The following is a 57671-nucleotide window of genomic DNA, read 5'->3' as shown; positions in this document are numbered from 1 at the left end:
ACCGGTTCACTTTCACCAGTCAAAACGGCTTCGTTGAGTGTGAGATTATTGGCTGTGAGCAACTTTCCGTCAGCAGGAACGTGGTCGCCTGCGGTTAAAACAACCAGGTCGCCGACAACTAAATCAGTTGCCTCGATCGTTTGGCGGTGACCGTTTCTAATGACTGTCGTTTCGTGGACATTCATGTTTTTTAAAGCGGAGAGAGCTTTTTCAGCGCTCTTTTCTTGGTAGATACTGATGAAGACATTCAACGCTAGAATACTGCCGATGATGAGCGGCTGGCTCCATTTTTCGGCACCAGACACTGCGAGATAGGTTGAGAGTAGGACGGCAAATAAGAGGACTAACGAGGTAATGTCAGAGAGATGGTGGACAATTTGACGGAAGAGACCGTTCTTTTTGCCTGCTTGTAATTCATTGGGACCAAATTTTTGTTGGCGCGCACCAACTTCTTTAGTGGTCAAACCTTGTTCGTTGGAGTGGTAGCTGGCGAGCACTTTCTCAGGGTATGAGGGAGAGTTCGTCACTGAAATCATCCTTTCAGAAATGTAGTTAAAATTGAAACTTAACACTCGTGATGTGGTTAGTCGTGTGAGATGGGGGAATAACTTGAAACGTACTCCTCAGGCTGGTGAGCAGGAGTTGAGGAGGAAGGAAATGGTCAAGTTAAGCGTCAGTTGAGCAAACGACATCCAGCTGGCACGTTGAAAAATATTCAACTTTACGTAATTAAGCGTATCATCTTTCATGTTTAAGCGTCAAGAGATAAATCAATTATTTTAACAAAAAAATTAAAATCATTTTTATGTGCGGAAACAAAAAAGAACACTTAATTGCCGTAAGACAGGCGTTAGTTAAGTGTTCTTTCTGATAGTTAGTTAAGCTTTATCTAGTTGACGTAAGGCCTTTTGTGCAGCCAAGTTAATAATGTTCCACGGCCGGTCTAAACCAGGTTGGAAGAAAAAGTCGGCATAGGCTAAATCAGCGAGGGTCAATTTAGCTTGGATCGCTAGTGAGATCGTATTGATATTTTGCGTCATATCTGCCGTTGATAAGACCTGTGCTCCTAAAATGCGGGTGGTTTGTGGATCATAGGTCAGTTTGAACCAGACCTTAGCGTTGCCGTTTGCAGCAGGAACAAAAGCTGGGCGGAATGTGTCGGTGACCAATGTTGACTTGGTTTCAATGCCAAATTGGCCCGCAGTACCTTCTTTGATACCGGTCGAAGCAAATTTGTAATCGAAAACTGGTAGTGCACTGGAACCGGAAACCAGCGGAGTGGTGGCGGGAATACCGCACGCATTTTTACCAGCAATTCGTCCCTGGCGGCGAGCATTAGTAGCGAGAGCAATCGGCGTTTTAGTACCATCAGTGGGAGCAAAACGGACTAAAGTAGCATCCCCGACGGCGTATACATCAGCGGCACTGGTTTGTTGGTGGTCATCAACGACGATCATGCCATGATCATCAAGGTCGAGTGTTTCCGCTAACCACTGGGTGTTGGCTTTGATCCCTGTCGCAACGATCACTAAGTCTGCCGGGTAAGTTGCTTGATCAGTTACAACTTCAGTGACATGGCCGTCTTGACCGTCGAACCGTTTGATAGCTTGACCAGGAGCGGCTTTGATGTCATGTTGTTCCATCTCGGCTGTCACAATCGTGGTTAGTTCTTCGTCTAAATACTTAGCTAATAGGCGGGGCAACATGTCAACGATCGTGACGTGCTTGCCAGCTTTAGCGAAGACTTCCGCAGCTTCGATCCCAATGTAACCAGCACCGATCACGACAACATTTTGAACGTCAGGGTCGACTGTTTTGGCTTTAAGCTTGATGGCCCAGTCGCGACCGCGCATTTGATAAACGTTGGCTAAGTCATTTCCTGGAACAGGGAGGGTCGCAGGAATCGCGCCGGGACTTAAAATCAATTTGTCGTAGCTTTCAGTTCGTTGGGTGTGGTGGGCATGATCAACGACTTGGACGCTGTGGTTGGCCGCATCAACGGCTGTAATTTCTGTTTCAGTAAAGACAGCCACACCTTGAGCCCGCATATCTTCTGGAGTAGCGTAACTGACATCATTGACATTCTTAACGACACCTTCGAGGTAAAGCTGCATCCCGCAGGATAGAAATGATAAGAAGTCGCCTTTTTCGTACCATTGGATCTCAGTTTCGGGCTGATCAGCCAAAATTTCGCGAACTGCTTCGTAACCACCGTGTGATGAACCAACTACAATAACTTTCATGAATAGAACTTCCCTTCTAATTGTCATGTGTATTAAAATACAACTGTTAAAAACTGAATTTTATCTCACAAACTAAGTGAGTAAAAAACGACACTAGACTTGTCAGCTGATTATTGTAAAAAGTGGGACATTAAGGCTATAACGATAAGTAACTACTGTGGACGTCCAAGTTTCAGCAGTAACTGATGTCTTTGATGATTTAAAAATAACACAGATAGTTTGTGAAATAAAGGATAAACATTGTCTGAAATTAAATTCACAAACTTTAAAAGTCGAACGAAGGTTGTGTACGATATACTTTGCGCGTTTTGAAAAAAATTTATGTGAAAAATAAAAAATTTGTAGTTGGTGGGGAGGAAAGGGGAACGACAAGTGGAAATGCGAGCGCTGTTTTGGGTAAATGACGCTCACAAATGAAGATGCGGTCGCTGTTTGGTGGAAATAACGACCGCAAATGGAAATACGGTCGCTGTTTGATAGAAACGACGACCGCAAGTTCTGATGCAAACGTTGTTTTGCTGAGACGACGTAGTCAAATGAGATAGCCGGTCCTGTTTCTGGAAAGTAAGACCAGCAAATGAGATAGCCGGTCCTGTTTCTGGAAAGTGGGGCCAGCAAATGAGATAGCCGGCCTTGTTTCTGGAAAGTAAAACCAGCAAATGAGATAGCTGGTCCTGTTTTGGGAAAATAAGACCAGCAAATACTCAGCTGCTAATTTTTTTCATAAAATTTTGTGCAAAAGAAAAGCCTGCCACGAAATGGCAAGCAGGAGTTAGTTTTTAATTAACCAGCGATTTTTTGTTGAGACAAATCGGCACGGCGGATGACTTTTTCATAAACGAAACATTCATCGGTAGGACCATAGACCCCAACGAGTTCACCGACTTTTTCAAACCCAGTCTTGGCAATCACGTGTTGCATTGCGCCATTGTTTTTATGGGTATCGATGCGGATACTGTCGATCTCAGGATGGTTTTGTTCGACTTCTTCAATCACTTTTTCAAATAATTGTGTCGCATAGCCATGTCCACCATGGTTAGAATGAATCGCAACCCGGTGAATCACGATGTAAGCTGTTGTATCAACCAGCCACTTACCATGTAGCTGATCATAAGAGTGATCGGGTGCCGTCACTAAAGAGAGGGCACCAATTGTTTCATGGTCGGCAGATTCAGCTAAAAAAGCAAAGCCGTGTTCAATATCGTATTTAACATGCTCACGAGAAGGATAATCTCCTTGCCATTGGTCAACGCCTTTTTCGGCTAATTGGTCACGGCCGTCAGCTAAGATTTCGATGATCTGATCGAGGTCAGACATTTTTGCACGATTAAGTTTCATATAGGGACCTTCTTTCTAACAAATAACAGGGCAGAGTGAGGCGTCTAAGAGACGAGCATTATCATGACCTGACCTTTAATGCGCATTTGGCATTGAAGGTTGGGGCGAGATAAGCAGAATCTCTTGCCTCACGGAGCTCGACTAAAATACCAGAGCTGAACCAGCCGGTACTTTGTTTTCCGCTGTTGAAAAGCGCATAAAAATATTTTACTGAAAAAAGGGTCGATTGCAAACAATTTATTTCCATTATTAGAAAAAATTAACTTAACTGTTGAGAACGTTAACTTTTCCACAAAAAAGCCGATTAAACAGTTAAACAATAATTTGAGCGTTATTTCTAATAGTTCATACTTTGAAACTTGTGGTTTACTTATCAAATAATTAGTTCTAGGATAATAAGTGGTAGTAAACTTAAAATTATGTGTTAAAATAATGATTGCGGTACCATTACTGTAAAATAAGAGTTTTAACGACTATCGAGGGGAGAGTGACTAAAATATGACACAAAATATATTTCAGGTGGCTCATTGTGGTCAATTTGATTTGCATTTAGACATGAAAAAATTGACTATTTCCCAGAAATTTCTCGATAATAGTCAACGGACTAAAACTTTTCAACTATCGATGTTAGAAGTTCTGAGCTTTTTGGATGTGGTTGATCAGTATAACACGGAAAGATACCGGGTCTTACATGGTCAAATTAACCCACACTGGTGTTTGAAACTATTAAAGTATATTGAAGAGAGTTATCTGGTCAAAGAAATTGAACTGCCTGAGCTGCAAGCTTAATTTTTCAGGCTGATTTGGCGATGGGGAAGTTGGCTAGTTTACCAGGCCATAACCATTTAAAACAGCTGTGAAAAACTTAGCAGCTGAGTGTTTAAGCAGAACTACTTAGAAAAAGTTGCCTTTCTTGCAAATGAATGCAGGCGAGGCAACTTTTTTGTTTGCCCAAATTATGAAATCTATTCAGAAAGTGACGACTCGTCTGACCAGCTAAAAATCTGTTATCGGTAACATCGTTAATATGGCGCGATGCCTGTTAAAACGGGCAAGAAAACGATTGCTACTGCTCTTTTGGCAATGCTACTATAAGAACGTAAATATAGCGTTAACATTCATGACTGAATTGTGACAGGCTTTGGTGATTAGGTAAGGTCACTGAACCAAATCAGACTAATAGGGCGGAGTGAAACGATTAGAAAGCGAACACCATCGGGACCTGGGAGGAATGCGTCTTAGGTATTACCTCCAGGTTGGGATGGGCGGAACTTTCTGTTTCAAGCAGCTCGACTAAAAAACACAGAGCGGAGTGGGGCGTTTAAGAGACGAGCATTATTGTGACTTGGCCCTTAATGCGTTTTAGGCATTGAAGGTTGAGTCAGGATAAGCGGAATCACTTGCCACAAGCAGCTCGACTACTAAAGGAGTTCGAAAGTATGGAACGGATATTTGAAATTGATCCCTGGAAACTGGTGACCCATTCCTTGGATCCTGGCAATAAGAGGCTGCAAGAAAGTTTGACTAGTATTGGGAATGAATACATGGGCATGCGCGGCATGTTTGAAGAAAAATACTCAGGTGATACGCATCACGGCATTTATATTGGGGGAGTTTGGTATCCTGATAAGACCCGTGTTGGCTGGTGGAAAAACGGTTATCCTGAATACTTTGGCAAGGTGATCAATGCAGTCGATTTTGTCAGCGTTGACCTGCAAATTAATGGTCACTCGGTTGATTTGGCCAAGGATGAGTTTTCAGACTTTACTTTGGAATTAGACATGCAACGCGGTCTGTTGACCCGGAGCTTTGTGGTCAAAGTTGGTCAAGCACAAGTTTTGATCAAGTCAGAAAGATTTGTGAGTGCCGCTCAAAAAGAATTGTATGCCAATCGCCTGCAATTTAAAAACTTAAGTGACCAAGCTGTTGAATTAAAAGTGACCTCTGTGATCGATGCCAATGTCATCAATGAAGATGCCAACTATGACGAGCAGTTTTGGAATGTTTTGAACAAACAAGCACAGCCTGAAGAACTGTTTTTGACAGCGCAAACCATCCCGAATGATTTTGGGACACCGCGTTTTACCGTTGCGATGGCAGCCCAGCACCAAACTTCATTACAGGCACAGGCACAAAAAGTGACCGATCAGGCCGTTAGCGGAATTTGGCAGGAACAATTAGCGGCGGGAGCTCAGGCTGTTTTTGAAAAACGAGTGCTCGTGACGACTTCACGTGACTATGAGCAGCAAGCTGAAATTGAAACAGCCGCTCACAAATTAGCGACAGCCCAGGCCGCAACTTCTTTTGACGACCTCTTGGCTCAACATGCGGCAGTTTGGCACCAACGTTGGGAAAAATCAGATGTGGTCATCTCTGGTAATGCCGAGTCACAACAGGGGATCCGGTTTAACCTCTTCCAGCTGTTTTCAACTTACTATGGCAGCGATAGCCGACTCAACATTGGCCCGAAAGGCTTTACCGGTGAAAAATACGGCGGTGCGACCTACTGGGATACAGAAGCTTTTGCCGTCCCATTTTACTTGGGCGCAGCCCCAGCTAAAGTGAGCCGAAACCTACTACAGTACCGCCATAATCAGTTGAGTGGTGCTTATCATAATGCTCAGCAGCAAGGACTGGCGGGCGCGCTGTTTCCAATGGTGACCTTTAATGGAATCGAATGTCATAATGAATGGGAGATCACCTTTGAAGAGATCCACCGGAACGGGACGATTGCTTATGCAATTTACAATTACACCCGTTATACCGGTGACCGTTCTTATGTGCAAAATGACGGTTTTGATGTACTCGTGGGGATCGCTCGTTTTTGGGCGGACCGAGTTCATTATTCCAAACGGCAGGGTCAGTATATGATCCACGGCGTGACTGGACCAAACGAATACGAAAATAACGTTAATAACAACTGGTACACCAATACTTTGGCCAAATGGTGTCTCGAGTATACGGCACAAATCGCGCAAGAAGTGAGTGCACAAAAGCTGGCAGACCTAGAATTAACGTCAGCGGAATTAGCGCACTGGCAAGAAATTGCCCAACAAATGTACTTGCCATTTGATGAAAAATTGGGGATCTTTGTCCAACATGATACCTTCTTGGATAAGGATCTGACCCCAGTCGCAGACTTGCCTCAAGATCAGTTACCGTTAAATCAGCACTGGTCCTGGGATCATATTTTGCGCTCACCGTATATCAAACAGGCCGATGTTTTGCAGGGCATCTACTACTTCATTGACCGATTTACACCGGAAGAAAAACGCCGGAACTTTGACTTTTACGAACCGTTAACAGTCCATGAATCTAGTTTGTCAGCCGCAACTCATGCAGTCCTGGCAGCTGATCTGCATAAAGAAGAGAAGGCTTTTGAGATGTATTCTCGGACGGCCCGACTGGATCTGGATAACTACAATAATGATACTGAGGATGGGTTGCACATTACCTCGATGACTGGTTCGTGGTTGGCGATCGTGCAAGGCTTTGCTGGCATGCGGGTCAAAGACGATCAGTTACAGCTGGCACCATTTGTTCCGCAAGAATGGACAGGCTACCAGTTTAGACTTAATTTCAGGGGCCGACTGTTAGAAGTTGTGGTTGATAAGAATGGAACTAAGCTTAGCCTACTGCAAGGCGAGCCGCTTGAAGTGCTGGTCAATGATCAGTTAGTGGAGGTGAAATAATGCAGGGAGTCTTATTTGATTTAGATGGGATCTTGACGGATACTGCAAAATTTCACTTTGCGGCTTGGAGTCGTTTGGCGCAAGAAAAGCTGGGTGTAACTTTACCAGCCGAGTTTGAAAGCAGGCTCAAAGGAGTGAGTCGCGTCGATTCACTCGTCCGGATCATGGACTATGCTCAGGTGACAGACCAATACACTCCTGAGCAAATTGAGCAAATGGCTAACGAAAAAAATGGTTATTATGTTCAGGCCATCGAGAAGTTGACACAGGCAGATATTTTGCCAGGGATTCCGGCTTTGTTAGCGGAACTAGCTGCACGAAAGATTCCCTGTGTAATTGCTTCGGCTTCAAAAAATGCGCCCCTGATCCTAAAAAATTTGGGCTTAACTAGCGAATTTGCGGCCATTGTCGACCCTGCTAAAGTTGCACACGGCAAACCGGCACCGGATATTTTTAGCGCTGCGGCTCAGGCGATTGGAGCCTCTCCAGCAGAGTGTGTCGGGGTGGAAGACGCAGTTGCAGGCATCACAGCAATCAACGCAGCTGGTGCAGTCGCAGTTGGAGTGGGCGATCCGCAGGAACTCGCTGCTGCTGAAATAATTGTGCCTACTACGGCTGATTTGACTTATGCTGTGTTAGAACAAGCCTATCAAGCAAGAGCGAAATAAAATTAAAGTCAAATGGAGACTATCAGTTGGTGGTCTCTATTTATTTGGGGATAGTCAACGCTGGCTGTAGACAAAAGATTGGGAAAGTGACGTGTACAGCAAGATCTGTAGACAAAAGATTAGGAAAGTGACGTGTACAGCGAGATCTGTAGACACAAGATTGGGAAAGTAACGTGTACAGCAAGATCTGTAGACATAAGTTTGGAAAAGTAACGTCTACAGCAAAATCTGTAGACGTAAATCTAGCAAGGAAGCAGATTTGCGTACCAAATTAGCACAAAGTGAAACACGAAAAACTATTTTGCTAGTTTGAATGGGACAATAACTTCAAAAAACTTAATTGAAGCACGAGCCAAAAAAACTTATTATTATTGTAAGAGAGTTGAGGGTGTGGAGAGTAAAGAAATATGAGAGGGGCTTGTGAATGACAACTTTAAAGGATGTTGCTGACCAGGCGCATGTTTCACGCATGACAGTTTCACGTGTGATCAATCATCCGGATAAGGTGACTGACGAGGTCAAACAGTTAGTTTATCAGGCAATGAAAAACTTGGACTATCATCCAAATGCAATGGCACGTGCCTTAGTTAATAATCGGACACAAATCGTCAAGCTTTTAGTCCTAGAAGAAATGACGACAGTTGAACCATACTATATGAACCTGTTAACGGGGATCTCGAAGGAACTAGAAGAGCACCAGTATGCTTTGCAGTTGGTAACGGAAAACAGTTTTGAGATTGGGACCTGTGACGGCTATATTATCACTGGCATGCGCCATGAAGATTATCAATGGATCAAGGAACTGAAATTACCATTTGTGCTGTTCGGTGAAAATCGCTATGGTTATGATTTTGTGGACTCTGATAACAAAATGGGCGGTCAACTGGGGACCGAATATGCAATCAAACGCGGATATGAGCACTTGATTTATGTTGGCATCGATTTGGCAGAGCCGTTTGAATATTCGCGGGAAGCCGGTTATTTGCAAACAATGCAAGAAAACGGCTTAGAACCGCAGATCATCCGGTCCGATAATCATTCGACGCAAATTCAAAGTTTTGTGATGGAGCACTGGAATGACTATCCGGAAAATACAGCTTTTGTTTGTGCTTCTGATCGGTTGGCATTGGGAGTGGAACGAGCAATTTTGGCCCAAGGCGGCAGTTTGCCTGATCAGTATGGAGTAATTGGTCACGACGGCGTCTTTTTGGATCAAGTTGCTTTTCCACAACTAACAACGGTCAAACAAGAAGTTGATAAAATGGGTGGGCTTTGTGCAAAAATGCTATTGGAAAAAATCAAAAACAATAATCAGGTCCAGGGTCAGTGTGTGATCGCACCGCAGTTGATAGTTAGGGACTCGACTAAATAATCACAGAGCGGAGTGAAACGGGAGAAAGCGAGCATTATCGGAACCTAGTAACTGATGTGCTTTTGGCATTGGTTACTGGGTTTGGATAAGCGGAACTTTCTGTTTCAAGTAGCTCGACTATAATCACAGAGCGGAGCAAAGCGGTTAGCTTCCGAGCATATCGGAGGCCGACCTTTGATGCGTTTTAGGCATTGAAGGTTGGACTTGGATAAGCGGAAGAAGCTGCTTTGAGTAGCTCGACTAATAATCACAGAGCGGAGCAAAGCGGTTAGCTTCCGAGCATATCGGAGGCCGACCTTTGATGCGTTTTAGACATTGAAGGTTGGACTTGGAGGCACGAAAATCTCTGATTCACGCAGCTCGCCTGCACAGGCTAGAAATCAACAACTGATTTCTAGCTTTTTTTTGAGCTCAATTTTGTTAGCGATAACATCCGGAATATGCTTGCTTTATCTTGGGTGATTGATTAAATTTAAAACAGATGAGCTGGGGAGGCGTTGTTGTTGAAAGTACTAACGAGCGGCGAACGAATTATTTACCAAATTTATCCAAAAAGCTGGCAGGATTCCAATCATGATGGGATCGGAGACTTAAACGGAATCACGTCTCGGCTGGATTATTTACGGGAACTAGGGATCAACACCTTGTGGCTAAACCCAATTTTTGTTTCTCCACAGGTTGATAATGGCTATGATGTTGAAAACTATTTCATGGTCGATCCGTCGCTAGGGACGATGGCTGATTTTGAAAATTTGGTGCAAGAAGTTCATGCACGCGGAATGGAAATTATTTTAGATTTTGTGATGAATCATACTTCGGACCAACACCCGTGGTTTAAAGATGCGATTTCTGACCCGCATAGTTTATACCGTGATTATTATTTGTGGCAGCCTGCACCACCAGAAGGCCAGCTGCCCAATAACTGGGCCTCTTTTTTTGGCGGCAGTGTCTGGGAAAAGGATCCTGGCGGCAGCGATGAATACTACTTTCACTTATTTGCCAAGGAAATGCCGGATCTAAACTGGAAAAATCAGGAAGTTCGGCGAGCCATGAGTGAAATTGGACAGTTTTGGCTGGAACGCGGTGTGGACGGTTTTCGTCTAGATGCTTTTATTCATACGGCTAAGGCCAACTTTGACCAGAACGTTTTTACGGCTGAACCTGAGCAACTGGAGTTGGCAGAAGAATACTACGCTAACTTGCCGCAAGCCAAGGAATACTTAGAAGAATTTATCGCTAGCTTGCGTGCAATCAAGCCGGATTTGTTTATTTTGGGCGAAGCGGCGAGTGCCGACCTTGATTTGGCAGCAAGTTATACTGACCCGCACCGGACCTTGTGCGATAGTGTCGTGACTTTTCGATACTTTGCAGACGACCCGGACCAAGAATTTGACCCGCAGTTACCGCGTTTTGGGCAACCGCATCAGCTGGATCTAAGGCAGTTTCGGCAAACGATGGTCCACTGGCAAACTGTCCTGCAAGATTGGAGTTATCCGACTTTGTATTGGAGTAACCATGACTTACCGCGAATTTTAGATAAGTTTGTGGGAGTCTTGCCAGAACAACAACCGGCGCTTGCTAAAATGCTGGCAGCTTTGATGTACTTGCAACGTGGGATCCCTTGTATTTATTACGGTGAAGAATTAGGGATGACTGCTGGCAAACTAGCAGATCCAGCTGAATTTGGCGAACAGGAGGTTGAGGAGTTCCTGCAGGCCGGCCTGAAGTTGGGTGATGCGCAAGCAGACTTGCTGCAAAGCTTGTCGTCGAGCCACAAAATGGGGGCACGGACGGTGATGCAGTGGAGCGATGGGGTAAATGCCGGCTTTTCAGAACAGACTCCTTGGCTAAAAGCCCAGCCAACACCAGCGAACGTCTTATTAGAGAGAAAGGACCCGGACAGTGTTTTGAATTTTTATCGTCAGGTCCTAGCCCTTAAAAAACAACCGCTTTTTGTGCAGGGGTCAATTACTTTTGACCTGCGGGACCCGGAACTGTACGTTTATACTCGCAAATTAGGGAAACAAACCGCCATAGTCTACTGTAACTTATCTGCCGCTACGCAACAGATCGACCTGCCAGCTGCGGCAGTGCAGGGGCGAGTCCAGCTAAAAAATCAGGCGCAAATTGACGCCAAACACCGCAAACTGACATTAAAGGCGTACGGTACGCTGGTCTTAGAAACAACGATAGTCGGTTAGTTTGTCCGCTTAAATTATGATGTGAAAGGATAGATCAAAATGGAAACTGCAGCTTTATATCACCGTCCTGATAGTGAGATGGCCTATTTACGCGACCACGACCACTTTCAGATCCGTTTACGCGCTAAACACGCTGACCTGGCCAAAGTGGAGCTCTTGTATGGAGACCCGTACGGCTCAAAGGTCAATGAAAAAGATGAGGGCAGCTGGGACTACCAGCTAGTGACGATGGAGCGTCGCTATCAAACGACTGACCATGATTACTGGGTCGCGGAGGTCAGCTTGCCGCTGCGCCGCTTACAGTACGCCTTTCATGTGTACGGCAGCGATGGGCAAGAGTATTTGTACGATGATCGCCGGATCTACCGGTACAGTGCCAATGGAATTGACCGTTTGGCTTGTTTTCGGATGCCGTACTTACATGAGGTTGACCGGATCGATCCGCCAGCTTGGGTCAAAGAAACGGTTTGGTATCAGATCTTTCCTGAAAGATTTGCGAATGGTGACCGTACCAATGATCCAGCGGGAACTTTAAAGTGGGGGAGTGTTCCGCCCACTGCCACAAACTTTTTTGGCGGAGACTTGCAGGGGATCATTGACCACTTAGATTATTTACAGGAGTTAGGGATCAACGGTTTATACTTGTGCCCGATCTTTACGGCGCATTCTAATCACAAGTACGATACGATCGACTACTTTAACATTGACCCAGCTTTTGGGGACAAAGAAACGTTTAAGGAGTTAGTTGATCAGGCCCATGCACGCGGGATGCGGGTCATGTTAGATGCGGTCTTTAACCACATGGGAGATTTTTCGATGCAGTGGCAAGATGTGCAAAAATACGGAGAAAAGTCACGTTTTGCCAAGTGGTTCCACATTCATGATTTTCCGGTCGGCTATGATCAAACGGACAATGATGAGTTTGCCGAAAACTTGAACTACGACGTTTTTGCGAATACGCCGCATATGCCTAAAATCAACACGGCAGATCCAGAGGCGCGTAAGTATCTGTTAGATGTTGCGACCTATTGGATCGAACAGTTTGATATTGATGCTTGGCGTTTAGATGTCGCTAATGAGATCGACCATGAATTTTGGCGCGATTTTTACCAACAAACGCACGCCTTGAAAGCCGACTTTTACGTTTTAGGCGAAGTGTGGCATTCTGCCCAAGAATGGGTCGGTCATCCTGAATTTGATGCAGTCATGAATTATGCTTACACCGAGCCGATCATCAGTCATTTTGTCGCTAAAGAAGTGACTGCCACGGAAATGGAAGATCAGCTGCAAGACCAATTGATGTTATACCGGGACCAAACAGACCAGGTGATGTTTAATGCCTTAGACACCCATGATACAGCGCGACTCTTGACTTTATGTGCGGGTGACCAGGACTTAGAACGGCAAACATTGGCGATGTTATTCACGCAAATGGGAGCACCATGTTTGTACTATGGAACAGAAGTCGGCATGGCTGGCGGTCCAGATCCGGATTGTCGTCAGTGTATGGTCTGGGATAAAGCACAACAAGACTTGACAATGTTTAAGTTCACTCAGCAATTAATTCAGCTCCGGCAAAAATATCAGGCGGTTTGGAGTACGGGCAACTTAGTTTTTGACCGTGAGCAAGCACAACAAGATGTGGTTTCCTTTACCCGAGCAACGGCGACCCAGCAAATTAAGTGCCGCTTTAATACGGGAACTGAAACAATCGGTTATCAGTTGGCAAATGACGAGCAAGTTTTACTAGACCAAAATACAACCAGTGACCAGCAGCTCCAACCAAACGGCTTTCTGATTACCCTGACCAATAGTAAGTGAAACCTGTTACCGGTAACACGGCGAAATCGGTTGCAGACGGTGGTGCTCCAGTGCATAATAATTTGTGGAGAGCAACGAAAAATAAAAAGGAGTGACTTTCTGATGAAAAAAAGTTTCAAAAAAGCAGGGATGCTTGCGTTAGCTGCAGGGATGACCTTATCATTAGCAGCTTGTGGTAATGGCGGTAAAAAGGATGCCGCAAAGGATACTAAAAAGACCGTGACGATCTCAGTTGATAAAGGCTACAAGGATTATATCAACGATGTGAAGGGCAAGTTTGAAAAGGATAATAAAGTTAAAGTGGTCGTTAAGACTCACGATGCTTTATCAACTTTGGACAACTTGAAACTTGACGGTCCTGCCGGTAAAGCTCCCGATGTAATGATGGCTCCATTTGATCGTGCTGGTGTCTTAGGTAAGCAAGGTCAGTTAGCAACAGTCAAACTGGCAGGCGACCGTTACAATTCTAAGGACAAAGCACTGGTAACCTTGAACGGTAAACAATATGGTCAGCCGGCTGTCATTGAAACTTTGGTAATGTACTATAACAAAGACTTAGTTTCTAAAGCACCAAAGACTTTTGGAGAATTAGAGACTTTGTCAAAGGATCCAAAATTCGCCTATGAAAATGACAAGACGAAAAATGTGGCCTTCTTGACTCAATGGACTAACTTCTATAACGCTTATGGCGTGATCAAGGCTTACGATGGTTACATTTTTGGTAAAAACAACACCGATCCTAAAAACATTGGTTTGAATACTAAGGGCGGGGTTGAAGGTTTGACATACATGACTAACTGGTTCAAGAACGTTTGGCCAAAGGGAATGCAGTCCACTACTTCTAACGAAAACTTTATCACTGACCAATTTACAAAAGGTAAAACTGGCGTAGTGATCGACGGACCTTGGATGGCCGCTCAATACAAGAAATCTAAGATCAACTTTGGCGTTGCTCCGATCCCAACCTTACCAAATGGCAAAGAATATCAAGCATTTGGCGGTGGTAAAGCATGGGTCGTTTCTAACTACTCCAAGAGCAAAGCAATGTCTCAGAAATTTGCTGCTTATCTAGCAAATGACAAGAACCAACAGAAATTCTATCAAGCTACTCAAGAAATTCCAGCTAACGAAAATGCCCGCGCTGAAATTATCAAGAACAAAGATGATGAATTAACTCAAGCTGTGATCACACAGTTCAAGTCAGCTGATCCAATGCCTAACTTACCAGAAATGGCTGAAGTTTGGACAGGTGCTGAAAACTTGATCGTTAACTCTGCTTCTGGCAAACAAACACCACAACAAGCTGCAGACAAGGCAACTAAACAGATCAAAGAAACGATTCAACAAAAATATAAAGATTAATCCAGGGCTATGTACTAACCTGCTGGTTTATGATTAAGCAAGCAGTTCTTTTAAAAGTTTGGGCCTTACCTCCCAAACTTTTTTATATTATGAAGTGTAAGGCTTCACCGCTATATTTACAGAAAAGTTGAGTTGCACGGTGCTTTAGCAGTCTAGTCAGCTGCTAAAGACCAAGGCAACGCTATGATCCAAGCAAAGAAAAGTGGAACATCGATTTGTCAGCAGAAAATGGTGTTCACAGGTAAAGGGGAGAAGCAAGAATGAAAAAAAGTCCAAATCAGGCACTGGGATTATCAATTATTCCAGGACTCGGTCAGTTTTATAACGGACAAAAACTAAAAGCCGGGCTCTTTTTCGGGGCATTTCTGATTTTTGTCGTTGAAATGATCTTTTTCGGTTGGTCAGCTTTAACCGGGTTGATCACGTTAGGGACTGTCCCAATGGAAGACCACTCAATGTTTTTAATGGTCAAAGGAACCCTGCAATTATTGATCCTAGTAATTTTCATCATGTTTTATGTTTTAAACTTAAGGGATGCACGGCAAACAGCCAAGCAAATCAATGAAGGCCATAAAATTCCAGTTAGTTTTAGCGAAATGCGTGAATCACTGGGAACAAACGGTTTTCCTTACCTACTGACCATGCCGGCGTACTTGTTAATGATTTTTACAATTATTTTGCCAGTTTTGGTCACCTTATTCATGGCATTTACTAACTACGACTTTAACCACATTCCACCGGCACAATTGATCGATTGGAATGGCTTAGAGAACTTTAAAAACATGTTCTTCTTAAGTACCTACCGGGCAACGTTTGGCGCCGTCTTTAGTTGGACCTTAATCTGGACGATGTGTGCGACGACCTTACAGATCGTATTAGGGATTTTTGTAGCAGTTGTGGCGCACCAGGACTTTATCAAGTTCAAACGGATCTTCGGGATCATTTTCTTGTTGCCATGGGCTGTCCCAGCTTTCGTCACGATCCTGAGTTTCTCTAATATCTTTAATGATTCAGCGGGTGCAATCAACGTGCAGGTCATTCCATTTTTGAATCATATCTTTTTCACCCATATTCCGTCAATTGACTGGATGACTGATCCATTTTGGACCAAGGTGGCTTTGATCATGATTCAGGGCTGGTTAGGTTTCCCGTATATTTACGTCTTAGTAACAGGGATTTTACAGTCAATTTCAGATGATTTATATGAAGCCGCAACGATCGATGGTGCGACTGCATTACAGAAGTTTAACAACATCACTTTACCAGCAATTTTCAGTGTTGCTGCACCAACTTTTGTGACTCAGTACACGTTTAACTTTAACAACTTCTCGATCATTTACCTCTTTAACAACGGGGGACCTGGCGACGTTGGCGGTGGGGCCGGAAATTCAGATATTCTGATTTCTTGGATCTACAAACTAACGACAAACACCACGCCGCAATATGGTTTAGCTTCAGCAGTCACGATCATTATTTCGGCGATCGTGATCGGTGTATCACTGTTAGTCTTTAAGAAGACTAATGCATTTAAGATGGAAGGGTGAGAATAATGGCTGAAAAGATCCACACTAAAGGTAAAAGCTCGATCAAGCGGTCGCGTTTTATCAAATATTTTTTGACGTATCTGTTTATGTTGTTACTATCACTGGTCATCATTTATCCGTTATTGATCACCGTGATGACCGCCTTTAAGAATAGTGATGTCGTGGCCTTTACCTTGAGTTTTCAGGGACCATGGACATTGAAAAATTTCCAAGACCTCTTTATGACGACACTTTATGGTAAATGGTATTGGAACACCCTAGTGATCTCGGTGGCGACGATGGTGATCCAAGTTGCCGTTGTGACCTTGGCGGGGTACACTTACAGTCGGTATAGTTTTGCTGGCAAGAAGTGGTCGCTAACGTTCTTCCTAGTTGTACAAATGGTACCAACGATGGCTGCCTTGACTGCGTTTTATGTTTTGGGGATGTTGCTGAATGGTTTGGATCATTACTGGTTCTTGACCTTAATTTACATCGGTGGCGGGATCCCAATGAATACGTGGTTGATGAAGGGTTACTTTGATACCGTTCCGTATGACTTTGATGAATCTGCCAAACTAGACGGCGCCGGAAATTTCACGATTTTCTGGAAGATCGTGATGCCGTTAGTGAAACCAATGATCGCTGTTCAGGCTTTATGGGCCTTTATGGGACCATTTGGAGATTTCATGACCGCACGTTACTTACTGCGCGAAGAATCTAACTTAACGGTCGCAGTTGGTTTACAGCAGTTTATTTCTGACCCGAAAGATCAACAAGTCGCTTTATTCGCGGCTGGAGCAATTTTGATTGCTTTACCGATCTGTGCGTTGTTCTTCTATTTGCAGAAGTACTTTGTCACTGGTTTAACTGCTGGTGGGGCCAAAGGCTAAGCAAACTAGAAATTATCCGAGAATTGAGGAAACAAGTTCATGATAAAAGAGAGTTTTCCGTTTAATTATTTTTCCGTCTGGCTCAGTCCCACAAAAATGTTCCAAAAACGCCATGACTTACGCTGGTTTCAAATCGTGATCATCCTGTTGTTTTTGTTGGCTTTAAATATTTTGCCAGTACCATTTTTCTACCAAAAACAACAAAGCATGCCGTTAGACCTTTATTTGCCGCACGTGCAAAAGCTGTTGCAAAAAAACAGCAGTCAACTGCAACAGGCGAGTCAGGCTGGCAAGTTTGCTGATGGGCGGTATCATTTTGACCACGCGCAAGTGCTGCAAGAAGATCAGCAGGGCGTGGTGGGTGTTAACTTATCTGAAAAGCAGTTGGCACACACTAAAAATGCGGTCGTGTTAGGACAACGGTCGTTTATTTTTAAAGAGAATGGGACCGTTAACCGCTTGTATTACGGGGATAGCTTTCGGGCTGACCAGCCGTTGAAAAAGCAGTTAAATCAAGAATGGTATCACAGAAATAAAGCGGCAATTTCGTTTGCGATGCTGCAAAGTATTGGCAGTTTATTTTTGCTGACGAACCTAGTCTTTGTTTTTGGCGGCGGACTGATTTTGTGGCTGGGACGCAAAAGTCCCCTGATCACACTGGGATCATTTCGAGAAAGTGTAACAGTGATGGTCAACATCTTGGGACCAGTCAGCTTAGTGGTAGCGATCGTTGGCTTAGTGAAATTTGATGTTTCACTGCTGCTGACCTTACAAATGTTGGGTGCAGTGATGCTGTTGCTGACAATTTACGCTAAAACCAGGTTTAATGACGGAAATCTTAGTTAACGAAAAACTCATGACATAGAAGTGAAAAAGTTGAGGAGCAGGGTGAGATAAAATGGTTGAGCTAAACTTAGAACACATTTATAAAAAATACGATAATGCTGATGACTACTCAGTGACTGATTTTAACTTAGATATTAAGGACCAAGAGTTTATCGTCTTCGTTGGACCATCTGGCTGCGGGAAGTCGACGACGCTGCGAATGATCGCGGGTCTAGAAGATATTACGAAGGGTGACTTAAAGATCGACGGCAATGTGGTCAACGATGAAGCACCGAAGGACCGCGATATTGCGATGGTCTTTCAGACCTATGCATTGTATCCGCATATGACCGTTTTTGACAACATGGCCTTTGGTTTGAAATTGCGGAAGTATTCCAAGGATGAAATTGACAAACGGGTGCACCACGCCGCTGATATTTTAGGTTTGGAAGAATATTTGGAAAGAAAACCAGCAGCCTTATCTGGTGGACAACGTCAGCGGGTCGCTTTGGGTCGTGCCATTGTGCGGGATGCGCCAATCTTTTTGATGGATGAACCATTGTCAAACTTGGATGCCAAATTGCGGGTCGCAATGCGGGCACAAATCGCGAAATTACATCAAGATTTGAAGACAACGACGATTTACGTTACGCATGATCAGACGGAAGCAATGACGATGGCGGACCGGATCGTGGTTATGAAAGATGGTAAAGTTCAGCAGATCGGGACTCCGCAAGAAGTTTATGATCAACCAACTAACGTTTTTGTTGGCGGCTTTATTGGTGCCCCAGCAATGAATTTCTTTAATGTGACTTTGGATCAGGGCTATATCTACGATGAAGGTAAAAACTTTAACTTAAAGGTCCCCGAAGGTTGCTTGAAGATTTTGGAAAGCAAAGGTTACGAACAAAAGAAACTGGTCTTTGGGATCCGACCGGAAGATATGCATACGGAACAGGCATTTATCGAGACTTTCCCAGATTCGATCGTTTCGGCAACGGTTTCGGTGTCAGAGTTATTGGGAGCTGAATCGCAGTTGTATAGTAAGGTGGGCGAAACGGAATTTGTCTGCAAGGTAGATGCTAGAGACTTTGTTCAACCGGGAACGAAGGTTACGATGGGCGTAGATTTAAACAAGGCTCATTTCTTTGACCCAGAGACAGAAAATTCGGTGTATTAAAAACAGAGCGGAAAAACTCGTTTAGAAGATGAGCACTAAGGAGAAAGGTTGACTAATGCGTTTTAGGCATTGGTCAGCCTTTCTGATTAGGCGGAGTCTTCTGAGTTTTGGAGCTCGACTAAGATCACAGAGTGGAGTGAAGCGTTTAGAAAGCGAGCACCATCGGAACCTGAGCACTAATGCGTTTTAGGCATTGGTGCTTGGGTTTGGATGGGCGGAACTTTCTGTTTCACGCAGCTCGACTAAGATCACAGAGCGGAGGAAGCTGGTTAAGACTCGAGCACTATCATAGCCTAGCCTTTAATGCGCATTTGGCATTGAAGGTTGGGGTGAGATAGGCGGAAAGTCTTGGCTTCAGTAGCTCGACTAAGATCACAGAGCGGAGTGGGGCGGTTAAGAGACGAGTATTATCGTGACCCAGCCTTTAATGCGTTTTGGGTATTGAAGGTTGGGGTGTGATAAACGGAATCTCTTGCCTCACGCAGCTCGACTCTGAACACAGAGTGGAGCAAAGCGGTTAGCTACCGAGTATTATCGTAACCTGGAGACATTGCATTTTTTGTTAGTCCAAGTTAAAGTTCCACAAATTTCGTGAAATTAATAGAATCTTTAGTTATTAACACCATTAGCTCAGAGTGATTGATGCTAGTGGTGTTTTTGCGTTTACGTTTGGCTAATTAGACCATTTTTCGAACAGACTAGTCGAAAAATTGGTTAAAATGAACTAAAATAGGGGTGTAAGCAAGATAGGCAATTGAAAGGGGACATTATTATATGACAAAAACAGCAGCAGTGATTATTGCGGACGGATGCGAAGAGGTTGAAGCTTTAAGTCCAGTAGATGTACTTCGACGTCTCGGCGGCAAGATCGATATGGTAGGTTTGAATAAATTACAAGTAACTAGTGCACATGGGGTGACCTTAACTTGTGATAAGGTCGTAGATGACAGTTTGCTAGACTATGACATGGTGATTTTCCCAGGTGGTACAACTGGAGCCAAGAACTTACGCGATGATGAAAAGTTACAAGAATTAATGAAAAAACGTGCGGAACAAAAGAAGTGGAATGCGGCAATGTGTGCTGGCCCAACTGCCTTTGCTCATTATGGTTTGTTGGATAATAACCGCTATACAGTTTTCCCAGGCTTGGAAGAACAGGTTAACGCAGAAGCTAAAAACACAACGCATACTAACAACATTGTAGAAATTGATCAAGATGCTCATTTATTGACAAGTCGTGGACCTTCAACTGCATTTGCTTATAGTTATGCTATTGCAGAAACTTTAGGCTTTGATACGACAGAACTTAAAGAAGTAATGCAGTACAATTATTTGATCGATAATATTCAGTAACTCTTAGTTAAGTTGTTTTTGGAAAACCCAAAAAATGGGGGCGTTTCAAATGAAAAAAACGATCTTAAAAGTAACAGTCGCAGCGCTTACTTTATTATTAGCGGGTTGCGGTTCTGGTACTAAGCAAAAAGATGTTGCAAAGAATTCATCAACAAGTGTTAAAACTGAACAAACATCCAGTCATAAGGCAAAGAAACATGCTAGTTCTTCGACTAGTTCGAAGAAAACTTCAAGTTCCGTGAAGGATAGTAGTCAGACTGGATCCAATGGCTCAACCGGTTCGAATAATAATGGTAACCAGGGTGGCGGTCATTCAGAAGCGCCAACAAATAATGAACCACGTTTAGTAACAATTAATTCAGCGTTAAACCGGACTTTAGGCCACGTGTTATTGCCGCAAGCTGACGGTTTAGGACAGGGTTCAGCAAACTTGAACGCGCGAACCACTGGTGATAGCGCAAACTATACGGTTTATTATAGTGTTGGGAATCGGCCGTTACCGGTAAATGATCCAGCAGTTCAAAACGAAATTCCTTACGCCACAGTTTCTAAGAAGACGTACGGTTCAGTCGCAGCAGCGAAAGCTTCAATCAACTATCGTTCTGGTGCTGGGGAAGAAGGTTTGCCAAAGGTTGACCTTGGTCACAATATCTCCGGAACGATCGATTCGGGTGCCGGAAACCGTTATTTACACTGGAATGAAGGTCAATGGTCATTAGTAGTTCATGCAGCGGCTGTGAATGGTGAGGAACCAACTGCCAAAGCTAAGCAAGTTGTAGAATTGCTTGAGAAGTACTATTTGCCAGCTCCTAAGACTGTAGCTAGCGGTGAATTTGAAGTTAGCGGCGGCAACAAGTTGACCTGGCAAGACCAGACAACTGTTTACAGTGTGACAGGCCCTAGCCTCGAAACGATTATTATTATGGCAGCAAGTATGAAATAACAAAACAGAGTGGAACAAAGCGGTTAGCTCCCGAGCATTATCGGAGCCTAGGTTTGGATAGGCGGAGTCTTCTGAGTTTTGAAACTCGACTACGAAAACAGAGTGTAAAAACTCAGTTATAAGATGAACACTAAGGAGAAAGGGCCTTTGATGCGTACTTGGCATTGATGGTCCTTTTTTAGTCGAAATATTTTGAGATGTGGAGTTCGACTGGGTGTAAATCAGGGAAAGTTGCCCCCAGTCGGAGCGTGACTGGGTGTAAGTCAGGGGAAGTTCCCCCAGTTGGAGTTCGACTGGGTGTAAGTCAGGGGAAGTTGCCCCCAGTCGGAGCGTGACTGGGTGTAAGTCAGGGGAAGTTGCCCCCAGTCGGAGTTCGACTGTGTGTAAGTCCTAGGTTTAGTTAGGCAGAATTTTTCCGTTTCATGTAGTTTGACTAAAGAAGTGCCATCCCTTAAATTTTGAGAGATGGCACTTCTTTTTTTGGAGTCGCTGGGGATTTTTTGCTATACTTAAAAAGGTACTTATTTAACCATAAAAATGAATTTGATGAATGGCGAAAAGCGGTGGAAATTATATGAAAATAGCAGTTGTGACTGATTCGGCAAGTTGTTTAACTCCGGCAGAAATTGAAAAATATCAGATCAAAGTCGTACCGATCACGGTGATTTTTGAGCGGCAAACCTACTTAGAAAATGTTGATATTACAGCAAGTGAGTTTTACCAAAAGATGAAGACAGAAAAAACATTGCCTTCAACTACACAGATCACACCAGGGCAAATGCAAGCGGCTTATGACGAGTTGGCTGATGAGGGTTATGATGCAGTGATCAGTATTCATTTGTCATCGGGAATCACGACTTTTTACGAAAATCTGGTTAATTATCTCCCAGAAATTACTCGGATCAAGGTCTATCCGTTTGACTCGAAATTAGCTGCTGCAGCGGAAGGCGGGATGGCGAAACTAGCTGCTCGCCTAGCTCAGGCTGGTTATTCACCAGAAAGTATTATTGAAGAGCTAGAGAAGTTTCGGGAAACGACCGCAGCTTATCTGGCAGTGGACGACCTGTCGCATCTCGTGAGAACTGGGCGTTTATCAAATGCTTCACGATTTGTCGGCAGCTTGCTTCAAATTAAGCCGGTCTTAACTTTTACCAAGGAAGGAAAGATCTTGGCCTTGGAAAAAGAGCGGACGATGAAAAAAGCTTATCGCTCGATCAAAGCTAAGTTTGCCGAAGCACAAGCCCAAACTCAGGCACCTTTAAGATTGACTGTGATCAATGCCGGGGCACCAGAAATGGAAAAACGGTGGGCTAAAGATATGCAAGAGTCATTTCCGCAGGTCACCCAGGAACAAAGCGAGTTAGGACCAGTGATCGGGGTGCATGTTGGGACTGGAACAATGGCGCTATTATGGTGTTATGACTGGGAACAATGGCCCATTGACCCGGCCAAAGTGGAAAATTGACCCGAGTAGCGGATATTTTTCGCTAAGTTCTAAACTTCAAAGGGCGCAATTAACGCTTAAATTTGATAGAATGTAAATGTAAGTAACTTGAAAAAAGTTATCAATAAGATTTAAAAGGAGAAGCACAAATGGATAAAATTATTTCTTCATGTACAACAATTCTTGCTGGTAAAAAAGCAACGATCGACGGCTCAACTTTAGTGGCTCGGACAGAAGACCACAGTGATGCTGCAGAACCACAAAAGTTTATCGTGGTTGAACCACAGGATCAACCAAAACATTATTCTGCCAAGTTGTCAAAATTTGAAATCGACTTACCTGACAATCCACTACGTTACACAGCTACACCTGACTCAGATAACTCACATGGTATCTGGGCTGGCGCCGGCATTAACAGTGAAAATATTGGGATGTCATCAACTGAAACAATCACAACTAACTCACGCATTTTAGCGGTTGACCCATTAGTTAAGGATGGTTTTGGTGAAGAAGACATGCCAACGCTCGTTTTGCCTTACATTCATTCTGCCCGTGAAGGTGTCCAAAGAATGGGCGATTTGTTAACTCAATACGGGACTTACGAATCAAATGGGATGGCCTTTTCTGATAAGGATGAAGTTTGGTATCTAGAAACTTATGGTGGTCATCATTGGGCTGCAATTCGTATTCCAGATGATGCATACGTGGTAGCACCAAACCGCTTAAACATCGATCACTTTGACTTTGGTTCAGCAGATACAATGTATTCTGCAGACTTGGAAGACTTGATCAATGATAACTTTATGAACCCAGATGATGAAGGCTACAACTTCCGTCACATCTTTGGTTCAGCAACAATCAAGGATACTCGTTACAACGATCCTCGTGCATGGTATATCCAATCATACTTTACACCAAGTGTTGAACAAGATCCTCAAGACCAAGACTTGCCATTTATCTGCCATGCAGACCGCAAGTTAGCAATCGAAGACTTCAAGTGGGCAATGAGTTCTCATTACCAAAACACTGTCTTTGACCGTTACGGTGAAGGCGAATTGGAAGACAAGACCTTATTCCGTCCAGTTGGTATCAACCGGAACGAAGAAAGTCATATCTTGCAAATTAGAAATAACGTTCCTGAAGCCGTCGCAGCAATTCACTGGTTAGGTTTTGGACCAAATACGTTTAACTCATTTGTACCATTCTTGATCAACATTACTGATACACCAGCTTCATTTAAGGACGCTACTAAAGAATATGATCCTAATACAGCTTACTGGTTATCACGGACATTGGGGACATTCGGAGACACAAATTACTCACTGTACAGTGACCTTGAATCAGACTTCGAACAAACAACTCAAGCACAGTGCCGTGCAATTATTGCTCGGGTCACCAAAGAAGCTGTTGATGCAAAAGACATTGATGAATTATCGATGAAAGCTAACCAAGAAATGGCTGACATTTACATCAAGGAAAGCAAGAAATTGCTGGGTAAGATGGTCAATGTCGGTTCAGCACGGATGAAACTGAAATTCTCATTGCTGGACTAAAATCACAGAGTGGAGAAACTCGGTTAGTAGATGAGATAAGGAGCAGGGCTAACTAATGCGTATTTGGCATTGGTTAGCCTTGTTTATTAGGCAGGATCTTCTGAGTTTTGGAGCTTGACTAAAATGCTAGATGTGCTTAAGGGGTGTTTATTGTATCCACTTCATTTCACAAAATTTTGTACATTAATAGCCATGGAACCGGACGGAGCCATAGTCTCCATCCTTTCAGCCTCAAACTGCGACTAAGCTAAACGCTAAGCCGCAGTAATTCGCAGAGAATTCTTGACATGGCTAACGTCCAACATTTTGCTTCATTCCGTTAAAAGGTGTGGTTGGAATTTGTTGGTAGAAAGTAAACCGCATTAAAAGTCTGGTTTAAATATTAAATTCAAAAAGCAAAGTTTAAGTTTGAAAGTCTTCTAAAAGAAGGTTCGACTTAGACTTTGCTTTTTAGTTATTATGGTTGAATACTCTTATAAACAACTAGAAAATCAAGGACCCAACCCCCGATTTTTGGACGTATAATAATAAATTTTGTGTATGTTTTAATTCATTGAGGATCAAAATGTCTAAGGTGTATTTGTATTATAGATGTCAATGTATCCTGAAATGATGGTATAATTAGCGCTGAGATGTGATTTAAGAGTGCTATATAGAAGATAGTAATTTGCTTACTGGAGGTAAGGTAGGATGGAAAAATCTACACAATACCAGAAATTATTTCAGGATACTTTTAATAGTATACAAGAAGAAAATGAGAATTTAAAAGACTTAAATATACTAATTAGCGGGAAGAGTGGTGTTGGAAAGTCAACGTTAATTAATGCAATTTTTGGAGATAAGTTAAGCGATACTGGTGTTGGATTACCAATTACAGATAAAATTAGTTTAATTTCAAAAGATGGTTTTCCTGTTCATATATATGACACTATAGGACTTGAATTAAAATCAGTTAAAATGGATATTCATTCTATTGGGAAAGCAGTTTCTAAAAATGAAGTGAAAAAGCTTATTCATAATGTCCAGAAAACCAAGCAAGATGACGATGATATTCACGTTGTGTGGTATGCGATATCAGGCAACAGTGCTAGAATCGAAGAACCAGAAATTGATCTCATCAAGTGGATCATAAAACATGAGATACCTGTGATTATAGTTTTAACTAAAAGTTTTGATAATGTTGAGGCTCAAAAGTTAAAGCAAAGTATCTTAGAACTAGTTCCAGATATAGAGAATGTAGTTGTTACATTAGCGGAGGACTCAGAAACAAAACAGGCTTTTGGAATTGATGAACTGATTAATGAAACTTTCAAAGTACTACCAGAAGAAATTAAAACGTCTTTTGTTCATTCACAAGCTGCTTCATACGAGTTGAAGAGGAAAGAAGCTATCAAAGTCGTCAATACATCCATGGCAGCTAACTTTGGTGTTGGTTTTGTTCCCGTAGATGGAGCAGATGGACCAATGATGATGGCAGCTCAGACTGCGATGATTGGAAAAATAACATCAATCTATGGTGTAGATATTCATAAGAACCAAATAGAAACTGTTATTTCTAGTTTATTAGGCGTATATGGATCGTTAATTTTGGGAAAAAGCCTATCTAGCAATTTATTAAAGCTTATACCAGGCTTAGGAAGCATTGGCGGGGGGTTAATTTCCGGTGGAGTTGGCATGATAATTACAGGAGCTTTAGGAAGAGCTTATATTGAGTTGATGGAGTTAGTGTTGGATGGAAAAGTAAATCTTTCATCTACTACGCCTGACGAAATAACTGAGATCCTGATTTCATTATTTCCTAAATATCTCCCTAAAATGACTGCAAAGTAATTCGAGGATAAGTGTTAAAAATCATTTTTCCATCAAATAAGTTAAAAGGACAAGTCGTTGTGTGACTTGTCCTTTTATAATGGCTAAAGTGTTATGATACAAGTGAAAGTTCTTATCTAAGGAGGAAAAGTCAATGGCAACGGTAATTTCAGTGGAACAAGCGCGACAGTTAGACCAAAAGACAATTGAAGAAGTAGGGATCCCTTCGTTAGTTTTAATGGAACGGGCGGCATTAGCGATTTATGACAATCTTTTGGCTGATGAACGCTTCAATCTGAAACGAGTCCTAGTCTTAGTTGGGACTGGTAATAATGGCGGTGATGCCTTAGCGGTCGCACGGTTGTTACACACTCACGGTTTTGCGGTTAGTCTTTTGCTAGTCGGAAAAACGGAGCATCGTAGTCCACAAATGACCAAGCAACTAGAAATCTGTGAATATTATCAAATTCCAGAAGTTCCGTTAACGGTCGATTTTAGTCAATACTCAACCATTGTAGATGGTTTATTTGGCAGTGGATTGTCACGCCAAGTTGCGGGTGATTTTGCTCAAGTTATTCAACGGGCAAATGCTTCTGGTAGTTCAATTCATGCAATTGATATACCTTCTGGGCTCAATGGTGATAGTGGGCAACCGCTTGGAGCAACGATTCAGGCGATTAGCACGACCACCGTGGCTTACGTTAAGACTGGAATGGTTCAACCAGGTGCAGCACGGTTTACGGGTACCATTTTAGTGGCAGATATTGGAATTTACCTCAATGATCGTTATGAGGAATAAATGAACTGACAGACGAGGAAAAATGAAACAGAAAGAGAAATATTTATTTTGGGGAAAGTTGTTTTCCCCACTTGTAATCATAATGTGGGCAGTTTTGTGCTGGCTACTAGTTAACATTGCAAATTCAGGTAACTTGCGGACCAAACTGCCTTATGTACTTGGACTAGCAGTTATTTTATTGGGCTGGTTTGTGTGGTGCTTCGCACATTATTCGGCATGGAAAAAGCAAACAGGTCATGCTGACACAACTAACTGGCGTCGCAATTGGAATTGGGCGGGTCCAAGTTTGTTTGTCTTGCTCTCTTTGATCTTGGGGCTTGAACTATCCCAAAGTGCGACTAAAATCGGCACACATTTGAATTATCGGGTCAACCGGATCGTAAATGTCCGTGGGGTGGAACTGAAACAGAAAAATGTGTTTCAGACTGGTTTAGACGGACTCACAGCTAGTTTGCGCAAACAAACGGACGTCCCTGTCAAACTGTACGTTTCACCTGATGCTCCGCTGAAAGTCACGATTAACCGTTCTGGGCAGATCCAGGCAATTACAGGTTATGTTTTTGGACACCGAAAAAAAGGCGGGAATGTCAGCTATCTGATCAACTATCCTGCCGCTCATGGCGAAAAAATGACCATTGAACGCAGTCGGACGGGAGTCTCAGCCAAAAACATGCGCCGGCAAAATCTATTAGCACCGTTCTTTAAATTGATGCGGACTGAGCAATTAGCGCAGACTGTGACCGCGCAGAACTATCGGAGCTATGATATTTTCTACGGGGGTGCCAGTGAATTAAACACCGAGCAGTCCCTGGTGGATCTTAATGCGGCAGACAGCGACTCAAGCAGTTCGGTTAGCGGTAACTGGCAGTATAATGTGGCTGTTTACGCTGAGGGACAGACTGATGTACCATTAGTTCGTTTCTATGATTCGGCCCTTAAAGTTAGCCCGCCGCAAAAAAGCGCAACGGAACAGCGCACAGCCGGCTTAGGTCAAAATGAGGTACAGTTCTTTAGAAATGCACACGATGGCTATCGGTTGAAAAGTGTTAACGCGGCGCTAGGAACATATTACTATGAGCTGCGGACGACTAATAATGGTGGAAAGAATTGGCAAATTTTAAATGATGATCCTTTTCATGGTGAAGGCGGCGTGGCTTTAGCGGTCAAGTTTTTATCGCCGTCATTAGGTTTTATTGGGATCATGCAAAATGCGGGAACAAGCTCGAAACTTTATCGAACCAGCGATGGTGGGCACACTTTTAAACAAGTGACTTATCCGGTCCACAAGGTCAAGGTTGGACAGGAGGAGACTGCAATATTTATTGCTCCGGAAATGCCGGTTAAAACTAAGAATGGCTTACAAATGAAGGTTGGCCAAGGCGAGCAGGGCGATTACCAGGGTGGACGAGCGCAGGCCGTTTATCGTTCGACTGACCAGGGTGAAACTTGGCAGTTTGTTAAAATTAGTGAAAAGTAATGGGAGTAAATGAAGAGCTGGCAAGCGGAAAGAGTTGCCAGCTCTTTTTCTGTTAGTTTTTTAGGAAGAAGTCACTTTACTTGACTTTTTTGAATACGTTTCATATGATATATGTAACATATAACATGTATTAAATAATGTGGAGATAGCCAATGAAAATTAACAAAATAACTGAAGCAGATACTGTTCAGGCACAAACTATTTTTAAAGCACTAAGTAATCCAGTCAGAATGAGATTGCTGTATGCGTTAGAAGACGGGGAACAAAACGTTTCTACTTTGGCAGAAGGGTTAGACTTAGAACAGTCAGTTGTTTCACATCAGCTGGCAGCTTTACGTCAGCACCATTTGGTAGCTAGTGAACGGATCGGTAAGCAGGTTTTTTATCAATTAGATGACCGTCATGTTTTGAGTATTTTAGATAGCGTGATGGAACACGTTCGCCATCTAAAATAGCGAGTTAACTTGTAGTGAGGGGGAAGCAGCGTGAGCGAATTAGAACAACACCACACTAAAAATAATAGTAAAAAGTATCAAATCGGGATCTTGATCAACCTAGTTTTTATTGTCATTGAATTTATTTTTGCCGGTATCGCAAATTCGATGGCGTTAGTAACTGATGCAGTGCATAATTTAGCGGACGTTTTATCACTGGTGATCTCCTTGATTGCGATTTATTTACTGCAAAAGAAACCAACAAAGCGTCACACTTACGGCTTTTATAACACCACTATCATGTCAGCTCTGGTCAATTCATTGATTCTGTTCATTAGTTTGGCAGCAGTCATTTGGGAATCGGTCTTGCGCTTGACGACACAAAGCAACAGTGATCATCCCGTGGGCTGGTTAGTCGCTGTCGTTGCTTTGAGCGGGGTCTTGATCAACGGACTCACTGCTGTATTGATGAATGGCAGTCAAGAATTAAATGACCGGGCGAATTTCTGGCATTTCTTTGGGGACACTTTATTGAGTGTGGCTGTCTTTGTGGCCGGACTCGTGATCAGTTTGACACAGTGGGGCTGGTTGGACCCCGTGATCTCAATCGTGGCAGCAGCCTTTATTTTATATGAATCTTGGAATGTCTTGAAAGAATCATTTGAAATGTCGACCAATGCTGTACCGCGCGGGTTAGAAAGCAGCGCTATTGAAAAATATTTACTCAGCTTTAAGCAAGTTAAAGCCATTAACGACTTGCACATTTGGCCGTTGTCCACGACCGAAACGGCTCTGACAGCGCATTTAGAAATTGATACTCAAGCCGATTACTTTGCAACTCTGGACCAAATTACCACGGGGATTTCGCAAGAGTTTGCAATCGGACACGTCACGATTCAGTTGGAAACCTGTGACAAACAACATTGCGAAGCTAAAATTTAGCGAAGTACCTGAAAGACTTTGACTGTTAATTTGACAGCCAGGTCTTTTTTAGTAAATAAATTTTTAAATTTTTCTTGAACTTCGGTGAAGTCAGTTGCGATTATTAGTTTTTTTGAGCAAAATGAGCTATTTTAATAAGAGATAGTGCTTAATTAGGCGCAAAAATTAAGCATCAGTTTGAATTGAGAAGGTGACGAACGACTTTTATGGGTGCTAAAAAAAGAATTATGTGGGTCGATTACGCGAAATGTTTTGGCATCATTGCGGTTGTTTTCGGCCACGCAATTAACGGGGTTGCTGGCAAAGCCTTGGATGTCACATATAATGCCTTATACTGGTGGCACATGCCGCTATTTTTTATGATGGGCGGTTTTTTCTTAAAAAAAATCACTCCAGATCTAGCGGGGTGGAGTTACCTATTAACTAAAAAGGTCCGGCCGTTGTTAAAGGCATATTTTCTAAATGGAGTGATCTTGATCTTTTTAAGCCATTTTTTTCGGCAACAATCATGGGATTACACCTTTTTATACTTTGTTCGCCTATTTTACGGCGGGAGTACATTAAATAATTATCTGAGTGTCTTTTGGTATCTCACGACCTATGCGTTAAGCATTTTTTTGACGACCTTGTTAATTTCATATGTTAAAAAAGTTTTCTGGCAATTTGTGCTCGCAATTGGCGGCTTTTTCGGAGGAATTTTATTGCAGGACGTGCATTTTTTAGGGAATGACTCCTTTCCCTGGGATGCCCAAATTTCGTTATTAGCGGTCTTTTGGATGTTGCTGGGATATTATTTTTTCAAGATCTTGCCTAAAATTAAGTGGAATTATCACCTCTTGCTAGGAGCACTGGGAACGGCTTTGTTAATAGGGCTGATCTGTTTATACGCCACTGGTCATTTAGATTTTGTCTTGTGGCTGAAATCAGCTAATATCCATGCCGGCTGGCAGGCCTTTTTGTTTCCACCGATTATATGTTTAGCAATTTTTGTCGCTTGTGAGTTGGTTGAACGGTTAGGGGGCTTTGTGCCGCTGCGGTTTATTGGACAAAATACTGATGTGATCATGTTTTATCATCGTGCTGCTTTTGACATCACGACGCTTTTAGCGGTGACTGATAACTGGTATTTTCGGTTGTTGATCGGCTTAGCGGCTCCAATCTTCTTGGCGTGGATCATGCAGTGGGTCAAAAATACCACACTATGGCATAAACTGCCCATTAGCAGTTAGTTGTACACCAGCAAAGCAAATGTGAGGGAAAGGAACGAACGTTATTATTAAGGGACGACAGTGGAATAAAATTGGAATACTGGCAATGCTTGGACTCTTCTTTACTGGGGCATTAATTTGGGCTGGTTATATGTATCAGCAGCGTCATGAAGAAACGAGCCATTATCAAAAAACTGCCACCCCGACGATCATGATGCACGGCTGGTCGAGTAGTTTGCATGCAGAAGAGCCTTTGATCAAAACAGCGGTGGCCAAACGGATCACGACTGAAGCGATGGTGATCCATGTCACCCCGGAAGGTCAGCTCAAAGTGGAAGGCAAACTGACCGGACGGAAGAACAACCCGTTAATTTTGGTTCAATTTGATAATAACCGGGTAGGAGAGGTTCGTTATGCACAGGGACTATTGCGGATCGTGAAGTACCTCCAAAAGAAATATGGGATGAAAAAATTTAACGTGGTGGGCCATTCGATGGGAGCTTATGCGTGGGTGTATTACGCTGCGCACTGGGGCTCTTCTCCGCAACTGCCGCAACTCAATAAAATGGTGTTGTTGGCTGGACCTTATGACGGCATTATGAACAAAGGACATGCCAACCAACCTTTAACTGGTAAACTGGCTGGTTTATGGGATGACGCTGCCCATGCGAACAAATTAGCTAAAAACGGTCGGCCTAAGATCATTCATCCGGAATACCAGCGCTTATTAAAGCACCGTGAAAAGTTTCCCCGTCAAGTCCACATCTTAAATATTTACGGTGATCTAGAAGATGGCTCGGACTCGGATGGTTTAGTGACTGTGCCGTCAGTCCGTTCCCTACGCTACTTGGTGGCAGACAGGGTCAGTTCCTACGAGGAATACCGGATCAGTAGAAATATGGGGCAGCATAGTCGACTGCACATTGATAATCCACAGGTCAGCGAGAAGTTAATGAATTATCTCTGGCGAAAATAACACAACTTAAATTTGAAAGCGCAAAAAGCCGTGTTCCCTGAATTACAGGACGACACGGCTTTTGTTTGTTTGCTTAGTTGGGTAGGGTGAAGCTGTTAAGGACCAGTGATGGCGCTGAAAAGCAAGATACAGCCTGCCAGTAACATGGTCGCACCCAAAAGAATTTGGAACCAGCTGACAGAAACTGCTGGTTCATTGGCACGTTGTTGTTGGCGATAGCGACGAATCAGACTAGTGGCACCTTTTAACAGCTGCCAACAACCGTCAAGAATGAAGATGATCGCAATCACAAATAACAAGAGGTGATGCATTGGACTGGTAGAAATTAATTTCACTAGTTATGCTCCTTTATTGATGCGGATAGGTATTGATCAGGCCTTGTGTCCCTTGGTCGCCTAAGCCGTAAACGTCAACCATGACTTCATAGAGTCGTGTTGCTTGAGCAGTCGCTTTTAAGTCAAGACCCATATTGTTGGCTTCTTTTAAGGCGATCCGCAGATCTTTTAAGAAATGCCGCGCGAAAAAGCCGGGAGTGTAATCATCTTTTAAGATCCGGGGGCCATAATTGGATAAACTCCAGTTTTGAGCGCCGCCAGAACTGAGAGTACTGAGTACTTTTTCCGGGTCTAGTCCGGCTGCCTTAGCATACAGTAAGGTTTCTGTTAAGCCTGTCATCGTTCCGGCGATCATGATCTGGTTAGCCATCTTGGCATGCTGTCCACTGCCTGCTGGACCAAAGAGGGTCGCTTGCTGACCAATTTGAGCAAAGAGCGGTTCAATTTGTTGGAAAGTTTCAGCTGCACCACCGACCATAATGGTTAAAGTGGCATTTTTTGCCCCCGATATCGCCGCCGGAAACGGGAGCATCTAGGATTCCGAGTCCTTGAGCTTGCCCTTGTTCTGCAATTTCAGCAGCTAAAGCCGGTTCGCTAGTCGTGAGGTCGACTAAAACGGTTCCTGGTTGACTTCCAGCGAGAAGACCAGTTTCACCAAAATAAATTTGGCGGACATCCGCGGGAAAACCCACCATCGAAAAGACGACCTGGCTGACCTTTGCGACTGCTTGTGGACTGTCTGCCCATGTGGCGCCTGCAGCAACTAGTTCGTCAGTTTTTGCTTTGGTGCGATTATAGACGGTTAACTCATGTCCGGCTTTCATGAGGTTTTTAACGATTGCCTTGCCCATTACACCTGTTCCAATAAATCCAATTTTCATTATTTTCGCCTGCCTTATTTTTAATTAAAAATTTGAAAAATAACTATCTTCATCATATAACGGACAGTAGGACAGACGCAAAAGATTTGCTAGAAAAAATGAACTAAGGTAGACTTGACTTGAATTTTTTTGTTATACTATTATGGTTTAGACAAATAAAAAACTATAAAAAACAGTTAATGTTCGGTTTCCTTTACAAGTACGATGCTTGAAAAGCGTGGTATGAGTGAATTCCGACTGTTAACTGCTTGTTTAATAACTTTAAAATACCAATTAAAATAGGGGGAGATTAGTTGTCAAAAACAGTTAAACGTGCAATTTTTATCTTGATTCTGAGTGAATTTCTGATTTGTTTAGGAATTAGTATTGTGATCCCGGTCATGCCATTTTTGCGGAATGAGCTTCACTTGTCAGCCTTTAGTATGGGTGTGATGAATGCTTTATTCGCGTTTGCGCAATTTATTGCGTCACCGATCATTGGTAAGATTTCTGATCGAATTGGACGAAAACCAATTTTAGTCTTAGGACTGTTTTTGTTTACTGTTTCAGAATTTCTGTTCGCAGTCACGAATCAGCTGGCGCTCTTTGATGTTTCTCGGGTGATTGGAGGAATTTCCGCTGCCATGGTCGTTCCCACTGAAATGGCCTTAGCCGCTGATATTACTACGAAAAAAGACCGGGCTCGGGTGATCGGGTGGTTATCCGCTGCTTTTTCAGGCGGTTTGATCTTGGGACCTGGGATCGGTGGTTTGTTAGCAAATATTGATTATAAAGCCCCGTTTTGGACGGCGGGTGTCTTGGGCATCGTTAGTATGATCGCCATGTACTTCATGTTACCCAAGGGCCTGGAAGACCAGCACTTGGGTGAGCAAGATGTTACCATGGACGTCGAAGGTGCGCTTCATCATGATGACGATATGTTGAAGGTCTTAGGTAAGTCAGGAATTATCTTATTCGTATTGATCTTCGTTTCATCCTTTGGTTTGCAAGGCTTTGAAAGTATCTATAGTTTGTTCGTCAACCAAGTCTACCACTTTAGTTTGAATAACATTGCGCTCGTGTTGACATTAAACGGTGTTTTGTCACTGTTCTTACAGGTTGCAATGTTTGACTGGCTGGTGTCAAAACTGACTGAAAAACGTTTGATCAGATATTGTTTCTTGATTTCACTGATCGGAACAGTGTGGATCTTACGGGCACAAACAAAAGTTGGCGTTATTTTGGCCACACTACTGGTGTTTGAAGCATTTGACTTGATCCGTCCAGCAATTACGACCATGTTAACGAAACTGAGTCCAAGAAACCAAGGCTTTATTAACGGCTTAAATATGTCGTTAACTAGTGTAGGAAACGTGGTTGGTCCGTTAATTTCTGGGTACTTCTTGGATCTGCATCCATCGTACCCATATTTGATTGTCGCCGTTTTCTTAGCGGTATCGTTTGCCTTTACCTTTATGATCAGTTCGCCTAAGGGTGGGGACTCATTAGTTAAATAAGTCAGACAGAAAAACGCGGTGAAATGAGCTGCGTTTTTTATTTTTCCAAGTTGGAGTGTTTGTTTTATAGTTGAGCTCCAAAACTCAGAAGATTCCGCTTAAAAAGCAAGGGCCTTTAATGCCGAAACCGCATTTAAGCCCCTTGCTCCTTAATGCTCGTCTTCTAAACGAGTTTTTCCGCCCTGTGATTGTTAGTCGAGCTGCGTGAAACAGAAAGCTCCGCCCATCCAAACCCAGGGTCAATGCCGAAACCGCATTAACTCCTTGGTCCCGATGGTGCTCACTTTCTCCCGTTTCACTTCGCTCTGTGAATATAGTCGAGCTCCAAAACTCAGAAGATTCCGCTTAAAAAGCAGGGGCCTTTAATGCCGGAACCGCATTTAAGCCCCTTGCTCCTTAATGCTCGTCTTCTAAACGAGTTTTTCCGCTCTGTGATTTTGTTGCAGATAATGGTAAAGTTGTGATATAAGAAAAGTACCGGTCTTAGCTGCTTGGCCAGCTAATTGGAACGGACAGTCAAGATGGGAGCGAAAAGAAATGTCACAAACAATTTCAGAATTTACTGCCGACTTAGCTTCGGCAGCTCCAACTCCAGGCGGCGGTTCAACTGCAGCCTTAGTCGGAGCATTAAGCAGCGCCTTAGGTGAAATGGTAGGACACATTCGTCAAGCCAAGGTCACTGACCCGCGCTTAACAGAATTATTGGCTGAAATGGCCATCAGCCGAACTAAAATGATCTCACTAATTGAAGAAGATGAAAAATCTTTTGCTGCTTTTACGGAAGTATTGCAGCTGCCTAAGCAAACGGAGGCTGAAAAGAGCAAGCGTGCAGCTGCGATGTTGCAAGCGTTGATCGTTGCGGCAGAACCACCGTTAAAGATTGCACAAACTGCTACAAAGATTTTGACTCAGTTAAATGAGATGAAAGAATATTCGTCCAAATCACTATTAAGTGATATTGGCAGTGGGACAGCTTTGGCTGAAGCAGCTTTAAAAGCTTCAGTGTTAAACGTTTATGAAAATACACGGATGATGAAAGATCAAGCGGAAGCTGACCGTTTAAACCAAGCGACTGATGAAACTTTAGCAGCCGGCTTAAAAATCAGTGCTAGTTTATATCCTGCTATGCAAAAAGCTGCCCGGGGTGAAGAAGTGTGAGCAAACTACTCAAAGGCAAGCCAGTTGCACAAGCCTTGTTAGCCCATGCAACAGAACTGACTGCTCAGTCCCGGGCTAAGCCGTGCGTTGCGATGGTTCGCGTTGGTGACGACTCGGCAGCATTGGGATATCAACGGAGTGCCAGTAAAGTTTTGCAGCAAGTGGGGATCGAGGTTCAGCCAGTCGAATTAGACCAGCAAACGAATTTGTCGCAGTTAAAGCAAACGATCGAGCGCTTGAACCACGCACCAGAAATCACAGCTATCTTAATTTTGGAGCCGTTACCTGCTAGTTTACCAGCAGCCCAGGTCCAAGAATTATTGGATCCTGCTAAAGATATCGACGGAAACACGCGAGTCAATCTTGGCCGGTCTGTTTCTCCGCGTCCAGAAGACCTTGTGCCATTAACAGCTGCCGCTGTCTTAGCACTCTTGGACTTTTATCAAATTGAATTGCGCGGGGCAAGAGTGACGTTGGTTGGAGATAGTTTGACCGTTGGCCGGCCTTTAGCGAACCTCTTGTTAGATCGCAGCGCTACGTTGACAGTCTGCGATAGTTCCACGACTGATTTGGCTGCTGCTACTCGGGGAGCCGACATAGTGATCACAGCGACGGGGCAATTAGATCTGCTGACAGCTGAGATGGTTGCTGCAGATGCAATCGTGATCGATGTGGGCACTAACTACGATGCTGCAGGTAAGTTGCGTGGCGACGTTGACTTTGCGGCGGTATCCCAGAAGGTACGGGCTATCACACCAGTTCCTGGCGGGATTGGAGCGGTCACCACGGCCTTGTTAGCGGAACGAACGGCACAAATTTTAAGCAGAGCGGAGCGTGACTAAGCGGAATCGCTTGCTGCACGGAGCTCGAATAACAAATTAAATAGCGACTGTTGTTCATTACATTAGTGGGCGATAGTCGTTTTTCTTTTGCAATTTTTGCTGGAAGAGTGAATTTGCTAGCGTCGAAATTTGGATAAAGTAATGTCTACAGAACCAGCTGTACACGTAACTTTCACATATTAGTGTCTACAGAACCGGCTGTACACATAACTTTCGCATACTAGTGTCTACAGAACTCACACTGTACACGTAACTTTTGCAAATTTGGGTCTCGTGGACACTAAGTGAGTAAAGCAATATCTACCGATACTAAAAAAACTAGGATAAGACAACCTCCAAAATGGTATTGTCTTATCCTAGTTTAATTTTTGCGGAGAACTTGATTGATTCCCCGTTTAGTTTATTTGGTTAACACGATCTTACCGATACTATGTCCGCTTTCGAGGACAGCTTGCGCTTTTTTGAGAGTTGTAGCATTGATCCCGTTGATCGTTTGATAAACGGTACTCCGGATGATCCCACTATCAAAGAGATGGGCAGCCTGTTGCAAAATTTCGTGCTGGCTGCTTAAGTCATCCGTTTGATAAAATGACTTGGCAAACATCCACTCCCAGGCAAAGGTGACCCGTTTGCGCTTTAAAACAGTCAAGTCGAGCGGCTTTTTATTGCTGGTGATAGAACACATCTTACCATTTGGTGCGATCAAAGCGGCCATTTCATCCCAGTGATTGTCGAGATTATTAAGTTCGAAAATATAGTCGACTTCTTTATGACCTAGCTGATGGACTTCATCGACCAAGTTTTGATGATGATCAACGATCTCATCGGCACCATGTTGCAAGGCCCACTGCTTTGTTTCCGGACGTGATGCACTCGCAATTACGTGCAGGCCGGCATAGTGTGCTAACTGAGTCGCAATCGAACCTACTCCGCCGGCACCATTGATGATCAGGATCGTTTTTTGATGGTTAGTCTCTTGAGCGTCAGGATCGATCCCCATCTGTTCAAATAAAGCTTCCCAAGCAGTCAAGGTCGTCAGCGGCATGGCCGCAGCGTTCACATTATCTAGTTTTTGGGGAGCTAAAGCAGCGATGCGTTCATCAACTAGCTGGTAATCAGCATAACTGCCAGGACGGCTGTATGAACCGGCGTAATAGACACGGTCACCTGTTTTGAATAGGGTAACGTCAGAGCCGGTTTCAACGACAGTTCCCACGGCATCAAACCCTAAAATGTGCGGTTCAGCAGTTTTCTCTTGATTACCAGTCCGAACAGCGATGTCAATTGGATTAACAGAGATCGCCGAGATTTGGACTAGGATGTCGTGACCTGTGGCGCTTGGACGATCAATACAAAGATCAATCAGGCTTTCCGGAGCGTTAAGGGGTAAAGATTCATAAAAACCGATCGCATTCATTTTAACAGTCAAAAAAACATCTCCTTTTCAAAAACAGAGTAGCAGTAAATTTGTGTCGTTATTAGTTTAGGACAGAAATAGTTATTCTAATTCTTTAGCACGGTGTTCATCTAAAAATTGTCTCAACTTGAAGCGTTGCAATTTACCGCTGGCATTCCGGGGAAATTGGTCGATCAAGTAAAAGTTCTTCGGTACCTTATAATGTGCCAAACGTTCGCGGCCGTAATCGATCAAGTCGCGGGCTAACAGCGTTTGTTCATTGGGAATCACGAACGCCACGGGCTTTTGTTCCCACTGGTCATCATTTACCCCAATAACAGCGATGTCTGCGGCAAACGGGCACTGAGCATAGGCTGCTTCAACTTCATCGGGAAAGATATTTTCCCCGCCTGAAATGATCATGTCATCGCCGCGACCGTGAATGTACAGGAAGCCGTCAGCGTCAAAGTGACCAATGTCACCAGTCTTGAACCAGCCGTCAGCTGTGGTCTTAGCTGCCCGTTTTTCGGGTTGACCAAGATAGGCCGGACTGAGTGCTGGTGTTTTGATCTGAATTTCATTAGTGTCTTCCGCTAATCTGAGCTGTGTCAAAAAGAGCGGTTTGCCGGATGAGCCAATATGTTGAGGAGCATCAGTGAACGACAGGGCGACGATCTGTGAGCAGGTTTCAGTCATTCCGTATGATTGCACCACGGAAATGTTGAGCTCTTGGCACTGCTTGAGCGTGGCTTGGTCGATCGGCCCGCCGCCCAGTAACATGCCGCGGAACTGTTGATTATAGGAAGCCTGACCTGCTTGTTTAACAGCCAAGAGCTTCTTTAACATGTAAGGCACAACAGAGATCATCGTGATCGGTTCATTGACCAGCATCTGGTGAATTTCTTCCGCGTCAAAGCGGTTGGTCAAGCGCACAGTCATCCCGTAGATCAACCCGCGCATCATGATCGAAAAGCCGCTGATATGAAAAATCGGGACTGTACAAAGCCATTCATCGGCAGGAGTTACACCTAAGTTTAGGGCCGAAGCGGTCGCTGAACTAAAGTGGTTGCCAAAAGTTTGGACGACTCCTTTAGGTTGACCCGTAGTTCCAGACGTATACATGATACTTGCGGCTGCGGTTGTGTTAAAATCAGAACAGGCAGTAAATGCTTGTTCCGGCGTAGCTTTGACTTGACTCAATGAGATGGTCTGGCAGTTTAAGCCGTTCACATCTAATTGGTCCTCATACAAACAAACGTTGACCTGGCTATCAGCTAACTGGTAATTTAATTCCTGAGCTGAAAGTCGGCGGTTTAACCAGACAATTGTCTTTCCGGCATTTAACAGTGCCATCGCTGTCAAATAACCAGCCAGGGAGTTATCCGTTAATAAGGCGACCCGTTGTTCCTTGAGCGCACCTAAAGCGGCGAGCTTGCGGTCCAGTTGATCGGTCGTTTGTGCCAGTTGAGCAAAACTCAGACTGGTTGTTCCATTGGTAACTGCTGTTCTAGTTGGAGCAAGAGCAGCTTGTTTTTTGATCCAGTTTTCCATCAATGCACCAGCTTAGGGGAACTTAGGGAATTGGTCGAAATCAGGTTTTCTTTTTTCATTGAAAGCATCTCGACCCTCTTTACCCTCGTCAGTCTGGTAAAATAACATTGTAGCGTCTCCGCCAAGTTGTTGGATCCCAGCCAAACCATCAGTATCAGCATTCATTGCGGCTTTAATAAAGCGCAGGGCTGTTGGTGATTTTTCAAGCATTTCGTTACACCAGTCAAGGGTGACGGATTCAACATCAGCCAAAGGTACGACTTTGTTGATCCAGTTCATTTGGTAAGCTTCTTCGGCAGTGTAGAAGTGGTTTAAGAACCAAACTTCTTTAGCACGTTTATGGCCGATGACCCGACCCAAGTAACCAGAACCGTAACCAGCATCGAAACTTCCAACCTTCGGACCTGTTTGGCCGAACTTCGCGTTGTCAGCTGCAATAGTTAAGTCACAGACCAGTTGCAAAATGTTACCGCCGCCTACGGACCAGCCGCGAACCATCGCAACGACTGGCTTAGGGATAATGCGGATCAAGTGCTGCAGGTCTAAAACGTTCAAGCGAGCGATCTTATCCTTGCCAACGTAACCGCCGTTACCACGGACACTTTGGTCACCGCCGGAACAAAAGGCTAAGTCGCCAGCTCCAGTTAAGATGATCACGCCGATCGAGCTATCGTCACGACAGATCGTGAAAGCTTCAATCATTTCTTCAACAGTATTTGGGGTAAAGGCATTACGCTTTTCGGGGCGATTGATCGTAATTTTGGCGATCTTATCAGCTCTTTCAAAGATAATCTCCTCGTAGTCTTTGACTTTTTCCCAATTAACAGATGTCATGTAATTCAATCCTTTCGAAAGTAGGTAATTTTATGTCAGATTTAGTAACATTCCTCGGGATCAAGGTAGTTTCTCTCTCGTCCAACGAGTCTATTATATCACTTGATGTGACGGATGAAATTAAACAACCTTATGGAATTGTTCATGGTGGAATTAATGCAGTTTTAGCGGAAACTGCCGCTAGTATCGGGGCCGCTCAAAATGTCCCAGAAGATGCGACTGTTGTGGGCGTTGATTTAACGACCCATCACTTAGCACCTGTGACTGAGGGAACGATATTGGCCAAGGCCACACCATTGCATGTTGGCAGAACAATTCAAACTTGGCGCGTCGATGTCTATAACGGCGACCGATTGACGAGCGAAAGCCAAGTCACTTTAAGCCGAGTCAATGGCAAAAAACGGGTTTTCAATGAAAGCACCTTAGATAAGCAATATCGTGGGGCTGGTTCAAATTAACAATTCAATTTAAAAAATAAGACCGTTAACTCTTCGGCGGACAATGCTTGTGCGAAGGGTGGCGGTCTTTTAGTGTAGCTAATTATTTGCAAATTAAACTGGAAATCCCAGCTGTCTTGGGTAAGGATCAAACAGGGGGAAGTGCGGTGGTGCATGGTTTTTGTAGTACTCCAAGCATGTTCGCTTTTTCCCGTTTCACTCCGCTCTGTGATTGTTAGTCGAGCTCCGCGAGGCAAGAGATTCCGCTTATCAAAACCCAACCTTCAATGCCTAAAACGCATTAAAGGCTGGGTTACGATAATGCTCGTCTCTTAAACGCCTCACTCCGCTCTGTGTTTGTAGTCGAGCTTCTCAAGCCAAGACTTTCCGCCTATCTCAACCCAACCTTCAATGCCTAAAGCGCATTAAAGGCTGAGTTACGATAATGCTCGAGTCTTAACCGGCTTGCTCCGCTCTGTGTTTAATGGTGTTCCTTATGCCACTGCTTGAGATAGTTTAAGCGCTGTTTAAAACGGAGCTCTTTTCCTTGTTCCGTTGGCTGGTAATAGTCGTGGCCGCTAATTTCTGGCGGTGCCGTTTGCATCGTCGTTAATTTGTCAGGACTCTTGTGGGCATACTGGTAATCTTTGCCATAACCTAATTCATCCATTAATTTCGTCGGTGCATTTCTGATTTGGAGGGGGACCGGTAAGTTACCGTAGTCTCGGACATCTTTTTTGGCCGCTAACCTAGCCTTGTATGCGGCGTTTGATTTAGGCGCAAGCGCTAGGTAGATCACTGCTTCTGTCAAATGTACGTCACATTCAGGCATGCCGATCAGTTGGCAGGCTTGAAACACGTTGACCGCCACATTTAAGGCGTTGGTATCAGCCAAGCCAATGTCTTCGCTGGCAAAACGAACCAAACGGCGCGCAATGTAGAGTGGATCTTCACCACCATCCAGCATCCGTGACAACCAGTAGATAGCGGCGTTAACATCACTGTTTCGCATTGATTTATGAAGGGCTGAAATAACGTTATAGTGTTCTTCGCCTTTTTGATCATAGCGTAAGGATTTGGTCCCCAACAAATGTTGGAGGATCTCATGGTCGATCGTAACTTGCTTTCCTTGACGTGGGGCATTTAAGACTGCCATTTCCAAGGTGTTAAGTGCGCTTCTACCATCACCATTGGCGAAGGCGGCAATTTCTTTTAATGTGTCGTCTGAAATTTGAATTTCTAATTGTGGAAATCCCTGAGAAGAGTTGAGGGCATGTTTAAGTAAGTCAACCAGTTCAGTAATTTTTAGTTCATGGAGCACGAAGACTTTGCAGCGGGAAAGCAGGGCGGAATTTAATTCAAATGACGGGTTCTCAGTCGTGGCTCCAATTAAGGTAATGCTGCCTTTTTCAACGTAAGGTAAAAAAGCATCTTGTTGTGCCTTGTTAAAGCGATGGATCTCATCGACAAAAACTAAAGTCTTTTCACCCATTTCTCGTGCTGCTTCAGCATCTTTCATGATTGCTTTAATGTCTTTGATACTGCTCGTGACCGCACTAAAAGTTAAAAAGTGTGCTTTGGTCTGTGCAGCGATAATGCGGGCCAAAGTTGTTTTGCCGACACCAGGAGGTCCCCAAAAAATCATGGACGATAGCTGGTCGTTTTCAATTAAATCACGGAGCACTTTGCCTGGCCCAAGCAAGTGCGTTTGACCGTAGAATTCGGCAAGGCTCTGAGGACGCACGCGATACGCTAAGGGGGCGTTGTTATTTTCGTTTTGGTCAAACAGAGAGGTCTGTTTCAAAATGAGGGCTCCTTTCGTTCTTGAATTCAAACGTATTATGAAACATTCCTGCCTAAAATACAACTGATGAGGCGTTTTGAGAGCACTAAAAAAGTCTGAAACAAACGGGAAAACTTGCCTTGTTTGTCTCAGACCTTAACTTACTGGTTCTTGTGTGTCAAAAAATAAATTCATCTAACTAACTAAATCTCCTCTGAAGTCAACTTCACTGTTTCATGTTTCGGGGTAAATCTAACCGCTAAAACTCAGGCCCGCGGATTCACTCATACATATCATCTTGGAGGTTCACATGTTTCTCCTAAGATCTTCACACATCAGGGACGCTGAGCATGTGGCTGGTGGTTCTGTGTTGCTGGTGCAGTAAGGAAAGATCGTGTTTCCGTAACCCTCGCTGAGCAATTACTGTGGATATTTTTCTGCATAACTATCAAATTGCTCCCTTACCTGGACGATGGTCAATACCGGTTGTTGAGCTCTTTTGACCTGACCATTGTGGGCTAACGGACCTAAAAAGTTTCATGTTGACTTCATCACTTCCGTTCGACTAAATTATTTGTGGTTGAAACGCATCTCATGTTGGTTCAATCACCTTCTAAAATCCTCTATAAAAACGATGAAAAGAAAATCTGAGTTCGGTACGTTAATATGTTGGTTGACACACCCTCCATCATATTCTCCATTTTGGTTGGATCTAACGGACTAATGCTCATTAAATCGACTAGTTCGAGATTCACAACATGATACTTAAAAAGTTGATACTTAAAACCTGATACTTAAAACCTGGTACTTAAATCTGGTACTTGAAACCATGTTACCTATTAAAACGATGGTACTCTATTCAATTGTCTGACTCACTAACTGAGTCTGGATCTTTCCTTACACCTATTTTATACCATACCACCAAAAGTAATGCAAGCGTTATCACCGAGAAAATAGCAAGAATTTTTATGTCTAAAAAGCTTAAGGTATTTACTGAGATCTAAGCACAGACCTCGTAACACTAAAGCTTGTTGGAATAGGGATTAAGGCGAGTTTTACTCAAAAAATTAAGTCATTTGATTAAGACCATCCAGCTAAATATTTGTTAAAAAAACTCCCCGCCAAGTTGGAAATTTTGGTGGGGAGTTGCTGGTTAACTTAACTATTCAATTGCAATTTTGTGGGTCTTATCTTGACCTTCAGTTGTTTTTGGCAAACTAACAGTCAAAACACCGTCTGCATATTTAGCACCGATCTTTTCATGATCAACATCAGGGAAGTTATACTGCCGAGTAAAACGACCATAACTCCGTTCGCTGGCAATCATGTTGCCGTCTTTGTCGCTGCGGTCACTGTATGATTGACGTTTAGCTGAAACGGTTAAGGTATTATCTTTAAAATCGATCGAGATATCCTTTTTTTCTACACCAGGGATATCAATGACAACGGTGTAATCTTCAGCTGTTTCCTCGACATCGGTTCGCAGTTCCTTGAAAGAATCACTCATATTGAAGAATGGACGCCCAAAATTCTTGAACAGTTCGTCGCCAGAATCTAATAAATTATTGAAACGGTTTGAAATCTCATTAGCCATAATTGTGTTACTTCCTTTCTATTGCTGAAGCTACTTGTCTTTTAGCTTGACGGTTAATGAAGCGAGACGATTTTGAAAGCTTGTCTTTCAAAAGTCCCTCTCACTTTTAATTGTAATCATTTTTAGCGGGGATGCAATCAAAAGCCCCTAGTAGTTTTTTAACAAAAAATCATTTTTTGCGGTTTTTAAAACGGGTGTGCAAGGTGGCTAAAATCAAGATGATGATCACAATAAACGATACAATGTAGCCAGCCACACCCAAACGATAAATGGCAGGGTGTTCGGCACTGCCCTGGACTAACAGAGACGAACCTAAGATCAGGGCGGCTAAAATGATGGCGGTGATCAGACGGTCAATTATCTTATTTAGACCAGCAAAAAGAGTATCCTGCCCCTTAAGCGCAATGTTAAATCTAGTTTGGCCAGTTGAAAAGATGTTGAGCAGCTGGTCGAGTTTGAGCGGAATCTTTGGAATGACCCGCAGCGACTGAGCTAGGTCTAAGGCGCTGTCTTCAAGTTGGCCGCGCCAGCTAAAGTGGTCTAGCAAGTATTCCTTGGCAAACGGACGGGCAACATCCATCATTTCCAGGTCAGGATCTAACTGGGCAACAATTCCTTCTAACGACGCAAAGGCTTTGACGAGCAGTGTAATTTCTGACTTAGCTTGCAAGTTATTATGGCGACATAAGCTGATGATCTCAAATAAAAGATTTGGTAAGTCAACTTGTCCCAGGCCCATCTGCATGTAGGGTTGTAAAAATAAGCCAAGTTCGACGAAAAATTCTTCCTGGTCCACGTGACCGGTCCGGTTGCAAATCGCCAAAATGGCCTGTCCGATTGCGCGAGTGTCCTTGGTATTTAAGGCTAAAATGATTTGGATGATCCCATCAACTAGATTGGGAGTTAAACGGCCCATCATTCCAAAGTCTAGGTAGGTGATCCGATAATCAGGCAAGTCGTCTTGAGCAGTTAGGGTCGTTTTTTTGCCGCGAATCTTCCGTTGAAATGATGTGACGTGATTTTGATCTTGTAGTTCTTGAGCATCTAGGCGCTGAAACAAAATATTGCCAGGATGCGGGTCGGCGTGGAAAAAGTTGTCATCAAAGACTTGTTTGACAAAATTTTTGACCAGTGCCTCAGCGACATTTTTACGTTCTGCTTTTTGTTGGCGAGCACGTTGCACGTCGTGACTGAGCGGTTCTTGCATGAAATATTTGATACTGTCACCTGGCATATAGCTGGTGACCAGGATTTTTTGCGCAGAAAAATCAGCGTATGTCTGTGGAACTAAGATGATGCCGTCGTCGTGATTTAGTTCATAGAACTCTTGCCCATTTTGAATTTCAATTTCAGTGTTAATTTCTGTGAATAAGGCGTTTTTAATTTCGTTAAAAATATCTTCGGGATTGATCACGCCAATTTCTGGGCCGATTTTTGAAATATCGACGGCTCTTTTAAAGAGCTCCATATCCGTGTGGACTAGTTCTTGGACTTTTGGATGTTGGACTTTAACGACAACTTCTGTGCCATCAGCCAGCTGAGCACGGTGTGTTTGACCAATCGAGGCGGAAGCAAAGGGCTCCTCATCGAAACTGGCAAAAACATCGTCGATTTCTTGACCGGTTTGTTGGCGAAAGGTCGAAGCGACTGTTTGATAGGAGTCAACTGGGACATGGTCTTGCAGATGCCCAAATTCCTTAGTGTAGGCTGGAGAAACCAAATCAGGTCTAGTTGAAAGAATTTGGCCCATTTTAATAAAGGTTGGTCCAAGTTCTTCAAAGCCTAGTCGAATTTCACGCGGGTTAGTTTGGCGGATAAAGTTGCGGATCATATCGTGTTCACGAATGACATGAACGATCTCTAAAAGACGTTCCCGTTTAGTGGGGACGGCTTTTGTAGTAGTAGAAGGTGGATTTTTGGCAACCATTGGGCTGAGCTCCTTTCTCAAATAGTCTATTTTCTTATATTTTAGCATTTTTTAGCGGAGGGACCTACTAAAAACCACAGAGCGGAGTGAGGCGGTTAAGAGACGAGCATGATCGTGGCCTGACCTTTAATGCGTATTTGGCATTGAAGGTCGGGCTGGGATAAGCGGAATCTCTTGCCTCACGCAGCTCGACTACAACCACAGAGCGGAGTGAAACGGGAGAAAGCGAGCACCATCGGGACCCAGGAGTTAATGCGGTTTCGGCATTGGCCCTGGGTTTGGATGGGCGGAACTTTCTGTTTCACGCAGCTCGACTAAACCACGGAGCGGAAAGTCCTGGTTTGAGCAGCTCGACTACAATCACAGAGCGGAACAAATCGGAACTCGGGGGTCGCACTATCAAGCCAAGAAAAAATATTTAAATTTGGATAGTTAAAAATTATAAAACATTAACTTTATGTCTATCACGAATTTAAACAGTGATGTTCGTCTTTTGCTTGAAGAAACAGACTAATGGCCAATAAAAATTTTTGCTTATTTTACAAAAATGAGTTGCTTTTTAATTAATATCGGTTATAATTTAACAAAACATTATAAAAAGGTTAGAAAAGGAAGTGACACAGATGAATTTAAAAAAGGTATGGACTGCTGGGGTAGTTGTTGCAGCGGCTGGACTGACACTGACGGCTTGTGGGTCGAACAAAGACGCTAGTGGGACAAAAAATTTAGCTGAAAAACAGGTTTTGAATTGGAATGAACCATCAGAATTACCAACAATGGATCCTTCAAAGGCAACAGATACGATTTCATTTGACATGATGAACAATAGTATGGAAGGTTTGTATCGAATTGGTAAGAACTCTAAGATCGAACCAGGAATCGCCAAGAAAACTAAAGTTTCCAAGGATGGCCTGACATATACCTTCACCTTGCGTGATGACAGCAAGTGGTCGAACGGTGATCCAGTTGTCGCCAAAGATTTTGTTTACGGCTGGCAACGGACACTGAACCCTAAAACAGGATCTGAATATGCTTACTTATACGATGGCGTCAAGAATGCCAACGAGGTCATGGAAGGCAAGAAGCCGGTTGACCAGTTAGGGATCAAGGCTAAAGGCAAACATCAATTAGTGGTTACTTTAGAGAAAAACGTGCCATATTTTAAACTGTTACTGGGCTTCCCATCATTCTTCCCGCAAAATGAAAGTGTAGTTAAGGAAGCCGGCGCCAAATATGGGACTGCTTCTAAGTACATGGCTTATAATGGTCCATTTAAGCTGAACAAATGGACAGGTTCCAATTTAAGCTGGTCACTAGATAAAAATGATAAATACTGGGATAAAAAAGCAGTTAAACTTGATCAAATTAACTTCAAGGTCAATAAGGATACTTCAACTGGTTACAACTTATACCAAGCCAAGAAATTGGATGAAGCTCTTTTGAGTACAGAACAAGCTAACCAATTATCCAAGAAACCAGATTACACGGTCTTAAAAGAAGCACGGACCAACTATTTGGAATTCAATCAAACTCAAAAGAAATTCCAAAATAAGAAGATCAGACAAGCTATTTCTTACGCAATTGACCGGGACCAATTGGCAAATAAGGTCTTAGGTTCAGGAACTAAGGTCGCTAAGAGCGTCGTTTCTTCAGGCTTGCAAACATACAAGGGTGAAGATTTCGCTGATGCAGCGCAAACTAAAGCGGGCGTGACATTTGACAAGAAGAAGGCTAAGCAATTGCTGAAAGAAGGATTGAAGGAAACTGGCCAAGATAAGTTGACCTTCACTCTTTTAGGCGATGATACAGATATCAGTAAGAAAGTTACTGCCTTTATTCAAAGTCAGTTAGGTGAAAACTTGGGCGTTGATATCCGAGTTTCTAACGTTCCATTTAAGACGAGATTAAACCGAGCACGTACTCAACAATTTGATGTTGTCATGGGCTCATGGGCAGCTGATTTCTCTGACGCTATCAGCTTCATTGATCTCTTTACTTCTAATAACTCATACAACAATGGGAAATGGAAGAATGCAGAGTATGACAAATTAGTGCAGGCTTCGAAGACGACAGATTCAACTAATGATGCCAAACGTTGGGATGATTTAGTGCAAGCTTCGAAGATCTTGAGTGAAGACCAAGGTGTTGCACCACTTTACCAGTTGAACCAACCAACAATGGTAAGAGAAAATGTGAAAGGCTTGATCCAAAACTCAGCCGGAGTTTCAAATAACTGGAAGACGACATATATCGCTAAATAATCACAGAGCGGAGCAAAGCGGTTAGCTCCCGAGCATATCGGAGTCTGACCTTTAATGCGCACTTGGCATTGAAGGTTAGACTTGGATAGGCGGAAAGGAGCTGCTTTGAGGAACTCGACTAATAATCACAGAGCGGAGTGAAACGGGAGAAAGCGAGCACCATCGGAACTCAGGAGCTAATGCGGTTTCAGTATTGAAGGTTAGATTGGAATCAGCGGAATCTCTTGCCTCAAGCAGCTCGACTAATAATCCAGCGAAATAGATGATGTCGTACCCTCCCTGAAATAAAACGAGTGCCAAAATTGATTGTATTTTACAACAAATCAATTTTGACACTCGTTTTTTTGCTTGAGTTGAAGAATGTTTGGTACAAACTGTTGCTAGCTCATTTTTCTACCATACTTTGCTTAACTATGGTAGAAAAGTGAGTCAAAACTACCATAGTCCGGGCAACTATGGTAGAAAACCAGCACAAAACTACCATACTCTCCAAAACTATGGTAGAAAATAGCACAATTTGATTTATTGCTGAAAGAACTGCACTTTTCTACCATTAACTGCTTGCAGCTCCCGGTGGTTATCGGGATAGTCGGCGTGCAGGGCGGCTTTGGATTCTTTAGAAATCAGGTGCGGTTGTGCTAAAACGACCCAGGTCACACCGGTTTGTAAGGGCGGAGTTGTTAATGAACCGGTGTAAGTGTAGTAACTAAGCTCGTCTGGTAATAAATCTGCTAAGTCACTGCTGCTTGCTTGTTCCTGATAAATTTGGCTGAGTGGCAGTTGTTCCTGAGAATCAGGAGCGACTTCGCACAGGATCGCTAGCACTAGATTTGCTTGGGCTGCATTTTGATAGACTAAGTGGATCTCGCCGTCAAAGTACTGACCGTTGATCGTATGCTCGCTGCCGTCATGAAAGTGGAGGCGTTGCAGTTCAAATTTCTGGTCGCCAATGTTCAACGAACCTTGCGCTAAAAACTGATCGCCGTTAGCTTGTTCTTTTTTAACCAGTGGTTCATTAGCTGTAAAAGTTAGGCTTAATGATTGTTGTGTGAATGACTGGTGGAGATTTTGTGAGACTGTTAAATCAATGGGAGATTCAAAGCTTGAATGCGGCTCCCAGTTAGCTTGTTGTGAATAATCTAAATATTCCAAATGATCCCTCTTTTTAGTCGGGGTACTGGACCCTGTGATTTTTAGTCGAGCTGCGTGAAACAGAAAATTCCGTCTATCCAAGCCCAGCCTTCAATGTCGAAGACATATTAAAGGTCAGGATACGATATTACTTGGGAGTTTAACGCCTTGTTTTGCCCTGTTTTTATTTTAGCAAATAAATTTTTTCTGCCAGTGATTAGGATTGGTCGTAGACAATGAATGCTTTTTCAACAGCGCTAGTGTGTTATAATTGATACAGTAATTTTGGAACGAGATGTGCACTAGAAACGAGGAAAAATATGACACGCCGAGAAAAAATATTAGCCTATCTGCACCGTCAGCCAACAGCGAATGATGATGGAGTGACAACCCTTGAGGTGACAGAAGCGCTAGGCCTGGTACGTTCTAATGTTAGTAAGGAATTAAATGCCTTAGTTCGTGAAAATATTTTAGTAAAATCTACTGGACGTCCAGTACGCTACTGTTTTAAGGACGTTGCTGCCCCTAAAGTGCGACAGACGAAACCGCAAAACCAGACTGCTAAGCAGCCGACTACTCAGACCAGCAGCCAGACGGGAACGGGACAAGCAGAAATTGAGACCGATTTTTTTGAAACAATGATCGGTCGTAACGAAAGTTTAAAAAATCAGGTCGAACAGGCGAAGGCAGCCATTTTGTATCCGCCTCATGGGCTGAACGTCTTAATTACGGGACCGACTGGGTCAGGGAAAACGTACTTTGCCAATGCAATGTACCAATTTGCCTGTGATAAAAAAGTATTGACTCATGAAGGGATTACCGTTTTTAACTGTGCGGACTATGCCCATAACCCCCAACTGTTGATGTCGCAATTATTTGGCTATACCAAGGGTGCCTTTACTGGCGCGAACGAAGATAAAGAAGGACTGATCCAACAAGCGGACGGCGGAATGCTGTTTTTGGATGAAGTTCATCGTTTGCCGCCAGAAGGTCAGGAAATGATTTTTTACTTTATGGACCATGGGACTTATAACCGTTTGGGAGAATCAGGTAAAACGCACCATGCTAACGTTCGTTTGGTCTGTGCTACTACTGAAGACCCAGAAAGCTCGTTGTTACAGACCTTTGTCCGGCGGATCCCCATCATGATTCAAATGCCTGCTTTTAAAAAGCGGACAATGCGGGAACGTTTGGCGATGCTCAAACAGCTGTTAACGATGGAGGCCAACCGAATCCATCGCGACATTAAATTAAATGAAGATGTTGTACAGGCTTTGATCGGCAGTGTCACTTATGGGAATGTGGGGCAGCTAAAGTCCAATATTCAGCTAGTCTGCGCCCAAGGCTTTTTGGGAAGTATCAATAATGAAACAGAAATTAAGTTAGTTTTCGATGCGATGCCGGCTAATATCAAAGAAGGATTGCCACGAATCGCTTCAAACCGGAGTGAGCAAAGTGAACTAACTAAAATGTTGGAACCGACCTTGGTGATCCACCCAGACAATTCAACCCGATCACCGGCAGACCAAGATAATTATGAACTGCCATATAACTTATATGAAGTGATTGGTGAAAAAGCACAGGTTTTGCAAGATGAAGGCTTAGACCAAGGTGCCATCAATAACTTTATTATGACTGATATTAATGTGCACCTGAAATCATTTTACAAGAATGCGAAGTTTGACCGGGATGTCAATAATTTTAATGAGATCATTGATCAAGATATTATTGATGTGACCAATGAGATCGGTAATTTCTTGCAAGAGGAACGCTATGATGTCGGTGAAAACTATCTCTATGGGATGAGTTTGCATATTAGTTCCTTTATTAAACGAGTGCAGTCAGGGAAACCGTTACGCCGAGTCGCACAAAATATTGTTTCAATGGTTGCCGATTATCCGAGAGAGTTCAGTTTGTCACAGAAAATTAAGGTGATGTTAGAAGAACACTATCAAATGCCGGTGCCAGACTCCGAACTGTATTATCTAGCAATTCTCTTAGCTTCTTTGAAAGCTGAACCTAATTTGGGCAAGGTTGGGATCGTGGTGGCCGCCCATGGAAATAGCACGGCTTCTTCGATGGTTCATGTGGTGCAGCAATTGTTATCTGCAGATAACCTAGCTTCGTTTGATATGGCGCTTGAAATGGATCCCCAGACGGCTTTGAAAGGAATCGCACAACAAGTTAAGCAAATGGACCAAGGTAATGGTGTGCTGTTAATGGTCGATATGGGTTCGCTTGGAACCTTTACTAATAAATTAGTGGAAATGACCGGAGTCGAAGTCAAGACGATTGACATGGTGACGACTGCGATGGTCCTAGAGGCCGCACGGAAGTCAGCGTTGATCGATAGTGACCTAGAGATGGTTTACCAAGAACTAAGTGACTTTAACGGTTATTCACGACCATTTCAACCAGTGGAAAAACCGACAGATAACTTGGTGATCGGTGATTCGCGGCAACGGGCAATCGTTGCCCTCTGTGCTACCGGCCAAGGGACTGCTGCCAAAATTAAGGAAATGCTTGATGAAGTTTTAGTTGACCATCTGATCGATGACATTGTGGTGATTCCAATCTCGGTCGTGAATATGGGACAAACGCTGGAAGACTTAAAACGAAATTATCATATTATTGCGACAACTGGAGTGACCCGGCCTAAGATTCCCGTGCCGTTTATTTCGTTAAAAGACCTGTTACAGGGTGGCGGTGAAAAGTTTATCACCTTGATCGAAGACATGGAAACTAGCGGAGCGCCAGCACAAACCAAAGACCACTTAGATAATGCTGAAGGGCTAACGGAACAAAAAGCACAACAGTATTTGGGACAGTATTTTACCTTTATTAACCCCCAAAAATTGATTGGAATTTTATGGAGATACTGTGATTACGTTGATGAGCAGGTTGATTTTAAGCTAACAAACGCCTTGCGAATTAGTGTAGTGATGCATTTGGCAGGAGCAATTGAGCGTTATTTGACTCAGTCACCGATCACTGCGACTAAAGAAGAAGTTGTCAGTGTGCAAGATACACCACTGCAACAGGTGATCTTACAGGCCAATCAAATCATTGAAAGTGCCTTGAATTTAACTCTGACGGATGAAGAAGTTTATTATATCGTCAAATTATTCGATACAGAAACAGCTGAATAAAGTACACTAACCTAACGATACACTATTTTGTGTATCGTTAGGCTTTTTTAATAACTTTTAAACATTGTTAAATCAATGTTGCAACGTGATACACAAAAGTTGGCACGGAACTTGCTATATAGTTAGTGGATTGTTTTGAATAAAACTTTTCGTTAGGTAGCTTGACTGCTAAATGAATTTGATCTTATTACTTTTAATTCTTAATTCTGCAGATAAGTTAACCGCGAAAAAATATTTAAAACTTCCACAGTACGTTTTGACTCGATTTGTAGTTCAACAGCAAATTAGAGAGTAAGGGTGGTTTAGTATGGAAATTCGGTTACTGCGCATTGATAGTCGCCTGCTACATGGGCAGGTCGCTACTAACTGGGCAAAAGTTTTAAAAGTTGATCGAATTTTAGTTGTTTCTGATCAGGTCGCCAGCGATAACATTCGCAAGACGCTGATCAAGCAAGCTAGTCCACCAGGAATCAGAGTTCATGTGATTCCCTTGATGAAAATGTTGCGGATCTACTTTGACCCACGCTTTAATAGTTTTAAAGCGTTGATCTTAGTAGAAGATCCACGTGATGCCCAAATCTTGATTCAAAATGGAATTCAAGTCAAACTGGTCAATATTGGAGCGCTCAGCTTTAATAGTAGCCGACAGATGGTGACTGATAGTATTTCAGTGAATCAAGATGATATTGCAGCCTTTCACTGGATGCACGACCAAGGCATCAAGATGGATATTCGTAAGGTTTCGGGCGACTCTTCCAAGGACCTCTGGAAGGTACTAACGGAAAAAGGTCTCATCAAGCTCAACTCTCAAGGAGCTGCACACTAACAGATTTAGTCACAAGTTTTATCATAACTATTCCGGGGGACCGGAAAAATTTATTGTGGGAGGTACAAAAAATGGTAGGTATTATCCTCGCGAGCCATGGTAGTTTCGCGGAAGGCATTTTCCAGTCAGCTGAAATGATTTTCGGTAAACAAGAAAATGTTCAAACAGTGACTTTACAACCAAGCGAAGGTCCGGATGATGTTCATGCCAAAATGGAAAAAGCTATCGCAACTTTTGACGACCCAGAACAAGTTTTGTTCTTGATCGACCTTTGGGGCGGTACTCCATTTAACCAGGCAAGCAATATCTTCGAAGATCACAAAGATACTTGGGGAATTGTTGCTGGAATGAACTTGCCGATGGTTATTGAAGCTTACGCATCACGCTTATCAATGGATTCAGCACATGAAATTGCTGCACATATCATTGAAACAGCTAAAGATGGTGTGAAGGTCAAACCAGAATCACTACAACCAAAAGAAGCGCAGGCTCAAGCAGCCCCAGCAGATGCACAACCTAAAGGCGGCTCCATCCCTGAAGGAACTGTGATTGGTGATGGCAAGATCAAATATGTTTTGGCACGTGTCGATTCACGTTTGTTGCATGGTCAGGTTGCTACAGCATGGACTAAGACTACTGGACCAAACCGGATCATCGTCGTTTCAGATAATGTTGCGCATGACAAATTACGTAAGAGCATGATCGTGCAGGCTGCTCCTCCTGGAGTTAAAGCAAACGTTATTCCAGTTGCTAAAATGGAAGAAGTTGCTAAAGACCCTCGTTTTGGGAACACTAAGGCTTTGATCTTGTTTGAAAAACCAGAAGATGCTTTACAAGCAATTCAGGGTGGCATGGACTTGAAGGAACTTAATATCGGGTCAATGGCACATTCAACTGGTAAAGTTGCCGTTAACAATGTTTTGTCAATGGGACCTGAAGATGTGAAGACATTTGATGAATTGAAGAAAATGGGAATTAAGTTCGACTTGCGTAAAGTTCCTTCAGATAAAAAAGGAAACTTTGACGAATTAGTTGAAAAAGCCCGTAAGGAATTAGGCTTGTAAGCCTTTAAAATTGAAAAGGAGGGTATTTCATGTCTGCTATTTCGATGGTATTAGTTGTGATCGTGGCGTTCTTCGCCGGCATGGAAGGTATCTTGGACCAGTGGCAATTCCATCAACCATTAGTTGCATGTACGCTAATTGGGATGGTAACTGGCCATATGGCTGAAGGTATTATGTTGGGTGGTTCATTACAAATGATCGCCTTAGGCTGGGCAAACGTTGGGGCCGCTGTTGCGCCTGATGCCGCTTTAGCTGCTGTTGCTTCATCTATTATTCTTGTTCAAGGTGGACAAGGTGTTAAAGGAATTGGTTCAGCCGTTGCGATTGCGATCCCATTGGCTGTTGCTGGTTTGTTCTTGACCATGCTTGTTCGTACTATTACAGTTGGTATTGTTCATTTGATGGATAAGGCAGCTAAAGAAGCTAACTCTAAGATGATTGATTTTTGGCAATATGTATGTATCTGTTTACAAGGTTTACGGATTGCCTTGCCTGCTATTTTACTGTTGATCATTCCTGCATCAGCCGTGCGTGGCATGCTTGAAGCAATGCCAGCTTGGTTGAATGATGGTATGTCAATCGGTGGTGGGATGGTTGTTGCCGTTGGTTACGCAATGGTTATCAACATGATGGCTTCCCGTGAAGTTTGGCCATTCTTCGCCATTGGGTTCGTAATTGCTGCAATTTCTGACTTAACATTGATTGCTATCGGTGCTTTGGGTATCGCGCTTGCTTTGATGTACTTGTCTCTTGACAAGAGCGGTTCAAACAGCGGTTCAAACAATGGTGGAAACAGCAATAGCGGTGACCCATTGGGCGATATTCTCGATGACTATTAAAACTAAAGGAGGGAAATACAATGGCTGAACCAGTAGTAGCTGAAAAGAAAATTACTTTATCAAAAAGTGATCTTTATAAAGTAGCATGGCGTACACAGTTCCTCCAAGGTTCTTGGAACTACGAACGTATGCAAAATGGTGGCTGGTGTTATTCAATGATCCCAGCAATCAATAAATTGTATCAAAAGAAAGAAGACCGGGCTGCCGCTTACCAACGACACTTGGAATTCTTTAACACTCATCCATACGTAACTTCACCAATTATTGGTGTAACGTTGGCCTTGGAAGAAGAACGTGCTAATGGTGCCCCAATCGACGATGCCGCTATCCAGGGTGTTAAAGTTGGTATGATGGGTCCTTTGGCTGGTGTCGGTGATCCAGTGTTCTGGTTTACTGTTCGTCCAATGATTGGTGCTTTGGGTGCTTCCCTTGCTTTGGGTGGCAGTATCATGGGACCAATCTTGTTCTTCGTTTTATGGAACGTTATTCGTTTAGCAACAATTTGGTATACTCAGGAATTCGGTTATAAAGCCGGTAACGCGATTACAGACGATTTGTCTGGTGGCTTATTGCAAATGATTACTCGTGGAGCTTCCATGATGGGGATGTTTGTGATTGGTGCCTTGATCGAACGGTGGGTTAACATTAACTTCACTCCCGTTGTTTCTAAGATCCAACAACAAAAAGGTGCTTACATTGACTGGAATAACTTACCTAAGGGTAGTGCCGGTATTCATGAAGCATTGTCACAACAAGCTGGCGGCTTGTCATTAGAACGCCTTAAAGTAACGACTTTGCAAAACAACTTGGATTCTTTGATTCCAGGACTTGTTCCATTGTTACTGACATTCTTATGCATGTGGCTATTAAAGAAGAACGTTTCACCAATCATCATCATCCTCGGCATCTTCGTTGTCGGTGTTGTTGGTCACGTGATCGGTTTGCTTTAAGATCATAAATTAACAATTTTTAAGTTTGTTTCTATAATTGACGGTCTCATTGCGATTGCACAATGGGGCCGTTTTTGCTATAACAGAGAAAATAGCATAGATGTTGGAGGTTAGACAATGTTTGGCAACAAGAAACAGAAACACAGAATGAACGATCGGGTTAAATCGCTTAATACTGAAGTCAACCTTGTCACGGCAGGGACTTCACATGTTGGCATGAATAGTTATGGCAAAATTATGGTTGGCGATCATGCCTTTGAGTTTTATGATGATCGTAATCCAAATAACTATATTCAAATTCCATGGGAAGAAGTACAGTTAGTTATTGCGTCTGTTTATTTTAAAGGTAAATGGATTCCACGCTATGGTTTTCAAGTCAAAGGTCATAAAAGCTTGCTGAATTTCTCTTCTAAGGACCCCAAGAAGGTTTTACGGGCTATTCGGGTCTATATTGAACCAAATCGAATTGTTCGTTCATTAACGTTCTTCCAAGTTATCAAACGTGGATTGACAAGCATGTTTGCTAAGAAACAGAAATAAGACTGAAATTTAGTGCTGAGTCAAATCACTTAATAAAGTGGTTTGGCTTTTTTAATAGCAAAAAATTAACAAGTTAATAATTGATTGAAGGATCCAATCTGGATTGGTTAAGCTAACTCAAAACGGCTAGTTAAAAAGTGAAATCGTTTTTATCCAAAAAAGGTAAAAAAGTAGTTGACGATAGGCATTTGTAGCGGTATGCTTATACTCGTTGTCGCTGAGCAAGTGCTTCGGTAATAATTTAATTTAAAAAGTTGTTGACATCATTCAAAATAGTTGATATACTATAAAAGTTGTCGTTACGGCAGTTAAGCTAACGAGCTGGTTGATCCACTCGGTTAGCTTGATAAAATAAATTAAATTTCTTCTTGACAAGTTATTGATAAGATGATAAACTTAATGAGTTGTCAATTGCGACAATGAAACACTCTAATTGTAGATCTTTGAAAACTGAACAAAGTTTCGACAAATCAAATGTGTGAGGTCACTGATCTTAACGGTCAGTGCAAAAAAAACATTTGCGAAGTCAATTTCGCTAGTAAAATTTATGAGTCACAAACTTTAAAATGAGAGTTTGATCCTGGCTCAGGACGAACGCTGGCGGCGTGCCTAATACATGCA

Annotated in this window: 44 protein-coding genes, 1 rRNA gene and 1 pseudogene (1 of these 46 running past the window's edge); 34 read left to right on the top strand and 12 right to left on the bottom strand. The window is 43.2% G+C overall.

Annotated elements, in window-relative coordinates; all coding sequences use genetic code 11:
• The 3 genes from LPAF129_RS07420 to LPAF129_RS07410 all read right to left on the bottom strand — a co-directional run.
• On the bottom strand, positions 1 to 536 hold the start of the coding sequence (locus LPAF129_RS07420; protein ID WP_244055546.1) for a cation-translocating P-type ATPase. Its footprint begins 2107 nt before the window's first position; 536 of the gene's 2643 nt are visible here — the first part of the coding sequence; its start codon is at positions 534 to 536; its stop codon lies off the left edge, out of view.
• Between the two features lie 342 nt (positions 537 to 878).
• Positions 879 to 2243: an FAD-dependent oxidoreductase gene (locus tag LPAF129_RS07415; RefSeq protein WP_244055545.1), complete on the bottom strand. Its 1365-nt coding sequence runs from the start codon at positions 2241 to 2243 to the stop codon at positions 879 to 881.
• Between the two features lie 783 nt (positions 2244 to 3026).
• Positions 3027 to 3581 carry a GNAT family N-acetyltransferase gene (locus LPAF129_RS07410; RefSeq protein WP_244055544.1) on the bottom strand — a complete coding sequence of 185 codons (555 nt, stop codon included), beginning with the start codon at positions 3579 to 3581 and terminating at the stop codon, positions 3027 to 3029.
• A gap of 498 nt (positions 3582 to 4079) precedes the next feature.
• On the opposite strand from LPAF129_RS07410, the gene LPAF129_RS07405 reads away from it, so the two are divergent.
• The 22 genes from LPAF129_RS07405 (at position 4080) to LPAF129_RS07300 (ending at position 32056) form a co-directional block, all read left to right on the top strand.
• Complete coding sequence (locus LPAF129_RS07405) at positions 4080 to 4370, top strand: hypothetical protein (protein ID WP_244055543.1); 291 nt, start codon at positions 4080 to 4082, stop codon at positions 4368 to 4370.
• Between the two features lie 650 nt (positions 4371 to 5020).
• A complete protein-coding gene (locus LPAF129_RS07400) occupies positions 5021 to 7273 on the top strand; it encodes a glycoside hydrolase family 65 protein (protein ID WP_244055542.1) in 2253 nt (750 codons plus the stop codon).
• Positions 7273 to 7941: a beta-phosphoglucomutase gene (gene pgmB, locus LPAF129_RS07395; RefSeq protein WP_244055541.1), complete on the top strand. Its 669-nt coding sequence runs from the start codon at positions 7273 to 7275 to the stop codon at positions 7939 to 7941. The genes LPAF129_RS07400 and pgmB overlap by 1 nt, the downstream gene beginning before the upstream one ends.
• 424 nt (positions 7942 to 8365) lie before the next feature.
• A complete protein-coding gene (locus LPAF129_RS07390; protein WP_244055540.1) occupies positions 8366 to 9313 on the top strand; it encodes a LacI family DNA-binding transcriptional regulator in 948 nt (315 codons plus the stop codon).
• Positions 9314 to 9816: 503 nt separating this feature from the next.
• Entirely contained in the window at positions 9817 to 11514 is a 1698-nt protein-coding gene (locus tag LPAF129_RS07385) for a glycoside hydrolase family 13 protein (protein WP_244055539.1), read from the top strand.
• Positions 11515 to 11553: 39 nt separating this feature from the next.
• On the top strand, positions 11554 to 13335 hold the full coding sequence (locus LPAF129_RS07380; RefSeq protein WP_244055538.1) for a glycoside hydrolase family 13 protein: 1782 nt from the start codon (positions 11554 to 11556) through the stop codon (positions 13333 to 13335).
• A gap of 102 nt (positions 13336 to 13437) precedes the next feature.
• Positions 13438 to 14697 carry an extracellular solute-binding protein gene (locus LPAF129_RS07375; protein WP_244055537.1) on the top strand — a complete coding sequence of 420 codons (1260 nt, stop codon included), beginning with the start codon at positions 13438 to 13440 and terminating at the stop codon, positions 14695 to 14697.
• Positions 14698 to 14957: 260 nt separating this feature from the next.
• Positions 14958 to 16241, top strand: coding sequence for a sugar ABC transporter permease (locus LPAF129_RS07370; RefSeq protein WP_244055536.1), 1284 nt, complete (start codon positions 14958 to 14960; stop codon positions 16239 to 16241).
• A 5-nt stretch (positions 16242 to 16246) separates the two neighbouring features.
• Complete coding sequence (locus LPAF129_RS07365) at positions 16247 to 17113, top strand: sugar ABC transporter permease (protein WP_309296505.1); 867 nt, start codon at positions 16247 to 16249, stop codon at positions 17111 to 17113.
• Between the two features lie 96 nt (positions 17114 to 17209).
• On the top strand, positions 17210 to 17959 hold the full coding sequence (locus tag LPAF129_RS07360) for a hypothetical protein (protein WP_244055535.1): 750 nt from the start codon (positions 17210 to 17212) through the stop codon (positions 17957 to 17959).
• A 52-nt stretch (positions 17960 to 18011) separates the two neighbouring features.
• Positions 18012 to 19118, top strand: coding sequence for an ABC transporter ATP-binding protein (locus tag LPAF129_RS07355; RefSeq protein WP_244055534.1), 1107 nt, complete (start codon positions 18012 to 18014; stop codon positions 19116 to 19118).
• Between the two features lie 774 nt (positions 19119 to 19892).
• Complete coding sequence (locus LPAF129_RS07350) at positions 19893 to 20471, top strand: DJ-1 family glyoxalase III (protein ID WP_244055533.1); 579 nt, start codon at positions 19893 to 19895, stop codon at positions 20469 to 20471.
• Between the two features lie 49 nt (positions 20472 to 20520).
• Positions 20521 to 21414: a hypothetical protein gene (locus LPAF129_RS07345; RefSeq protein WP_244055532.1), complete on the top strand. Its 894-nt coding sequence runs from the start codon at positions 20521 to 20523 to the stop codon at positions 21412 to 21414.
• A 574-nt stretch (positions 21415 to 21988) separates the two neighbouring features.
• The gene (gene fakB, locus LPAF129_RS07340; RefSeq protein WP_244055531.1) at positions 21989 to 22879 is read left to right on the top strand and encodes a DegV family protein; all 891 of its coding nucleotides are present in this window, start codon (positions 21989 to 21991) and stop codon (positions 22877 to 22879) included.
• A gap of 128 nt (positions 22880 to 23007) precedes the next feature.
• Positions 23008 to 24411, top strand: coding sequence for a C69 family dipeptidase (locus tag LPAF129_RS07335; protein WP_244055530.1), 1404 nt, complete (start codon positions 23008 to 23010; stop codon positions 24409 to 24411).
• 690 nt (positions 24412 to 25101) lie between these two features.
• Positions 25102 to 26241, top strand: a complete 1140-nt coding sequence (locus LPAF129_RS07330; protein ID WP_244055529.1) for a YcjF family protein — start codon at positions 25102 to 25104, stop codon at positions 26239 to 26241.
• A gap of 133 nt (positions 26242 to 26374) precedes the next feature.
• On the top strand, positions 26375 to 27019 hold the full coding sequence (locus LPAF129_RS07325; RefSeq protein ID WP_244055528.1) for an NAD(P)H-hydrate epimerase: 645 nt from the start codon (positions 26375 to 26377) through the stop codon (positions 27017 to 27019).
• Positions 27020 to 27101: 82 nt separating this feature from the next.
• Positions 27102 to 28496: a WD40/YVTN/BNR-like repeat-containing protein gene (locus LPAF129_RS07320; protein ID WP_244055527.1), complete on the top strand. Its 1395-nt coding sequence runs from the start codon at positions 27102 to 27104 to the stop codon at positions 28494 to 28496.
• A 152-nt stretch (positions 28497 to 28648) separates the two neighbouring features.
• Entirely contained in the window at positions 28649 to 28951 is a 303-nt protein-coding gene (locus tag LPAF129_RS07315; protein ID WP_244055526.1) for an ArsR/SmtB family transcription factor, read from the top strand.
• 30 nt (positions 28952 to 28981) lie between these two features.
• Positions 28982 to 29872 carry a cation diffusion facilitator family transporter gene (locus tag LPAF129_RS07310; RefSeq protein WP_244055525.1) on the top strand — a complete coding sequence of 297 codons (891 nt, stop codon included), beginning with the start codon at positions 28982 to 28984 and terminating at the stop codon, positions 29870 to 29872.
• Positions 29873 to 30078: 206 nt separating this feature from the next.
• Positions 30079 to 31101, top strand: a complete 1023-nt coding sequence (locus LPAF129_RS07305; protein WP_244055524.1) for an acyltransferase family protein — start codon at positions 30079 to 30081, stop codon at positions 31099 to 31101.
• An 85-nt stretch (positions 31102 to 31186) separates the two neighbouring features.
• Entirely contained in the window at positions 31187 to 32056 is an 870-nt protein-coding gene (locus tag LPAF129_RS07300; RefSeq protein ID WP_244055523.1) for an alpha/beta hydrolase, read from the top strand.
• Between the two features lie 95 nt (positions 32057 to 32151).
• On the opposite strand, the gene LPAF129_RS07295 is transcribed toward LPAF129_RS07300, so the two are convergent.
• Both LPAF129_RS07295 and LPAF129_RS07290 read right to left on the bottom strand, forming a co-directional pair.
• Positions 32152 to 32391: a hypothetical protein gene (locus tag LPAF129_RS07295; protein ID WP_244055522.1), complete on the bottom strand. Its 240-nt coding sequence runs from the start codon at positions 32389 to 32391 to the stop codon at positions 32152 to 32154.
• Between the two features lie 13 nt (positions 32392 to 32404).
• A pseudogene (locus LPAF129_RS07290) lies at positions 32405 to 33272 on the bottom strand (NAD(P)-dependent oxidoreductase).
• Between the two features lie 293 nt (positions 33273 to 33565).
• Between LPAF129_RS07290 and LPAF129_RS07285 the strand changes: the two are divergent.
• From LPAF129_RS07285 to LPAF129_RS07275, 3 genes are all read left to right on the top strand, one after another.
• A complete protein-coding gene (locus LPAF129_RS07285) occupies positions 33566 to 34768 on the top strand; it encodes an MFS transporter (RefSeq protein WP_244055521.1) in 1203 nt (400 codons plus the stop codon).
• A 537-nt stretch (positions 34769 to 35305) separates the two neighbouring features.
• Positions 35306 to 35926 carry a cyclodeaminase/cyclohydrolase family protein gene (locus LPAF129_RS07280; protein ID WP_244055520.1) on the top strand — a complete coding sequence of 207 codons (621 nt, stop codon included), beginning with the start codon at positions 35306 to 35308 and terminating at the stop codon, positions 35924 to 35926.
• Positions 35923 to 36768, top strand: a complete 846-nt coding sequence (locus tag LPAF129_RS07275) for a bifunctional 5,10-methylenetetrahydrofolate dehydrogenase/5,10-methenyltetrahydrofolate cyclohydrolase (RefSeq protein WP_244055519.1) — start codon at positions 35923 to 35925, stop codon at positions 36766 to 36768. The genes LPAF129_RS07280 and LPAF129_RS07275 overlap by 4 nt, the downstream gene beginning before the upstream one ends.
• Before the next feature lie 400 nt (positions 36769 to 37168).
• On the opposite strand, the gene LPAF129_RS07270 is transcribed toward LPAF129_RS07275, so the two are convergent.
• The 3 genes from LPAF129_RS07270 to menB all read right to left on the bottom strand — a co-directional run bounded on the left by LPAF129_RS07270 (position 37169) and on the right by menB (position 40549).
• Positions 37169 to 38197, bottom strand: a complete 1029-nt coding sequence (locus LPAF129_RS07270) for a zinc-binding alcohol dehydrogenase family protein (RefSeq protein ID WP_244055518.1) — start codon at positions 38195 to 38197, stop codon at positions 37169 to 37171.
• A 69-nt stretch (positions 38198 to 38266) separates the two neighbouring features.
• Entirely contained in the window at positions 38267 to 39715 is a 1449-nt protein-coding gene (locus LPAF129_RS07265; RefSeq protein WP_244055517.1) for an o-succinylbenzoate--CoA ligase, read from the bottom strand.
• Positions 39716 to 39727: 12 nt separating this feature from the next.
• Positions 39728 to 40549: a 1,4-dihydroxy-2-naphthoyl-CoA synthase gene (menB, locus tag LPAF129_RS07260; RefSeq protein ID WP_244055516.1), complete on the bottom strand. Its 822-nt coding sequence runs from the start codon at positions 40547 to 40549 to the stop codon at positions 39728 to 39730.
• Between the two features lie 32 nt (positions 40550 to 40581).
• Between menB and LPAF129_RS07255 the strand changes: the two genes are divergently transcribed.
• Positions 40582 to 41007 carry a PaaI family thioesterase gene (locus LPAF129_RS07255; protein ID WP_244055515.1) on the top strand — a complete coding sequence of 142 codons (426 nt, stop codon included), beginning with the start codon at positions 40582 to 40584 and terminating at the stop codon, positions 41005 to 41007.
• A gap of 460 nt (positions 41008 to 41467) precedes the next feature.
• Here LPAF129_RS07255 and LPAF129_RS07250 read toward each other — a convergent pair whose 3' ends face one another.
• From LPAF129_RS07250 to LPAF129_RS07240, 3 genes are all read right to left on the bottom strand, one after another.
• Complete coding sequence (locus LPAF129_RS07250; RefSeq protein WP_244055514.1) at positions 41468 to 42790, bottom strand: replication-associated recombination protein A; 1323 nt, start codon at positions 42788 to 42790, stop codon at positions 41468 to 41470.
• Between the two features lie 1141 nt (positions 42791 to 43931).
• Positions 43932 to 44363, bottom strand: a complete 432-nt coding sequence (locus tag LPAF129_RS07245; protein ID WP_244055513.1) for an Hsp20/alpha crystallin family protein — start codon at positions 44361 to 44363, stop codon at positions 43932 to 43934.
• A 169-nt stretch (positions 44364 to 44532) separates the two neighbouring features.
• Positions 44533 to 46290 (bottom strand): ABC1 kinase family protein, encoded by a 1758-nt coding sequence (locus tag LPAF129_RS07240; protein ID WP_244055512.1) that lies wholly within the window; start codon positions 46288 to 46290, stop codon positions 44533 to 44535.
• A gap of 623 nt (positions 46291 to 46913) precedes the next feature.
• Between LPAF129_RS07240 and LPAF129_RS07235 the strand changes: the two genes are divergently transcribed.
• Complete coding sequence (locus LPAF129_RS07235; protein WP_244055511.1) at positions 46914 to 48551, top strand: peptide ABC transporter substrate-binding protein; 1638 nt, start codon at positions 46914 to 46916, stop codon at positions 48549 to 48551.
• A 522-nt stretch (positions 48552 to 49073) separates the two neighbouring features.
• Here the strand turns inward: LPAF129_RS07235 and LPAF129_RS07230 are convergent.
• Complete coding sequence (locus LPAF129_RS07230; protein WP_244055510.1) at positions 49074 to 49703, bottom strand: carbonic anhydrase family protein; 630 nt, start codon at positions 49701 to 49703, stop codon at positions 49074 to 49076.
• Positions 49704 to 50002: 299 nt separating this feature from the next.
• Between LPAF129_RS07230 and LPAF129_RS07225 the strand changes: the two genes are divergently transcribed.
• The 7 genes from LPAF129_RS07225 to LPAF129_RS07195 all read left to right on the top strand — a co-directional run.
• Entirely contained in the window at positions 50003 to 52831 is a 2829-nt protein-coding gene (locus LPAF129_RS07225; protein WP_244055509.1) for a sigma-54-dependent transcriptional regulator, read from the top strand.
• Positions 52832 to 53138: 307 nt separating this feature from the next.
• The gene (locus tag LPAF129_RS07220; protein WP_244055508.1) at positions 53139 to 53657 is read left to right on the top strand and encodes a PTS sugar transporter subunit IIB; all 519 of its coding nucleotides are present in this window, start codon (positions 53139 to 53141) and stop codon (positions 53655 to 53657) included.
• Positions 53658 to 53728: 71 nt separating this feature from the next.
• Entirely contained in the window at positions 53729 to 54721 is a 993-nt protein-coding gene (locus tag LPAF129_RS07215; RefSeq protein WP_244055507.1) for a PTS sugar transporter subunit IIB, read from the top strand.
• A 29-nt stretch (positions 54722 to 54750) separates the two neighbouring features.
• Positions 54751 to 55560, top strand: a complete 810-nt coding sequence (locus LPAF129_RS07210; protein ID WP_244055506.1) for a PTS mannose/fructose/sorbose transporter subunit IIC — start codon at positions 54751 to 54753, stop codon at positions 55558 to 55560.
• A gap of 20 nt (positions 55561 to 55580) precedes the next feature.
• The gene (locus LPAF129_RS07205; protein WP_244055505.1) at positions 55581 to 56510 is read left to right on the top strand and encodes a PTS system mannose/fructose/sorbose family transporter subunit IID; all 930 of its coding nucleotides are present in this window, start codon (positions 55581 to 55583) and stop codon (positions 56508 to 56510) included.
• Between the two features lie 147 nt (positions 56511 to 56657).
• Complete coding sequence (locus LPAF129_RS07200; protein WP_244055504.1) at positions 56658 to 57050, top strand: DUF956 family protein; 393 nt, start codon at positions 56658 to 56660, stop codon at positions 57048 to 57050.
• Between the two features lie 562 nt (positions 57051 to 57612).
• Positions 57613 to 57671 (top strand): 16S ribosomal RNA (locus tag LPAF129_RS07195); the annotation flags it as partial.

It is taken from the genome of Ligilactobacillus pabuli, assembly GCF_022836475.1.
Lineage (GTDB): Bacteria > Bacillota > Bacilli > Lactobacillales > Lactobacillaceae > Ligilactobacillus > Ligilactobacillus pabuli.
This window is presented reverse-complemented; position numbering and strand designations above follow the sequence as displayed.

Excerpts from the sequence above, each read along its gene's own strand:
- LPAF129_RS07215 (WP_244055507.1), top strand. The coding sequence starts at position 53,729 with ATGGTAGGTATTATCCTCGCGAGCCATGGTAGTTTCGCGGAAGGCATT.
- LPAF129_RS07410 (WP_244055544.1), bottom strand. The coding sequence starts at position 3,581 with ATGAAACTTAATCGTGCAAAAATGTCTGACCTCGATCAGATCATCGAA.
- LPAF129_RS07350 (WP_244055533.1), top strand. The coding sequence starts at position 19,893 with ATGACAAAAACAGCAGCAGTGATTATTGCGGACGGATGCGAAGAGGTT.
- LPAF129_RS07265 (WP_244055517.1), bottom strand. The coding sequence starts at position 39,715 with ATGGAAAACTGGATCAAAAAACAAGCTGCTCTTGCTCCAACTAGAACA.
- LPAF129_RS07400 (WP_244055542.1), top strand. The coding sequence starts at position 5,021 with ATGGAACGGATATTTGAAATTGATCCCTGGAAACTGGTGACCCATTCC.
- LPAF129_RS07365 (WP_309296505.1), top strand. The coding sequence starts at position 16,247 with ATGGCTGAAAAGATCCACACTAAAGGTAAAAGCTCGATCAAGCGGTCG.
- LPAF129_RS07205 (WP_244055505.1), top strand. The coding sequence starts at position 55,581 with ATGGCTGAACCAGTAGTAGCTGAAAAGAAAATTACTTTATCAAAAAGT.
- LPAF129_RS07315 (WP_244055526.1), top strand. The coding sequence starts at position 28,649 with ATGAAAATTAACAAAATAACTGAAGCAGATACTGTTCAGGCACAAACT.
- LPAF129_RS07225 (WP_244055509.1), top strand. The coding sequence starts at position 50,003 with ATGACACGCCGAGAAAAAATATTAGCCTATCTGCACCGTCAGCCAACA.
- LPAF129_RS07325 (WP_244055528.1), top strand. The coding sequence starts at position 26,375 with ATGGCAACGGTAATTTCAGTGGAACAAGCGCGACAGTTAGACCAAAAG.
- LPAF129_RS07305 (WP_244055524.1), top strand. The coding sequence starts at position 30,079 with ATGGGTGCTAAAAAAAGAATTATGTGGGTCGATTACGCGAAATGTTTT.
- LPAF129_RS07380 (WP_244055538.1), top strand. The coding sequence starts at position 11,554 with ATGGAAACTGCAGCTTTATATCACCGTCCTGATAGTGAGATGGCCTAT.
- pgmB (WP_244055541.1), top strand. The coding sequence starts at position 7,273 with ATGCAGGGAGTCTTATTTGATTTAGATGGGATCTTGACGGATACTGCA.
- LPAF129_RS07220 (WP_244055508.1), top strand. The coding sequence starts at position 53,139 with ATGGAAATTCGGTTACTGCGCATTGATAGTCGCCTGCTACATGGGCAG.
- LPAF129_RS07370 (WP_244055536.1), top strand. The coding sequence starts at position 14,958 with ATGAAAAAAAGTCCAAATCAGGCACTGGGATTATCAATTATTCCAGGA.
- LPAF129_RS07200 (WP_244055504.1), top strand. The coding sequence starts at position 56,658 with ATGAACGATCGGGTTAAATCGCTTAATACTGAAGTCAACCTTGTCACG.
- LPAF129_RS07335 (WP_244055530.1), top strand. The coding sequence starts at position 23,008 with ATGGATAAAATTATTTCTTCATGTACAACAATTCTTGCTGGTAAAAAA.
- fakB (WP_244055531.1), top strand. The coding sequence starts at position 21,989 with ATGAAAATAGCAGTTGTGACTGATTCGGCAAGTTGTTTAACTCCGGCA.
- LPAF129_RS07415 (WP_244055545.1), bottom strand. The coding sequence starts at position 2,243 with ATGAAAGTTATTGTAGTTGGTTCATCACACGGTGGTTACGAAGCAGTT.
- LPAF129_RS07405 (WP_244055543.1), top strand. The coding sequence starts at position 4,080 with ATGACACAAAATATATTTCAGGTGGCTCATTGTGGTCAATTTGATTTG.
- LPAF129_RS07300 (WP_244055523.1), top strand. The coding sequence starts at position 31,187 with ATGCTTGGACTCTTCTTTACTGGGGCATTAATTTGGGCTGGTTATATG.
- LPAF129_RS07390 (WP_244055540.1), top strand. The coding sequence starts at position 8,366 with ATGACAACTTTAAAGGATGTTGCTGACCAGGCGCATGTTTCACGCATG.
- LPAF129_RS07245 (WP_244055513.1), bottom strand. The coding sequence starts at position 44,363 with ATGGCTAATGAGATTTCAAACCGTTTCAATAATTTATTAGATTCTGGC.
- LPAF129_RS07360 (WP_244055535.1), top strand. The coding sequence starts at position 17,210 with ATGTTCCAAAAACGCCATGACTTACGCTGGTTTCAAATCGTGATCATC.
- LPAF129_RS07280 (WP_244055520.1), top strand. The coding sequence starts at position 35,306 with ATGTCACAAACAATTTCAGAATTTACTGCCGACTTAGCTTCGGCAGCT.
- LPAF129_RS07355 (WP_244055534.1), top strand. The coding sequence starts at position 18,012 with ATGGTTGAGCTAAACTTAGAACACATTTATAAAAAATACGATAATGCT.
- LPAF129_RS07240 (WP_244055512.1), bottom strand. The coding sequence starts at position 46,290 with ATGGTTGCCAAAAATCCACCTTCTACTACTACAAAAGCCGTCCCCACT.
- menB (WP_244055516.1), bottom strand. The coding sequence starts at position 40,549 with ATGACATCTGTTAATTGGGAAAAAGTCAAAGACTACGAGGAGATTATC.
- LPAF129_RS07345 (WP_244055532.1), top strand. The coding sequence starts at position 20,521 with ATGAAAAAAACGATCTTAAAAGTAACAGTCGCAGCGCTTACTTTATTA.
- LPAF129_RS07330 (WP_244055529.1), top strand. The coding sequence starts at position 25,102 with ATGGAAAAATCTACACAATACCAGAAATTATTTCAGGATACTTTTAAT.
- LPAF129_RS07210 (WP_244055506.1), top strand. The coding sequence starts at position 54,751 with ATGTCTGCTATTTCGATGGTATTAGTTGTGATCGTGGCGTTCTTCGCC.
- LPAF129_RS07255 (WP_244055515.1), top strand. The coding sequence starts at position 40,582 with ATGTCAGATTTAGTAACATTCCTCGGGATCAAGGTAGTTTCTCTCTCG.
- LPAF129_RS07235 (WP_244055511.1), top strand. The coding sequence starts at position 46,914 with ATGAATTTAAAAAAGGTATGGACTGCTGGGGTAGTTGTTGCAGCGGCT.
- LPAF129_RS07375 (WP_244055537.1), top strand. The coding sequence starts at position 13,438 with ATGAAAAAAAGTTTCAAAAAAGCAGGGATGCTTGCGTTAGCTGCAGGG.
- LPAF129_RS07320 (WP_244055527.1), top strand. The coding sequence starts at position 27,102 with ATGTGGGCAGTTTTGTGCTGGCTACTAGTTAACATTGCAAATTCAGGT.